Source organism: Moraxella nonliquefaciens, from assembly GCF_001679005.1.
Taxonomy (GTDB): domain Bacteria; phylum Pseudomonadota; class Gammaproteobacteria; order Pseudomonadales; family Moraxellaceae; genus Moraxella; species Moraxella nonliquefaciens.
Genome location: NZ_LXTW01000002.1, coordinates 1 through 43894, shown reverse-complemented (window position 1 = coordinate 43894; position 43894 = coordinate 1). Strand labels below are relative to the sequence as shown.

43 protein-coding genes and 3 pseudogenes are annotated in these 43894 nt (G+C 41.4%); 26 read left to right on the top strand and 20 right to left on the bottom strand.

The features are described from left to right. From A7456_RS11280 to A7456_RS01170, 5 genes are all read left to right on the top strand, one after another. Window positions 1-432 (top strand): hypothetical protein (locus A7456_RS11280; protein WP_211266061.1); only part of this gene is annotated, 432 nt, incomplete at its 5' end. A 609-nt stretch (window positions 433-1041) separates the two neighbouring features. Further along, window positions 1042-1980 (top strand): OmpH family outer membrane protein, encoded by a 939-nt coding sequence (locus A7456_RS01185; protein WP_067006754.1) that lies wholly within the window; start codon window positions 1042-1044, stop codon window positions 1978-1980. A gap of 285 nt (window positions 1981-2265) precedes the next feature. Continuing rightward, complete coding sequence (locus tag A7456_RS01180; protein WP_067006751.1) at window positions 2266-2865, top strand: hypothetical protein; 600 nt, start codon at window positions 2266-2268, stop codon at window positions 2863-2865. A 57-nt stretch (window positions 2866-2922) separates the two neighbouring features. Next, window positions 2923-6036: a calcium-binding protein gene (locus tag A7456_RS01175; protein ID WP_158512453.1), complete on the top strand. Its 3114-nt coding sequence runs from the start codon at window positions 2923-2925 to the stop codon at window positions 6034-6036. A 17-nt stretch (window positions 6037-6053) separates the two neighbouring features. Then, entirely contained in the window at window positions 6054-7709 is a 1656-nt protein-coding gene (locus tag A7456_RS01170; protein ID WP_067006745.1) for a calcium-binding protein, read from the top strand. A 287-nt stretch (window positions 7710-7996) separates the two neighbouring features. Here A7456_RS01170 and A7456_RS11105 read toward each other — a convergent pair whose 3' ends face one another. Next, window positions 7997-8197 carry a hypothetical protein gene (locus A7456_RS11105; RefSeq protein WP_145916027.1) on the bottom strand — a complete coding sequence of 67 codons (201 nt, stop codon included), beginning with the start codon at window positions 8195-8197 and terminating at the stop codon, window positions 7997-7999. Window positions 8198-8263: 66 nt separating this feature from the next. Continuing rightward, window positions 8264-9766, bottom strand: a complete 1503-nt coding sequence (gene xseA, locus A7456_RS01165; RefSeq protein WP_067006742.1) for an exodeoxyribonuclease VII large subunit — start codon at window positions 9764-9766, stop codon at window positions 8264-8266. Window positions 9767-10004: 238 nt separating this feature from the next. Between xseA and A7456_RS01160 the strand changes: the two genes are divergently transcribed. Further along, window positions 10005-10778 carry a Nif3-like dinuclear metal center hexameric protein gene (locus tag A7456_RS01160; RefSeq protein WP_067006739.1) on the top strand — a complete coding sequence of 258 codons (774 nt, stop codon included), beginning with the start codon at window positions 10005-10007 and terminating at the stop codon, window positions 10776-10778. Window positions 10779-10793: 15 nt separating this feature from the next. On the opposite strand, the gene glmM is transcribed toward A7456_RS01160, so the two are convergent. Then, on the bottom strand, window positions 10794-12149 hold the full coding sequence (gene glmM / locus A7456_RS01155) for a phosphoglucosamine mutase (RefSeq protein ID WP_067006735.1): 1356 nt from the start codon (window positions 12147-12149) through the stop codon (window positions 10794-10796). A 190-nt stretch (window positions 12150-12339) separates the two neighbouring features. Between glmM and A7456_RS01150 the strand changes: the two genes are divergently transcribed. After that, complete coding sequence (locus A7456_RS01150) at window positions 12340-15312, top strand: insulinase family protein (RefSeq protein ID WP_067006732.1); 2973 nt, start codon at window positions 12340-12342, stop codon at window positions 15310-15312. Window positions 15313-15352: 40 nt separating this feature from the next. Here A7456_RS01150 and trpC read toward each other — a convergent pair whose 3' ends face one another. The 3 genes from trpC to A7456_RS01135 form a co-directional block, all read right to left on the bottom strand. After that, window positions 15353-16171, bottom strand: a complete 819-nt coding sequence (gene trpC / locus A7456_RS01145) for an indole-3-glycerol phosphate synthase TrpC (RefSeq protein ID WP_067006729.1) — start codon at window positions 16169-16171, stop codon at window positions 15353-15355. 19 nt (window positions 16172-16190) lie between these two features. After that, window positions 16191-17255, bottom strand: a complete 1065-nt coding sequence (gene trpD, locus A7456_RS01140; protein ID WP_067006726.1) for an anthranilate phosphoribosyltransferase — start codon at window positions 17253-17255, stop codon at window positions 16191-16193. Between the two features lie 168 nt (window positions 17256-17423). After that, window positions 17424-18047: an anthranilate synthase component II gene (locus A7456_RS01135; protein ID WP_066892912.1), complete on the bottom strand. Its 624-nt coding sequence runs from the start codon at window positions 18045-18047 to the stop codon at window positions 17424-17426. 237 nt (window positions 18048-18284) lie between these two features. Between A7456_RS01135 and A7456_RS01130 the strand changes: the two genes are divergently transcribed. The 7 genes from A7456_RS01130 (at window position 18285) to A7456_RS01100 (ending at window position 23790) form a co-directional block, all read left to right on the top strand. Further along, complete coding sequence (locus A7456_RS01130) at window positions 18285-19655, top strand: DUF4055 domain-containing protein (protein WP_067006722.1); 1371 nt, start codon at window positions 18285-18287, stop codon at window positions 19653-19655. Next, window positions 19606-21147, top strand: coding sequence for a hypothetical protein (locus tag A7456_RS11100; RefSeq protein ID WP_067006718.1), 1542 nt, complete (start codon window positions 19606-19608; stop codon window positions 21145-21147). The genes A7456_RS01130 and A7456_RS11100 overlap by 50 nt, the downstream gene beginning before the upstream one ends. Beyond that, complete coding sequence (locus A7456_RS01120) at window positions 21131-21409, top strand: hypothetical protein (RefSeq protein WP_064654921.1); 279 nt, start codon at window positions 21131-21133, stop codon at window positions 21407-21409. The genes A7456_RS11100 and A7456_RS01120 overlap by 17 nt, the downstream gene beginning before the upstream one ends. A 92-nt stretch (window positions 21410-21501) precedes the next feature. Next, window positions 21502-22137, top strand: a complete 636-nt coding sequence (locus A7456_RS01115) for a coiled-coil domain-containing protein (protein WP_067006715.1) — start codon at window positions 21502-21504, stop codon at window positions 22135-22137. A gap of 2 nt (window positions 22138-22139) precedes the next feature. Continuing rightward, a complete protein-coding gene (locus tag A7456_RS01110) occupies window positions 22140-23156 on the top strand; it encodes a hypothetical protein (RefSeq protein ID WP_064639507.1) in 1017 nt (338 codons plus the stop codon). Between the two features lie 10 nt (window positions 23157-23166). After that, on the top strand, window positions 23167-23370 hold the full coding sequence (locus A7456_RS01105; RefSeq protein ID WP_064622225.1) for a hypothetical protein: 204 nt from the start codon (window positions 23167-23169) through the stop codon (window positions 23368-23370). 60 nt (window positions 23371-23430) lie between these two features. Beyond that, window positions 23431-23790: a hypothetical protein gene (locus A7456_RS01100; RefSeq protein WP_064639509.1), complete on the top strand. Its 360-nt coding sequence runs from the start codon at window positions 23431-23433 to the stop codon at window positions 23788-23790. Here the strand turns inward: A7456_RS01100 and A7456_RS01095 are convergent. Both A7456_RS01095 and A7456_RS01090 read right to left on the bottom strand, forming a co-directional pair. Continuing rightward, window positions 23787-23996, bottom strand: a complete 210-nt coding sequence (locus A7456_RS01095; RefSeq protein WP_067006713.1) for a helix-turn-helix domain-containing protein — start codon at window positions 23994-23996, stop codon at window positions 23787-23789. The genes A7456_RS01100 and A7456_RS01095 overlap by 4 nt on opposite strands. 48 nt (window positions 23997-24044) lie before the next feature. Further along, a complete protein-coding gene (locus tag A7456_RS01090; RefSeq protein ID WP_067006710.1) occupies window positions 24045-24437 on the bottom strand; it encodes a hypothetical protein in 393 nt (130 codons plus the stop codon). A gap of 119 nt (window positions 24438-24556) precedes the next feature. Between A7456_RS01090 and A7456_RS01085 the strand changes: the two genes are divergently transcribed. From A7456_RS01085 to A7456_RS12075, 9 genes and pseudogenes are all read left to right on the top strand, one after another. Beyond that, a complete protein-coding gene (locus tag A7456_RS01085; RefSeq protein WP_067006707.1) occupies window positions 24557-24922 on the top strand; it encodes a glutamate 5-kinase in 366 nt (121 codons plus the stop codon). Next, window positions 24903-25244 (top strand): HK97 gp10 family phage protein, encoded by a 342-nt coding sequence (locus A7456_RS01080; protein WP_067006705.1) that lies wholly within the window; start codon window positions 24903-24905, stop codon window positions 25242-25244. Before A7456_RS01085 ends, A7456_RS01080 begins: the two co-directional genes overlap by 20 nt. Beyond that, window positions 25241-25630 carry a phage tail terminator-like protein gene (locus A7456_RS01075; protein ID WP_067006702.1) on the top strand — a complete coding sequence of 130 codons (390 nt, stop codon included), beginning with the start codon at window positions 25241-25243 and terminating at the stop codon, window positions 25628-25630. The genes A7456_RS01080 and A7456_RS01075 overlap by 4 nt, the downstream gene beginning before the upstream one ends. 86 nt (window positions 25631-25716) lie before the next feature. Next, window positions 25717-26220 carry a Rha family transcriptional regulator gene (locus tag A7456_RS01070; protein ID WP_227713296.1) on the top strand — a complete coding sequence of 168 codons (504 nt, stop codon included), beginning with the start codon at window positions 25717-25719 and terminating at the stop codon, window positions 26218-26220. 18 nt (window positions 26221-26238) lie between these two features. Further along, window positions 26239-27147 (top strand): phage tail tube protein, encoded by a 909-nt coding sequence (locus A7456_RS01065; RefSeq protein ID WP_067006696.1) that lies wholly within the window; start codon window positions 26239-26241, stop codon window positions 27145-27147. Window positions 27148-27156: 9 nt separating this feature from the next. Further along, entirely contained in the window at window positions 27157-27639 is a 483-nt protein-coding gene (locus A7456_RS01060; RefSeq protein ID WP_067006693.1) for a hypothetical protein, read from the top strand. A 53-nt stretch (window positions 27640-27692) separates the two neighbouring features. Continuing rightward, complete coding sequence (locus A7456_RS01055; RefSeq protein ID WP_067006690.1) at window positions 27693-27923, top strand: hypothetical protein; 231 nt, start codon at window positions 27693-27695, stop codon at window positions 27921-27923. Window positions 27924-28000: 77 nt separating this feature from the next. Next, window positions 28001-29302 carry a DUF4041 domain-containing protein gene (locus A7456_RS01050; RefSeq protein WP_067006688.1) on the top strand — a complete coding sequence of 434 codons (1302 nt, stop codon included), beginning with the start codon at window positions 28001-28003 and terminating at the stop codon, window positions 29300-29302. 131 nt (window positions 29303-29433) lie between these two features. Further along, window positions 29434-30215, top strand: a pseudogene (locus A7456_RS12075) (IS30 family transposase); the annotation flags it as partial. 266 nt (window positions 30216-30481) lie between these two features. Here A7456_RS12075 and A7456_RS11565 read toward each other — a convergent pair. The 3 genes and pseudogenes from A7456_RS11565 to A7456_RS01030 all read right to left on the bottom strand — a co-directional run bounded on the left by A7456_RS11565 (window position 30482) and on the right by A7456_RS01030 (window position 32500). Continuing rightward, a complete protein-coding gene (locus A7456_RS11565; RefSeq protein WP_265091096.1) occupies window positions 30482-30583 on the bottom strand; it encodes a helix-turn-helix domain-containing protein in 102 nt (33 codons plus the stop codon). Between the two features lie 74 nt (window positions 30584-30657). Further along, window positions 30658-30768 (bottom strand): annotated as a pseudogene (locus tag A7456_RS10815) (IS607 family transposase); the annotation flags it as partial. A 244-nt stretch (window positions 30769-31012) separates the two neighbouring features. Next, entirely contained in the window at window positions 31013-32500 is a 1488-nt protein-coding gene (locus A7456_RS01030; protein ID WP_067006676.1) for a M16 family metallopeptidase, read from the bottom strand. A 439-nt stretch (window positions 32501-32939) separates the two neighbouring features. Here A7456_RS01030 and rpiA point away from each other — a divergent pair, with 439 nt between their 5' ends. From rpiA to A7456_RS12070, 3 genes and pseudogenes are all read left to right on the top strand, one after another. Next, window positions 32940-33635, top strand: coding sequence for a ribose-5-phosphate isomerase RpiA (gene rpiA, locus A7456_RS01025; protein ID WP_067006673.1), 696 nt, complete (start codon window positions 32940-32942; stop codon window positions 33633-33635). 28 nt (window positions 33636-33663) lie between these two features. Continuing rightward, window positions 33664-33834, top strand: a complete 171-nt coding sequence (locus tag A7456_RS11275) for a hypothetical protein (RefSeq protein ID WP_158512452.1) — start codon at window positions 33664-33666, stop codon at window positions 33832-33834. 930 nt (window positions 33835-34764) lie between these two features. Further along, window positions 34765-35781, top strand: a pseudogene (locus A7456_RS12070) (IS256 family transposase, variant Zn-binding type); the annotation flags it as partial. A gap of 239 nt (window positions 35782-36020) precedes the next feature. Here A7456_RS12070 and A7456_RS01005 read toward each other — a convergent pair. The 9 genes from A7456_RS01005 to A7456_RS00970 form a co-directional block, all read right to left on the bottom strand. After that, the gene (locus tag A7456_RS01005) at window positions 36021-36875 is read right to left on the bottom strand and encodes a DNA adenine methylase (RefSeq protein ID WP_082995374.1); all 855 of its coding nucleotides are present in this window, start codon (window positions 36873-36875) and stop codon (window positions 36021-36023) included. After that, entirely contained in the window at window positions 36850-37050 is a 201-nt protein-coding gene (locus A7456_RS11995; RefSeq protein WP_082995373.1) for a Com family DNA-binding transcriptional regulator, read from the bottom strand. The genes A7456_RS01005 and A7456_RS11995 overlap by 26 nt, the downstream gene beginning before the upstream one ends. A 197-nt stretch (window positions 37051-37247) precedes the next feature. Next, window positions 37248-38210, bottom strand: a complete 963-nt coding sequence (locus tag A7456_RS01000; RefSeq protein WP_067006655.1) for a hypothetical protein — start codon at window positions 38208-38210, stop codon at window positions 37248-37250. Window positions 38211-38249: 39 nt separating this feature from the next. Continuing rightward, the gene (locus tag A7456_RS00995; RefSeq protein WP_145916024.1) at window positions 38250-39398 is read right to left on the bottom strand and encodes a hypothetical protein; all 1149 of its coding nucleotides are present in this window, start codon (window positions 39396-39398) and stop codon (window positions 38250-38252) included. Window positions 39399-39443: 45 nt separating this feature from the next. Continuing rightward, window positions 39444-39662, bottom strand: coding sequence for a hypothetical protein (locus A7456_RS00990; RefSeq protein WP_067006647.1), 219 nt, complete (start codon window positions 39660-39662; stop codon window positions 39444-39446). 12 nt (window positions 39663-39674) lie between these two features. After that, the gene (locus tag A7456_RS00985) at window positions 39675-40124 is read right to left on the bottom strand and encodes a phage BR0599 family protein (RefSeq protein WP_145916023.1); all 450 of its coding nucleotides are present in this window, start codon (window positions 40122-40124) and stop codon (window positions 39675-39677) included. Between the two features lie 171 nt (window positions 40125-40295). After that, window positions 40296-40931, bottom strand: coding sequence for a hypothetical protein (locus A7456_RS00980; protein WP_067006640.1), 636 nt, complete (start codon window positions 40929-40931; stop codon window positions 40296-40298). Between the two features lie 3 nt (window positions 40932-40934). Beyond that, window positions 40935-43088 carry an RHS repeat-associated core domain-containing protein gene (locus tag A7456_RS00975; protein WP_158512451.1) on the bottom strand — a complete coding sequence of 718 codons (2154 nt, stop codon included), beginning with the start codon at window positions 43086-43088 and terminating at the stop codon, window positions 40935-40937. 66 nt (window positions 43089-43154) lie between these two features. Continuing rightward, window positions 43155-43894, bottom strand: a 740-nt coding sequence (locus A7456_RS00970; protein ID WP_145916022.1) for an RHS repeat domain-containing protein, incomplete at its 5' end; no start/stop codon positions are given.

The window sequence follows — 43894 nt, the reverse complement described above, 5'->3', positions numbered from 1 at the left end:
CTTAAAGATGGTGTAAAAAATGCTGAGCAAATCGCTATCGAAGCTCTAGAAAAAGCCGAGCAAATCGCCAAAGAGTTAGCCAAAGAGGTTTCCGACACTTTCAAAGAAGTCTCTGATGAACTCAGTAATGCCTTTGACAAGTTTAAAGAAGCAGTACAAGACACCTTTGACAAATGGCGTGAACAGGTTGGTGATTTCTTTGCTAAATTTGATTTTCCCAACATTCCCACAGATTGGCTCCCCGACATCGTTAAAGATTGGCTAGACATCCCCCGCTCAGGCGAATACCACATCTATGACCCACTTACCTTGGACTTAAATGGTAATGGTCTGATTGACATCTTAGGGATAGATGGTTATAAAAGGGCGTTATTTATTCATGATAATCTCAACATACCTGCAATCAATGAAGAAGAAAGATGGGTAGCTTGATTGTTATAAAGGAACAATCAGAAAATAGGGAATAAATATTGTGTTTTTGTGTTTGTGAGTGAATGGGTGTATAATCGTTCGGCTGTGATGGTTGGTGGGGAAGTTTAGGGCTTTGGTGGGTTAGGTTTTAATAATAAACCTAGTATGTTGAGGCTTAAAATGTTGGGTGTTGCTATTGCTTAACTCCCATTCATATACTATTTTGTGTAGTTAGGGTATAATCTTTATATGTCAAAAATATTCTATCATGAAGAATGGGCGAACACTGCCTCTCTTTTGGGGCTGATTCTTTATCCAATAGTCATTATTGCCATGCTTATGTCGAACCACTATGGCTATTCTGAATTTAAACTAAAAAGTTATAATAAATTTTTCCTCTTCTTCTCGTGTGGTTATATGGTGGTTTTTGTTAAAATTGATGAATTTTTTAAGAAAAAATATGTCAATCAAGATTTGATAAAAACAGATGATAAGTACGAATATAAAGATCAATATACAATATTCATGGCAATATTATATTGGCTGTTTTGTTTCTTTCAATCAGCTTTCGTACCTGCTATGTTTTTAACATTTGTATTACTATACTCCAAATAAATATGAGGGACAAAAGTGCAACACTATGACAACTTAATATCCATCTTGGATACCTTAAATATTACCAAAGATGGTCAGGATATTGTAATGGATGTTCCTGATGATGCAGATGATGACTTTGATGATGCTATTGCATATTTGTCATTTGTTTCATCAATCTGGGGATTGGCAGATGGTGCTCACGGTAAAAACCATAATGACTTAAATGGACGCGAGGCTTTTCGCAAGTTCAGCAAGCTGTCTATTGATAAAGCTATTGTAGCAGCCGCCAGCATTAATGCGGTTAAACATGTCAAAAATGGAAATTTTGACAAAGCCATTTCTAGTGGTTTCGCAGCTCTCTCTGGAACCTTTGGTATTGCTTCTGGTTTTTTACCGAAATCGGAAGAGCTTAAACCAGTATCAAGGATATTAGATGGCGGTGCTACTATTTTTTCAAGTGCTAGCATTATATCGGGCAATGGGTCTGATATTGCAGACTGGGGCTATGAAAAGTACCAAGAATTTCAAAAAATTGCTGACGATATTCAGAAAAAAGTAGAGCAAATAGGTAAAGATATTGCTGAATATGGCAAGGATTTACTAGATAAAATCAAAGAATTGCCAAAAGACATCATAGACAAAACACAAGAATTGGTTAAAGATATTGTTGATAAGGGGAAAGAGTTATTTGATAAAGTGTTTAAAGAGCCTAACCTTTTTGATAAGTTGAAAGAACAATTTGATAAATTTGATTTTCCCAACATCCCTACAGATTGGCTCCCCGACATCGTCAAAGACTGGCTAGACATCCCCCGCACAGGTGAATACCACATCTATGACCCATTAACCTTGGACTTAAATGGTAATGGCATCATTGACGTTATTGGCACGGATGGTTATAAAGGGGCGTTATTTGTTCATGACAATCTCAACATACCTGCAATCAATGAAGAAGAAAGATGGGTAGCTTGATTGTTATAAAGGAACAATTAGAAACATAGAGAATAAATGTTATGTTTGTGAATGAATGGGTTTATAATCAGTCGGTTGTGGGCTTTGGTGGGCTAGGTTTTGATAATAAAGCTTAGTGTATTAAGGCTTAAAATATTGGTATTGATATCGCCATTGTCATTGCTCGACCTAATCTACAGCTTTGGTTCGCAACGGACTCTATTCATCAATCTGGCATTATATTAGTGTCAATCTGATACAGTTCTTTAATTTTATTGCAAATACAAACAAAAGGTATTAGGTAAAATGATTAAAAGTCTAAAAAAAATCAACGCATGGACATATCATTTTGGCAAAAGACATATTTTTTTGGTTATTTGTTTATTTCCTTTTTTGATAACAAATTTTTATATTGTGATTATTATTGACCTTGCAAATATTGTTGAGTATTTTAATCATGAGTTGCTACTTAGTTATACACCAGATCGTTTTACAATGCCAGCCAATGAAGTGATGTTTGAGAGAACAGCAATCATCAGTTTTTTGAATTTTTATTTTACGATATTTTTAATTATTTATGCTAATTTTTTATACATTAATATGATATGTTACAGGTTTTTTCAACATGAAAATAGACAAATGATTACCAAGAATTTTTTATTAAAAATAGATAATTTAATTGCTTTTGCAAAACCAGTTAGATTATTTGTCTTTGCTACCATGTTTATGGCTCTTGGGTATTGGGCATATCCAATTGCTGTTCGTACCAATGAAGTTGAACTTTTTAAAATGAGCATCGGAGCATTGGGCACGTGGACAATGTATTTTGTCAACATCACAACATCAATATGGTTCTATTCTGCAAAAATATACAAACGCAATATTTCAACAACTCAAGAGGATTAATTTATGAACATAAATCACAGCTATAATGCATCCAAATTGCAAAATGATATTAGCAATATGGCTTTAGTTAGCACTACATTTGTTAATACATGGAATAATCTGACAGGTGAAAGATTTAGCCAAGATTCAAGAGATTTAGCTAAAGCAGGCAGAGACTTATATCAACATGCAAAAGAATATTTTGAGGCTGCCAACAAGATTATTAAAAATTCCAATACACTCCAATCTCAAAGGGTTGCAAAGGACATAGCCAGTGTTAATAAGAGATTGGGGGATACTCTTGAAAAATCAGGAACGGAAGTATTTAAACAAGCATCAGAAAATGCCCACAAAGCTGCAAAAGCAATGACGAATGCTAAAGTTGCAGCAGGTGTAGGAGCTGCTGTTAGTGTGGCAGAGTTGGCTGTGGCGGTAGATAATGCGGTTAAAACAGGTGACTGGGAAGGTGTGGGTGAGGCAGCCAGTGCTTTGGGTGGTTCAATTGCAGGCTCTGCAGCATTTGCAAAGATTGCGACACTTATTTTTGCTGGCATGGCAACAGCTGGAATAGCGGTCTCGGCACCTGTTGTGATTGGTGCTGTGGCGACAGCGGCTGCTGTTGGAGCATTTTTGGGTAGTGAGGTTGGTAAAAAGTTGTGGGATTGGACAAAAGACATCAGAGACGACTTATCAGACACTTTGACGGATTTGCTTGAGGGCTGGCTAGACATCCCCCGCTCAGGCGAATACCACATCTATGACCCACTTACCTTGGACTTAAATGGTAATGGCATCATTGACGTTATTGGCACGGATGGTTATAAAGGGGCGTTATTTGACCATAATGGCGATGGTATTGCCACCGCAACAAGTTGGGTATTGGGTGCTGATGGTCTTTTGGTGTTGGATAGAAATGGCGATGGCGTGATTAATAGTGGTCGTGAGCTCTTCGGGGACAGTACATTACTATCTAATGGATCGACCGCCCATCACGGCTATGAGGCACTTGCTGAATTTGATGGCAATGGCGATGGTGTCATTAATGCTGACGATGAGATTTTTAGCCGTCTAAAAGTATGGCAGGATAAAAATGGCGATGGCATCAGCACCCAAGATGAAATGATGGGGCTTGACAAGCTGGGTATTGACAATCTGTCTTTAACATATCGCGATGTTAATAAAGCACTAGGCAAAGGCGTAACAGTCGCCCAGCAAGGTACTTATACCAAAGATGGTGTCAAGCACATGATGGCAGATTTACAATTTGAGCATAACAGTATTTACAGCCGTTATACTGACAGCTTGGAGCTGTCTGATGCTCAAAAAGAACTCCCAAATCTAAAAGGCATGGGCAGATTAAGAGACCTACGACAAGCCAGTGCACTATCCGAAAACCTAACTAATCTCTTAACCCAATATCAATCAGCAACCACCAAGACTGCACAGCTTGCTCTACTACCTGCTCTCATCAATGCATGGGCAGAGACTGACCCGAACGCCAAAGATGAAATCAGTGACATCATGTTTTCATCATCATTAACACGCACCCAAAATTCAGGTATTGGTCTAACACCATCACAAGCCGGTGCTATTACCAATTTCGTGATTGACCCAGTGTCACAGAAAAAACTTAATGAAATAAGGTACAAAATTGATATTTTAGATAGTTTTACAGGAACAAAAACTGAAAAAATTTATATCACCAACAATAAACGTGCCGAAGAAATCTTACAATCCATTAATACCAGTCACCATAATCTAGAAAAGAGTATTTATCACGCTCTTTTGACACAAACAAGACTATCGCCTTACCTTGGAAAAGTTGCTCTTGCCTTTGGTAACAACGGTCTTTCTTTTGATTACAATGAATTAGAAGCATTCATCAACGCCAAATACCAAGATGACCCAAAAAACGCCTTTGTGGACTTGGCAGAACTTTTGGTCTATGGTGGCGTCACTGGATGGGGCGAAGGTCGTGTCCTATTGGCTAAGTTTGCCCAAGATGCTAAAGACAAGGGCGTTATTGAGGACTACCTTGCCTTATTGGATAATGCAACAACTGCTAAGCTTACCGCTCAATACGGAAGCGATAGCAATGACCTGTTAACTGCTGTTGGCATGCTGGATAAAGATATACTAGAGGGTCATGAAGGTAATGACACATTAATAGCGGGAAGTGCAGATAGTCTTCTAATCGGTGGAACAGGTTCTGACACCTATATTTACAAACAAGGTTTTGGTGATTCAGTGATTGACAATCACGATACCAGTCATGGCAGACTGGATGTTATTAACATCATATTTGCAAATCTTGCCGATATCAATTATGAACGTCAAGGCGAGAGTCTTGTTATCCGAGTCGCAGGTGAAACAGGCACAATCACCGTTCGTGATATGTTTGCTGGGGATGGATTAACTAAGCACATCGACCAAATCATACTCAAAGACGGAGTCATTACCCTAAGCGATATTAAAAAAGAGCTGTTAAAAGGCACAGATAATAACGATACCATCATCGGTTTTGGTAGTGACGATGTCATTCATGCAGGAGCAGGAGATGATATCATTGAGGGTCGTGGTGGCAATGACATTATTCATGCAGGAGATGGCAATAACCGCATCAATGCAGGGGCAGGAGATGACATTATTCATCTACTAAGTGGCAACAATCATGCTTATGGTGGCGATGGAGATGATATTCTATATTCGGGCATTGGTAACGACAAGCTAGAGGGTGGCATTGGCTCAGATGTTTATGTGCTGGGTAAAAATTTCGGTAAAGACGAAATCATTAATTTCAACCCAAACGGTCAGGATAAAGATGTGATTAAATTCACTGATGGTATCTTGCTTAGCCATTTGGATATCAAACGTACAGACAACCATTTGATTGTCAATCAAAAAGGAACCACCAATAGCATTAAAGTAACAAACTTCTTTGAAAGAGATGCACTCGGTGATTTTAGCGTACAACAAATCATTGGAGCAGATGGCAATTATCTGACAGTTGACCAAATAAAAGCTATTGTCATGCAAGGAACAGCAGATGATGACAACCTATATGCTTATAGTGAAGGCTCTAGGTTGGATGGCAAGGAAGGGTCTGACAGACTGATTGGTAATGCTGGCAACGATACTTTGATTGGCGGTGCTGGTAATGACACTCTGCCCTTGACAACATCATCACCTTAAACGAACAAAACAACTTTGTGAACGCTCTGTCAGGCAACGACACCATCATCTATCAAAAAGGCGGTGGGCGTGACACCATTCTAAGCACTGACAGCTTAGAGAGCAAAGACACTTTGGTGATTCATGGCTATGATTTGTCAGAGGCGATGTTTGTGCGTGTGACCAACACAGCAAGCAATCATGACATGCTCCAAATTCGCTTTAAAGGCACAAGCGACCAAATCACGCTCATAGACTACTTTGCAGAGCAGGTAGACGGCTTTGACAATCGCATGGATGAAATTACCTTTACAAAAGGCGGTAATACTACCACGCTATCTCAAAGCGAATTTGAGGCAAAAATATTTGCCCAGACTAATAACCGAACCCCTTGGGTGAACAAACATCCAAGACCCATCAAAGGTGAAATTGGCAAAGCCCTATCCATTACCTTTGATAAAGACACCATCAAAGACGTGGATGTTTATGACAGCGAGCTGTCTTATCGTCTCACACTTGCCAGCATGGGGGCTGATGGACAGTACGAGCCACTACCTGATTGGCTAAACTTTGACCCCAGCACACTCACCTTAACAGGCACGCCACGTAAAGGGATGGCAGGCAATCTTCAATTCATCTTATGGGGTGAAGACAGCTTTAATCACAGTGCAGGGACGTATATCAACCTTAGCATTGCTGGTGCCACAGTGGATAAGCCAGCAAAGACACCTCCATTGGCCCCTGTTGCCGTCGGTGATACCATAAAAGACACCCAAGGCAATGACACCCTAAGAGGCACGACCGCCGATAATACTTTTGTCTACACAAAAGGCGCTGACACCATCATTGATAAAGGCGGTAATGATACGTTGGTGTTTGGCAATGGCATTACCTTTAATCAGGTAGGTTCTGGTCTTTTGATGTCAGGCAATGATTTGATACTGCGAGTAAACGGTAGCACCACCAATCAAGTAACGCTAAAAGACTTCTTTGGCAGTGCCGACAGCGTTATCGAGACCATCAAGTTTGAGACAGGCGGTCAGATTGATTACAAGAGAATCTATGAGCTTTTTGGCAAAGAAGTACCAACAAAGTCCCATGAATCAGCTCCGCCACCTGCCGTAAGTCCAGATGTTCATGATGATGCACCACTAACCATCTCAAAAGACAATCACATCATCGCAGATGCTCGTGACAACAAGCTTTATGGTGCAGACGGTCACGACCAATTACAGGGCTTAGCAGGGGCAGACACCTTAGATGGTAAAGCAGGGCATGATATTCTCATCGGTGGCAGTGGCAATGACCTATACTACTTCACCAAAGACTTTGGCAAAGATACCATCGTTAATACAGGCGGTGGCTATGACAACATCTACTTTGATGGCATAAGCTTTAACCAAGTTGGCAGGGCTCTTACCAAGATGAATGATGACCTTATTCTAAAAGTATCTGGAAGTACCGATGAGCTGACCATCAAAGACTTCTTTACAGGAGGCGATAATGCTGATATTAATATCAGCTTTGCTGATGGCGGTAGCATTAGTGCCACAGAGCTGCTCGGTCTGTTCAAGTCAAGTAAAACCGCCACTCATACAGACATTGACGGCTTTCACAAAGCACTTGATGTGTCTTTGACATTCATGGAGGAGTTTAAGACTCTTACCACAGAGAGTGGCACGACAATGATTTAAGTTTGGCTTACTTTGTGTCATGTTACGCCCCCAAACCTAGGTTTGGGGTTTTTATGTGGGATGGAACAAGGAGGGGGAAATCTTGTTTGTAGTCTAAAATATATGTTCAGCCAATTGCAAACTGTTACGAATTTCTCAATAAGTAATTTTATAACCCTCTGTTTTATTGGGGTGTATTTACTTTTGGTATTTGCAAAAAAGACAGAGAAAATGACAGGCACGTCCTAAAATGATTAAGCATGCCTACCTTTTAATGACAAATACGTGGTTTGGCTTATTTGGGTGGTTTAATAACAATTTTTTTGGTACGCCCACATAACGTTATGGTTGCACTGTGCCAAGCCCCATCTGATAAGTTCTGGCGTCATAACACAGTTTAGGGGTTTGCCTAAGAGTGGCACACCAAGCAAGGATGAGATAAACGCTGAGATAAACGGAGCAAGGCTGGCAAGCTCACCAGTAAAATGCCCCAACTGGCGTTCAAGCAAGCTAAAAACACCTCACATGAGCATGGCTGGCACGATACAAAGTAACCTTGAAAATACAAGAACTGCTTATTTTATCACAGCCTTGATGCGTCCGTCATGAAATTCAATGTCAATCTCACCTTGTTTTATGGCATGTGATGAGCTGATGATGCCCCCATTTTGATGGATGAGTGCGTAGCCATTGGTTAGGGTATGGGCAGGATGTTGCACCAAAATCATCCTTTGTAAGTGGCAAATTTCATCACGCAAGGCAGACAGATGGGGTAGTAATGTTTTGTGTTGAGATAGAATATGAATGACGTCTTGACGGGCGTGCTTGATGTGTTTATGCGCGGTTTTGTGCTGACGGCTCAGTAAATCACTGATGTTAGATGAGAGTGTGTGGGTGCGGTATTTGGCATGACTGCTAAGACTGCTTAATAAAAAGTCACTGTCTTTTTTGGCAAGTTTTTGGGTCTGGCTTGCTTTGTGATGGATGCTTTTCATGGCAAGATGACTTTGCTCTTTGGTGTGGTGAATATGGGTGCCACTGACATCGTTGATGGTGGCCATGGCGTTCTTAGTGAGTGCAACCATGGCAATCAGATGATTTTCAATGGCTAAGATGACCTTAGATGGCGTATCAAAACACGTGTGTGCCACCTCATCGAGTAGCACCTTATCACGTTCATGCCCGATACCGACCCATACAGGCATGGGTGATTTGGCAACCAATGTCGCCAGTTCTTCATCATTAAGATAGCCCAAATCACCCACAGCACCACCCCCACGAATGATGACAAGTAAATCAGCATGATGGGCATGGTTGGCATAAAACTCATCAATGGCGTGTGTGATGGTTGTTCTTATCTGGCTTGGAGCATGGTTGCCTTGAAAAGTGGCGTGATGATAATAAAACTCACACGCCCCTGTCTGTGCCAATCTGTCCGCTTCAACCCGAAAATCGCCCAGTCCTGCCGCCCGTTCAGGAGCGATGACGATGACATGACGGATATCAAATGGGGTGGGTAGGGCTTTATTTAGAGTGGTTAGCCCTTTATCGTGCAGGCGTTTTAACATGGCATTATAAGCCAGAGCCAATGCCCCGAGCGTGTAGGTGGGGTCAATATCACTTACGTTAATGCTAAATCCATACTGCGGATGAAAATTTGCCAAACCTTTTATCAGCACCGCCAACCCTGCCAAGAGTGGTTTGCCTGTCTTGTGGGTGAATTTATTGATGACTTTGCTGGCTTGATATCTCCATAAAGTCGCCCGAGTGCTGGCGATGATATTGCCATCATTGTCCTTTTCGGCAAGTTCAAAATAATAATGTCCACCTTTGCTATTGACCGCTCGCAGTTCTGCCTGTATCCACACTTCATGGTCAAAGACGTCATTTATGGCAAATTTGACCGCTTCTAAATAACCGCTAAGCGACAACTGCACCCCTGCTAATGTTGGTTCATCATCCACATCACTTAGCTCATCGATGATGTGATGTGAGGCATTGATATTGGCACTGTTTTGGGTGCGTGCCAGTCTGTCTGAGTTTTGGTCTGGGGTGGTCAAATTGGTTTTTTGGTTCATAACGGTTGTTTTTAAAGTAAAAAGATAAAAGGTAGAGATGATAATATAACAAATAATAAATAACGAATAATAAAGGTATTTAAAGGGCAAAATCACACCAAAATTGTAACAGATTTTGATTTAGGAATGTTGGTTGTGGGATGGGTTTTTTAATTTAAAGTTGCCAAAATACCATAAATGACGTAATATAGCAAACACTCTTAATACATCCAAAATCAGTAACATGCCAAGGTATGCCATGAGTAAAACTGCTCCGATTGCTCCTACCGAACTTGCCACCATTTGTGATGAATATTTGCAAGTAGGTGAATTTAACGACTATTGCCCCAATGGTCTGCAAGTTGATGCCAATACGCCCATCAGTAAAATCATCACAGGCGTTACCGCTTGTCAGGCTCTAATAGACAAGGCGATAGAGCTTAAAGCCCAAGCGATATTAGTGCATCATGGTTATTTTTGGAAAGGCGAGCCTGACCCACTGGTTGGCATGAAAGGCACACGCATTCGCACTCTGCTACAACATAACATATCACTCATCGCCTATCATTTGCCCCTTGATGCTCATCCTGTTATTGGTAATAATGCAATGCTTGCCAATGCACTGGGTTTGACAATTACAGGGGCGTTATATCCCCATGAAAAGCACCCTGTGGGCAATGTCGCCACATGTTCACCCATGGTCTCTGCTGATTTTGCCAAAAAAATTGAGCAAGTATTGGGGCGTACACCGCTACACCTAAGTGGCAACCCAAAGCGTATCCTAACCAAAATCGCCCTATGCACAGGTGGTGCCCAAGACATGATAAACCAAGCTTATGCCATGGGTTGTCAAGCATTCATCTCAGGGGAGGCCTCTGAGCGTACCACGCATTTGGCACGAGAGCTGGATGTGGATTATTTTGGGGCAGGGCATCACGCAACCGAGCGAGGCGGTATCAAGGCATTGGGTGAACATTTGTCGGACACACTTGGACTTGATGTGGTTTTTGTGGATATTGATAATCCTGTTTGAGTTGGCATTTAACAATCACCCCAACACCGTTTTTACCTTTTCTGCCAATGACGTTGCCAATTTTTGTGCTGTATCGCCATCTTGATGCTCTACCATGATCCGAATCACAGGCTCGGTGCCTGATTGGCGAATCAGCAGTCGCCCTGTGTCGCCAAGCTCGCTCTCGGCTTGGGCGAAGGCGGATTTTAGCTCGTCATTGTCATAAGGGTCGCTCATGTGGGTTAGGCGGACGTTGATGAGTGTTTGGGGGTATGGGTTATAGGCTTTTGTCAAATCGGACAATTTACCGCCTTTTTTGACCAAAATCGCCAGCACCTGCAAGCCTGCCACGATGGCATCGCCTGTGCGTGATTTATCAAGGCACAGAATATGCCCCGATGACTCACCACCGATGGTATAGCCGTGTTTTTCCAGCTCTTGCATGACGTAGCGGTCGCCTACTTTGGCACGGATAAAATCAATCCCTTGATTTTTAAGCAGATTTTCAAGTGCCATGTTACTCATGAGTGTACCAACCACGCCTTTTGGAGGTTCATCTGCTTCATTGGCAAGAATGTATAAAATGCCATCGCCATCTAATATCGCCCCTTTTTCATCAACCATAATGATGCGATCACCGTCGCCATCCAAGGCAATGCCCAAATCTGCTTTGTGTTCTAGGACTAGGCTTTGTAAGGTCTTAGGGTGGGTTGAACCACAGTTGTCATTGATGTTGCGACCGTTTGGCGTGTTGGCATAGGCGATGACTGTTGCCCCAAGCTCATGCAGTACCCGAGGGGCAACACTGTATCCTGCACCGTTGGCACAGTCCATGACGATGGTCAGTCCACGCAGGTCATATTGGTAGGGGAATGAACCTTTACAGTACTCAATATAACGCCCCTTAGCATCATCAATGCGGTAGCTTTTGCCAAGTTCGGTAGGATAATTGCCAAGGTGAGTTAAACTGTCGCCTGTCATCATCTGATTTAACTTCATGTTAATGAAAGATTGGGTGTTTTCTGAGATTTTTTTGCCTTCACTTGAAAAAAATTTGACACCATTATCTTCATAAGGATTGTGGCTGGCTGAAATGACCACACCCATATCTGCATGAAAACTTCTTGCCAGATGGGCGATGGCAGGCGTGGGCAAAGGCCCTAATAAGTGCACATCCACGCCTGCCGAGTTAAACCCTGCTTGCAAGGCGGATTCGATGACATAACCTGACAGGCGGGTGTCCTTGCCAATCACCACGCTCGGTCTCTTGCCTGTGGTATTTTTTTCTTTTAAAACCTCTCCTGTGGCATAACCTAATCTTAATAAAAAATCAGGAGTGATGGGAAATTGACCGAATGTCCCACGAATGCCATCTGTGCCAAAATAACTCATGTTACCGCCTTTTTAAATGATGAATATAAATGGCACTAAGTATAACGCCAAACCATCCTATAATTCAATGATTTTTCGCTTGTATAAAAATTAATCGTATAAACAAGAATTTTTATCAAAAATTAATAAAAAGCCTTGTTTAAATGACAAATTTTTGCCACAATATGACATTTTTATCACGGAAACATTCATGACAAATTTTAAGCCACATCCTACCTTTGCCCTAAAATCAAAACATCATATAGAAGCCCTTGACATCACGGTGCTGCTTTGTGAACACATCGCCACAGGGGCGATTCATTATCATTTGGCGTGTGATCATGACGAAAACGCCTTTATGATTGGTTTTGCCACCCAGCCCATGACATCCCGTGGAGAAGCTCATGTCTTAGAGCATGTTGTTTTATGTGGTTCACAAAAATATCCTGTGCGAGACCCATTTTTTAGCATGATTAAGCGTTCCTTGCAAACCTTTATGAATGCCATGACAGCAAGTGATTGGACGGTATATCCCTTTGCCAGTCAAAACAAAAACGATTATTTTAATCTTCTGTCCGTCTATCTTGATGCTGTATTTTTTCCCAACATTAACAAGCTAGACTTTGCCCAAGAGGGCATTCGCTTAGAGCTTGATGAGCAGGGGCGACCTAAATATCATGGCATCGTGTTTAATGAGATGAAAGGAGCGATGAGTGGCGAGATTGACCAGCTGTATTATGCACTGGCACCGCATTTATATCCAACGACGACCTATCATTATAATTCAGGGGGCGACCCAAAAGAGATTGTCAAGCTCACCTATGAGGATTTGGTTGATTTTCATAAGGCTCATTATCACCCATCCAACGCCATCATCATGAGTTTTGGTGATATTGACGTGGCAGAGATTCAAGCCAAATTGCACGATGATGCTTTGGCGTGTTTTGATGATAAACAAAAGCCATCTCGTGGCAAAAAATTTGTCTCCATGACCGAAACTCGCCTAAATGCACCTGTTCGGGTGTATGATGGTTATACCGCCGACGTGAGTGGCGAAAAAATGACCCATAACGTGTTGGCGTGGCTGCTGCCAAATATTACCGACCCCAAACAGCGTTTGGCACTTCGCTTGATGGAGGGGGTGCTCATAGAACATGCAGGTTCGCCCCTAAGAGCCTATCTTGATAGTTCGCCACTTGGCACCTGTGCAAGTCCGTTACTGGGTTTGGATGACAGTCATTATGAGATGGTGTTTTATGCAGGGGTACGAGGTTCAGAGCGTAATCTTGCTGATGATGTAGAAAATGCCATTTTGGAGGTGCTGCGTTCTGTGGCGGATAATCCCATCGCCGATGAGAGCATACAGACCATTTTGCATCAAATAGAGCTGGATCAACGCCATATCGGAGGCGATGGCATGCCCTATGGTTTAACGCTCATGTTAGAGGGATTTAGTACAGCACTACATGGCGGTAATCCTATGGATGTGTGGGAGATTGATGAGCATTTATCGTGGTTGAGTGAGCAGGTAAAAGAACCAAATTGGGTGCAAAATCTTATCAAAACACACCTGCTTGACAATCCACACCGTGTTCGTCTGACGCTATCACCTGACAAAGATAAAGCCCAAAAACTCATTGATGATGAGAACAGAAGTTTGGATGAATTAAACGCCACATTAAATGATGATGATAAAGCAATCATCCGCCAAAAATCAGAGGAGCTTGCTGTACGCCAAGCCTTGGTGGATGATGTGGATATTTTGCCAAAAGTGGGGCTTGATGATGTTCCTAAGGGCATAAAATTTATACAAGCCAACAAACAACCGATAATCATTGGGCAAGATGAACGCACTTTGTATGAATATCATGCAGGGACAAATGGACTGTATTATTACCAGATGGTGCTTGACCTAGATGATGATGTAGAAATTTTAAATAATCCGCTACTGCCCTTATATTTGGGGCTATTGTCCGAACTTGGCACAGACAAGTATGATGCACGGACGTTTCAAGCGGTACAAGCATCTGTTTCATCAGGTGTTACCGCTCGCATATCACAGCGTACCGACCGCCACGATAAAAACAAGATGACAAGTTATCTTGTGCTGGCAACTCGTGCTTTGGCTCGTAAGCCTGAGGCGTTGGGGCTTGTAAATGAGGTGTTGTATCATACAATATTTGATGAAACCTATCGCATCAGTGAGCTTTTGCAACAAAAACAAGCATCTTGGCAATCTCGCCTATCGGCCAATGGGCACAGTTATGCCATACAGACCGCTAGTTGTGGCATGAGTAAATTGTCATCGCTGGAATATCATCATTCAGGCTTGCCTGCATTGTCGGCATTAAAGTCGTTTTTAAAAGAGGGTGAAAATGATAAGACAATTTGGCAAACTCTATCGGTACGCCTAGCCCAAATCCACAAGCGGATACAACATCTGCCCAAAGATGTGATTTTGGTGTGTGAAGCGGATAAGGCAGATGCGTTAAAGATGGCGATTAAGGACAGATTAAATGCCCCTGCTGCTCCAAAAGCATCCGATGATACCCAAGCTGGGCATGATTTGCCTTTTGATTTACTAACATTAAAAGATGATGATTTACAAAAAGACACAGCATGGCTTATTGCTACCAATGTCTATTATAATGCCATCGCCTATCCTGCAACCACATCAGGACATGATGACACACCTGCCTTGACGGTGCTTGCCCCATTTTTAAGAAATGGTTACCTACATTCGGCAATCCGTGAAAAGGGTGGAGCGTATGGCGGTGGTGCAAATTTTGATGCCAATTCGGCAAGTTTTCGCTTTTATAGCTACCGAGACCCACATTGCGTGGCGACATTTGAGCATTTTGAAAAGAGTATTGATTGGCTGTTGGATAATGACCATGATGCCAGCAAGCTAGAAGAGGCGATTTTGGGGGTCATTGGCAGTATGGACAAACCTGCATCCCCAGCAGGCGAGGCCATCAAGGCGTGCTTTGGTGAGTTACATGGTCGCACCAAAGAGATGCAAGAGGCCATGCGAGCCAAACTGTTGGCGGTAACGATAGACGATCTAAAACGTGTGGCATACACCTATCTTAAAGACAAACCCCACGTTAAGGCAAGTCTTGCTCCACTTGAACAAGAGACTCAGATGATGGCATTGGGATTTGACTGCCATAAGATTGGTTAGGAGCTGATAAAACCCCATGCCATATGGTATGGGGTTTGGTTTATATACTTTTTAATAATTTTGCCAACGCAAGAGATGCATTATCCGTTTTCATAAATTGTTCGCCGATTAGGAAATGGTGAATGCCATGCGACTGCATCAGTTGTATGTCATCTGGTCCATGAATGCCACTTTCACTGACAATCAAAGCATCATCACCCACGTTTTCACGCAAGCTCTTAGCAAGGCGAATGGATGTGTTCAAATCCACATTAAAAGTGTTTAGATTGCGGTTATTGATGCCATAAATATTGTGGGCAGATTTGGGCAGTTTTAATGCACGAGCCAGTTCATGCTCATCATGTATCTCAATGAGTACGTCCATGTCAAGCTCTGTTGCTACGTTGTGTAGCTGTGCTACGGTCTTATCGTCAAGGCATGCCATAATCAGCAAAACACAGTCCGCCCCCAACGCCCGACTTTCATAAATGTGATACTCATCCACCATAAAATCTTTACGCAAAATGGGCAGATGACAAGCATTTTTGGCTTGGATGAGATGGTCATCGTGTCCTAAAAAATACTGCCTGTCCGTCAAAACAGACAGACAAGTCGCCCCAGCCAACTCATAGCCTTTGGCAGCAACAATGGGGTCAAAATCTTGACAGATGATGCCTTTGGATGGGCTTGCTCTTTTTATCTCGCTAATTATGCCAACGTTATCTTGCGTTATCTTTTGTAAGGCATTGGCAAAACCACGCACGATGGGGGCAGAGCTGACTTTTTGTTTTAGTTCATCAAGGCTGATTTGGGTACGTGCTTGGGCAATTTCTTGGTGTTTGGTGGCGACTATTTTTTGTAAAATGGTGGGGGCAGACATAAGGTCTCCTATTTAAAAATCAATGATGAAATTGTTGGGTAAATGCCACAAATTCCTGCATTTTTTGCCATGCCTTAGCACCTACCAGCGTGTCTTTGGCAAGGGTTACGCCATCTTGAAAGCTCTTTGTTTGCCCTGATAGATACAGAGCTGCCCCTGCATTTAGGGCGATGATGTTGCGTGCTTTTTGGGTGCGTGGGTCATTGTTACCGTGTAGGGCGGATTTGATGAGGTGAAAACTTTCATCAGATGAGCTCACTGATAAGCCATCAAGCGACCCCATGGTAATGCCAGCATCAGTGGGGGTGATTTTAAAGGTGTTAACCTTGCCGTTTTTATATTCAGATACGGTTGTAGGCACAGCAAGGCTTATCTCATCCAGACCATCATCAGAATGCACAACCCACACATGACGACTGCCAAGGTTGCCCATGACATGAGCGATTTTCTCACACAATGCCACATCATACACCCCAAGCAGGGCATTTGGGGCAAAAGCGGGGTTGGTCAAAGGCCCTAAAACATTAAAAAGTGTCCGTATTTTTAACGTGCTACGTACTGCTTTGGCATGACGCATGGCAGGGTGATGGTTGGGGGCAAACATAAAGCAGATGCCCGTCTTGTTGGCACAATGAGCAACTTGTTCTGAATCAAGGGCAAGATTCACACCTGCACAAGCAAGCAAATCAGATGCCCCAGAGAGACTTGATACGCCTGTACTGCCGTGTTTGGCAACCACACCACCACAGGCTGCCACCACAAAAGCACAGGCCGTAGATACGTTAAATAAGTTCGCACCATCTCCGCCTGTTCCCACAATGTCCACCGCATTATCCACATCAAGGCTTACAGTTTTGGCAAATGAACGCATGACAAGAGCACAGGCGGTAATCTCATCCACGCTCTCACCTTTGATACGCCATGCTGTCATAATGGCAGAGAGCAGTACATCGGGGCATTTGCCTGTCATGATGTATTCCATCAGCTTTGTGGCAGTATCATCGCTTAGCTCTTTGCTACTGATTAGGGTGTTTAGGGTGTGTACCAAAAAGGCATGAATGTCGTGGTCATTGTTTGGCTTCATGAGTTTCCTTTTTAAATGAATTATAGATGTTTGGATGATGCCATCATTCATGACGTTTATAAAAACATAATGACTTGCGGTTTGACCATGTTTTTAAAACAACCTTTTATTTTTAAATGTAAAATGTAAAATGACATGGCATCATAAAGGGCGGGTACACCCCAATATTTACGCCACCGTTGGCAATTGATTGTCATCTAACACAGCAAGTCCACAGCGTTTTAGGAAATTATTAAACAGCCGATAACCATGCTCGCTTAGAATGGATTCTGGATGAAACTGCACCCCCTCAATGTTCATCTCTTTATGGCGAACGCCCATAATTTCTCCCATAGAGCCATCTGTGTGCTGTGTCCAAGCGGTGATGTGTAGGCAGTCGGGTATTGTGGTTTTATCAATAACCAGCGAATGATAACGCACCGCTGATATGGGATTTGGCAAGCCGTGAAATACGCCTACATCATCATGATACACCTTTGATAGTCGTCCGTGCATGATGTTAGCTGCTTGAATAACATCGCCACCAAAGGCTTGTCCGATGGCTTGATGACCCAAGCATACACCCAAAATGGGAATTTGTCCGCCAAATTGTGTCAAAATTGGCAAGCTAATCCCCGCCTCGGTTGGTGTACAAGGACCAGGCCCTAAGATGATGGCTTTTGGGGCAAGGGCATCAATCTCATCTGGTGTCATTTCATTGTTGCGTTTGACCACAATTTTTTGCTTTAACTCACCAAAATACTGCACAATGTTGTAGGTAAAACTACAATAGTTATCAATCATCAAAATCATTTTTAAAATATCCTATTGATTTTATTAAATACTTTAATCTATGTTAGAAAACCACACTCAATATTACACTCAAAAATAAAAATCACACCCTATTTGAGTGTGCTTTTTGCTATTTGTGTTCAACGAATGTCTTGACATTATTTTCCAACCAATAAGGGTAAGGGTCATGCCCATCTTCTTTTGGTATTTTACCACTCTTTTGCCATCTGTCAAATGTTGAACGTGTTTTGCCCAATAATGTGCAAAATTCACGGTCAAGATGCCATTGTCAAAAAAGGCGAGACTTACCTGCCAAATCCCAGTCCCATTGATGAGAATGAAGCGGTTAAAAAACAGCGATACATGGATTATCAAAAACGAGCCGTTTTTTATAATGTTACCAAACGAACCGCCAACGCCATGGCAGGGATGGTCTTTGCTAAATACCCCACGCTTGACATACCGCCAGAACTAGAACGCATTAAAACCAATGTGGACGGTGGTAGTCTATCGCTAGTCGGTCAAGCACGCCAAGCCTTTTTGATGATGCTATTAAAGGGGCGTGGTGGATTGCTTGCCGATTACCCTTATGTGCCTAGTGATGAATATAAGCCAACCAAAGCACAGGTTAAAAAATATAACTATGTGCCAAAAATTAGGCTTTTTGAACCAAAGCATATCATTAACTGGCGTGTTGAGCCTATCAATAACGCTAACAAACTGACCTTGCTTGTTCTAAAAGAAAGCTACATCAAATCCGATGACGGCTTTAAAGCAGAGTATGGCGAGCAGTTAATCGTGTATCGCTGGATTGACGGTGTGGTACATCATAGCCTATACCAAAAGGATGGGGTATGGCGTGAAGTGCAGACAGGCGTGTTAAGCGTTACCGATATTCCATTTACCTTTTTTGGGTCAAATGATAATGACGAAACCATGGATGATGCACCGCTTTATGATTTGGCGGTGTTAAACCTTGCCCATTATCGCAACAGTGCTGATTATGAAGAGGGTAATTTCATCTCAGGGCAACCGAGCCTATTTATCACAGGGCTTACCAAAGAATGGGTAACCGACATTGTCAATCAAGGCAATCCCATCCGTCTAGGAGCGAGAACGGCTAACATCTTAGGCAGTGGGGCAAATGCGTTTTTATTGCAGGCTGATGCCAACAGTGGGTTATATCAAGCCATGCAAAATAAAAAAGAGCAAATGGTGGCATTAGGGGCAAGATTGATTGAGCCTAACGGTAGCACCAAGACTGCCACCGAAGCCCAAAGTGAGAAAGTAGACGAGACATCGGTACTTGCCATGCTTGCCAATAATCTATCGGACGCTTATAGCCGCGTGCTTAATTATTGTGCCGACTTTTTGGGTGTTAATCATAAATGCACGATGGCACTTAATACCAAGTTTGACAGCACCAAGATGACCCCACAAGAACGCCAACAGCTCATCGCAGAATGGCAAGCAGGGGCAATCACATTCTCTGAGATGCGTGCAAGACTGGTTGATGATGAGATTGCCTTTATTGAAGATGATGAGCTTGCCAAAGCAGAGATTGAGAGCGATTTAGGTTATGAAGAAACTAATCAATTTAGAACGTCTCAAAGCCAAATTGGCGAATGATTTTAATATCACAATCAAAGACATTTTGGCGTTTTTGCAAAGGGTGGTTTTTAATAAAGAGATTGGCGATTTATCACAAAAAGAAGTAAATATTGTGATAAAGAAAACCGACAGCCAATTAAAAACCCTGTTTGGGGCGTTTATCACAAACTTAAAAACCGATTGGCGGGGGCTATTTAATCATCGCTATGAGGTGGACAGTCCAAAGAACATCAAGGCATTACAAAAGTATGCCGATGAAGTGTTTGCTAAGCCGTTGCGACTAGATGGTAAAATGGGCATAACGCTTGATGAACTGCTTGATGTATTTAACGATGAAGAACGCAAGAAAATCACTAACGCCATCCGCCTAGCTCATCATGACGGTCTGCCCAATGCCAAACTTGTTCAAATGATAAGGGGGACAAGGGCTAGAAACTACCAAGATGGGATTTTGGCAATCACAACACGCCACGCCAAAACCATTGCCCACACAGGCACAGCCATTGTTGCAAATCAAGCCAAGCAGGCGGTCATTGCTGATAATGTCGATATCATCAAAGGCATTAAAATACTTGCTACCTTAGATTTACGCACCAGTGGCATTTGTAGGGGTTTGGATGGGGTGTTTATGCCTTTGGACAAAGCACGATATCCGCCCTATCATTTTAACTGCCGTACAAGTTTTGAGATTGTCTATGATGGCTATCAAACGCCCAAACAGCGAGCGAGCATGGATGGTGTGGTTAAAAATCAAACTTATTATGAATGGCTAAAAAATCAGCCTGCCCAATATCAAGATGAAGTGCTTGGCAAAACCCGAGCGAAGTTATTTCGTGATGGTGGCATGACGGTAGAGCGGTTTAGGGCGTTACAGCTTGATAAGAACTTTACGCCCTTAACGCTTGAACAAATGAGAGCATTAGAACCCAAAGCATTTGAAAAAGCGTTTGGTGTTATTGATGAGACAAAAGGAGAAAATAAGCCCACACCTTTTTATCAAACAATAAATTTAGGCGATTTAAAGCCACGTCGTAGCGAAGTTATTAGGTTGCAAAATGAGCCGATAAAACATGGCGAAAAACCAAAAACACCCAGACCTGCCGAAGCCGAGCTTGCTGATTTATTGCAGCAATATTTTGGCATCTATTTGGTGCGATATGATGACCGCTATCACAAAATAAGTCCAACTGCCAATCCGCCTGACTTTGCCAAAAAACACAGTGATTTGCCAAGCAAACAATGGCAAACGCTTGATGTCATGTATGCCATTGGCAATGATGTGGATATCAAGGCTTATCTACATAGCATGACCAAATCAGATAAGGCATGGGATAGGCAAAAAGAAAATATCATCAATCATATTGAGAAGTCGGATATTGTACCATTGGATTTACGCAAATTTGACAAACAAAGACTAGAAAAAATCATTGATTTTTTGTTATCATTAGATGAAAAACAACAAAACAAAATCCTTATCATTCAAGGAGACAATGATGATTATGATAAGTAAAGGCAATGGTTTTGGCACAAAAAGTTTTGCCAATCAAGTGTTAGCCAGCATCCGCCCAAGTCTGATTGAACGATTTGGCAAAGACAGTGAAATCATGCAAGATTTTGATAATGAAGAGAGATTTTTTGGCTTCATCGCCTTACAAGATTTGTCCAAAGATGATTTTAATTTTGTTGCACAGCAAATCATCAATGCCAATCTTGATGAAAAACCTAAAATTGGGCTGATTGAAAAAATAAAAGCTGACCCACGGTTTGCTTAGCCTTTCATCCATACCCATTCACAAGCAAGCATCCATTAGGATGCTTTTTTATCATCCGCTGTTTGTAACAGCAAAATCAAAGGTAGTAACCAATGAGCGAAAAACCAACCACAGTTTTAAGTGATGACACACAAAACCAAATCACCCAAGAGCAGTACAACGAGCTACAAGCAGAAGTTGAACGATTGCGTAAACACAGCGAGACCCTTTTGGCTGAAAAAAAGCAACAAAGCGAACAGCGAAAGGCTGAGCAGGCTGAAAAAGAGCGACTTGCCGAAGAGACTGCACGCAAAAAGGGGGATTTTGAAACGCTAGAAAAGCAGTACCAAGCCAAAATCCAAGAGTTAAATGAGCAAATCGCTAAGCGTGATAAAGAGCGTGATGAGCATTTGGTCAAATCACACGCCCAAAAGCTATCAAGTCAGTTAAGCGACAACCCTGCCAACCAAGAGATTTTACAAATACTCATTGAAAAGCGGTTATCCGCCAAAGATGGTCAAATCAGTGTGCTAGATACCAGCGGTGCTGTATCTATCATGACCCTTGACGATTTGGCAAAACAAATCCAAAACTGTGGTAAATACGACAGCTTAATCATTGGCACAAAATCCTGTGGTACAGGTTCAAACGGTCAATCAGCTAAGCGAGCAGGTGATTACAGTGAACAAGAGCGATTAGCACTTGCCAACTCAAACCCTGCTTTATTTAATCAATTATTTTTGGAGTAATCATGGCTAAATTACGAGAGATTTTTAATAAAAATGTCACCTTGTCTTATCAGGTTAAAGACAACTTACAGCGGTCAAAGTTTTGGCAATCAGGGGCATTTGTCTCAGATGCACGCTTACGCCCCCTGCTAACGAGCGGTTCATTAACCTTTGATGTGCCTTTTATTCATCCCATTGATGGCAATTTAGAAGCCAACTATTCCAACACCATCATGACAGATATTGCGATGCCACGCTCAATCGAAGGCAGTAAATCAAAAGGGCGTTTGGCACTGTTAAATGAGGGTTTTATTGAAAGCCGTCTTGAAAGCTATTTGATGGGTCAATCACCGCTAAAACTCATGGCACAGATGATTGATGACTATTGGCTTGCACAAGCTGAAAACCGTGCCATCGCTACCTTGTTTGGTCTTTTAAATTATGACCAATCTAATGGTAAGAAGTTATCTACTGACATATCAAAGGCAACCGCTGATGATACATCAGGCTTTGATGTTCATGCGTTTATTGATGCTGAGGGTAGCCTAGATGAGATGCACCAAGGGTCAGGCTTGATGATTGTTCATCCTTTGATTGCAACCAAGATGAGAAAACAGCGACTACTTGAGAGAGTAACCACCGCCGATGATTTAAAGCCCATTGATATGTATAACGGTCGCAGGCTTATCCAGTCAAAGCGTGCCACGGTCATAGGTACAGGTAAAAACGCCAAATATGTCTCTTATTTGTTAGGGGCTGGGGCATTTGCCGCCGACATGGTTGCAGGGCATGATGATTTGGAGCTTGAACGCACGGCGAACACAGGCAACGGCTCAGGTCATACCACGCTATGGACACGCCGTAACATGCTCATCCACCCCCAAGGGTTTAGCTTCATCGCTGAGCCTAGTACGCTTACAGGTGGCACAAAAAATGAAGCCTTATCACCGAGTTGGACGGATTTGACCACCGCCGCCAATTGGAGATTGGACGCCAATGCTGATGCTACCCCCATCCGCTTTTTAATCACCAACCTATAAGGAGAGATTCATGTCATTACCAAAAGATAAGGTTAAGCCTGCTTTTAATTTTACCTATCCATCAGAGCGAGCGTATTTTGATGAAAGCAAAAGCACGCTGACTAACGCACAGGTAACAGACCCTGCCAAAAGTGGGGCAGATTATGGCATTAAAGACCCACAGGTTACCGAAGCCCTAACAGGCACAAAGAGCGAGACCGCCAAGGTTGAATAACAGCCAAACAACACGAACAAAAGCCCCATCTGTTTTAGGTGGGGTTTTTAGGATGAAACAATGATAACACTTGATGATTTAACAGACATTGATAAGGCTGATGAACAAACCGTGGTTATTGTCAATGCGTGGCTAAATAAGCATAAAATTAGGGCATTTGATACAATCCCTGACCCCATCAAACAAGCAGGCAGATACATTGCCAAAGCGTGGCTGGATGGGGATTTGTTTGCCACACGCACCGAAGGTCAGGTCATCTCAAAGTCATCAAAGGCAGGTGATGCGTCTGTTTCAAAAACCTATGCAGATGGCGAACAAGGGCAGGCTATGAGCCAAAATGAGCAAATCGCTTTGGCACTCATTGAGCCGTATTTACAACAGCCTTTGGGAATATTTGGCTTATCTGTGGTAAGGGGTTAAGTTTTGGCTAAGCATTCAAGGCAAAATTGCACAGCATAAGGCATGGGGCGGTAATTTGGGTCATCTGTATGCACCAAATAATAACGCATCATGCGTTCAGACACGCCAAGCACGTGGGCGGCTTTTCGCTGAGACAGCTCTGCTTTTTTAAGCAAGGCCCTAAGATAGGTTGGGTCGGGTCTGTGGTTGTCAATGTGTGGTTTCATTTTTTTAAATCCTGAAAAAGCCTACTAATTGCAGCAGGCTTTTTTTGTTTAAATAGTTGCCCAAAATTCACTTGAAAGTCTGTGCGTACCATTGATGATTTTTTGAATGTGTAGTTTTGCAATTTCTGCTAACTCTTCATCAGTTTGATGATTGTTGCGATATTTTTTGCAGAAAAATTTTACTGCTAAATCATTCAATATCTCGGCATATTCATTGGTTTGAGTGTTGTTATGCGTAACATAAATATCATCAATCTCTGATGTCATTTCAGAAGTTACTTTTTTAAGTGCTTCAACTTCGTAAAGTTTAGCGTTGGTTGTTGTTATTAAAACATAAACCTTAAATCTATGTTGAGTAACTTTGATTTTGGCTCTAATGTTTAATGCTTTTACAGCTTTTTTAACTTTGGTTTCAGCTTCATTTTTGGAAACAACATTCATCTCATCGCTCCTTAGGCGGTTTTTGTTGCCTAAGCGTGGTTGCTTGGCTATAAGTGCATTTTAGGCAGTTATTGCCTAAGTGTCAAGCGTTTTTAAGTAAATGACTTTTTTGGTGCAACATGAAACAAGAAATTACCCAAGAAATTACCCAAGCCTTTGATACTGATTTGGCGGATGCTGTCAAAGACTTCACCGCCTACCGTGCCATGCCATCTGATGATGATTGGGCGGTTAATGATACAGGCACAAAAACCCATGCCTATAAAGGGCGTGGGGTATTTGGGTCATACAGTGCTTATGAAACAGATGGGCAAGCGGTCAGTATGAAAGATGTCAAACTCACCTGCTTACAAAGTGAGCTGACAGACACGCCCATGATTGATGATGTCATCAATGGTATGCGTGTGCTTAGCATCAAAAAAGACCCTGCCAATGTTAGCCACACCATTCAATTAAGGGGGCTACATGTGGACAACACCGCCTAGTCTATTTGCCGATGAAGTGGGCGATGAGTTAGATAGGACGTATCGCAAATTTGCCATTGACTGCTATAACAATGTCATCGCCCTAAGTCCTGTGCGTAAAGGGCGTTACAAAAATGCCCATCATATCAGTATTGGCACAAAAAGCCTAAATGAAAATGGGGGCGGTGTTGAGCTTGTCTTAGGTCTGCCAAAGCACACCTACCCACTCATCTACATTCAAAACAACCTGCCCTATTCGTTGCGACTTGAACACGGCTGGTCACAGCAAGCCCCAACAGGGGTGTACGGCAATGCCTTCAATAGTGCGGTGGCAAGCCTATGAATAGCTTAGAAATTGAACAAATCATTTTAACCCATATCGCAACATGGCAACATTTTGACCCAAAACGCCTAGCACGGGATAACCGTAACATCGCACCACCCAAAGACGGTGTATGGGGGCGTGTGTCAATTTTGGGCGGTATTAACGCCATTGCAAGCCTATCTGATGAGCCGTGTGTCTTGCAGGTAGGTACGCTTGTCGTACAGCTATTTTGTGCGGAAAATCAAGGCACGGTTAAGATTAAGACGTGGGCGGACAGCCTTGCCCATCATTTAAAGGCAAAACAGTTAGGACGGCTTGAACTTCTTGCCCCCAGCATTATCAACGTGCCGTCTATTGACGGCATTTACCAAATCAATGTGAGTGTGCCGTATCGGTACTACTAAATTTTTTTAAAGGCATTCCCCGTAGATTATCTTGCCAATCTGTGGGGATTTTTTATGTGGCAAGAATTTTTATGTTCGGAGTGAATATGAGTGAATTGGTCATGGTTGATGATGGTCAGCCAAAAACAACAACCCTGCAAATCGCACAGGGCTTAGGCGTTAAGCATGAAAATGTAATTAAATTGGTGCGGTCTTATATGCCTGATTTTGCAGAATTTGGCAAGGTCGGATTTAAAATCCAACCAAGATTGAAAGGTCAGCACGGTGGTGGTGATGTGCCGTATTTTGAGCTTAACGAACAGCAAGCCACGTTTTTAATGACCCTTATGCGAAACAGCCCCAAAGTGATTGCCTTTAAAAAAGCATTGGTTCAAGCATTTTTCTACGCTCGCTCATTGTTGCAAAGTGAGACGATGGAGCTAATGCAACAATACACCTTGCTTAGCGACTTAAAAGAGCGTGAACAGGCATTTGCCAGTTTGTGCGGTAAAGGTCTATCCGATTGGAAAAAGAGACGAGACGACCTAAACACCGCCATTTTGTCCGTCCAAGAACAAATGCAACCCCAATTACCTTTTAACAGCCCATAGGGCTTAGGAGTAGAAATTATGTCTCGTGGTTCAACCATTGTGGTGGCATACGCCCCCCAAACAACTAATGAAGTGCCAAAAACAGGATGGAAAATCCTGCCCTACGTCTCAAACGGTTTGAGTGCAAGTTTTGAGAACACAGAAAGCCAAACCATTACCGATAGCCGTATTGCACAAGCAGGACTGGTAACAGGCGGTCAGGTGCAAGGTGATATTGAGGTAGAATTTGCCAAAGACGCTTATGATGACTGGCTTGCAGCGGCGGCGTTTAGTGAGTGGAAAAGTAACGTTTTGACATTTGCAGGCAATAGTGCCAAAACCTTTACCGTGGAAGTGGGCTATAAAGATGTGGGCATTTATCACTATTATGGCGGTGTGCGTGTCAATACCCTAAAACTTACCCTATCTGATACAGGCTATGCAACTTGTACTTTTGGGGTCATGGGAACAGACTACAAAAACCAAAATAACACCCCTTATAGCAAATCACCCACCAAATCTGCCAACCTACAAAGGGTAACGTCTTTGTCGGTAGAAGACATCAAGATTGATGGGGTTACCACAAAAGGCGTGGCGTGTGTTACTGAATTTAGCTTTGAGACAGACAACAACATTCAAGCCCAAAAGTGTTTGGGGGATGGCATTTTTGCAGGCACTTTACTTGAAATGATGGCAAAAATGTCAGGGTCATTAACCCTAGCCTATGGCAAAAAAGCCCAAGAGCTTGTTAATAAGCAAATGACAGGGGCAACGGTTGCCATTGAGCTTAGCTTAAAATTGGCTGATGGGTCAAAATACGTACTTAACATTCCCAAAGCACAGGTGGCAGGTGAGACCCCAAATGGTGGCATGAATGATTTGATTAAACAGAACGTAAATTATACCGTGGTGGAACAAGCCCCAACCTTAACTAAAATACCAGCATAGGAGTGATGAATGGCTTATATCATTAAAAAACAAGATTTGGCGGATGATAAAGATTTTACAAGCACCTTTACCCATGATAAAACAGGCATTCGTGTTACATTTTATTCCGCCCTAAAACCTGCCTTTTTGCGAACGCATGCCCTTATCATGGCAAAAAAAGAGCAAGAGCAGGACACCCCATTGACCGCTGATGTCATCGCCAAGATGAACGATGATGAGTTAAACATTAACGAAGCCATGGGCTATGCCATTGGGGAGCATTTGATTGCTGATTGGGATGTGGTGCTAGATGATGATGGCAGTCAGGATAAATTGCCCATCACAGGGGAGAATTTCATTAAACTTATCGCCTGTCTGCCTGATGGCTTTGAATTCTCCATTTGGTGCTTAGAGTGTAGCGAGAAAACCGCCCAAAGTGCCAAACAAAAGGCAACTGATTTGGCAAAAAAGCCGTCCAAAGGTTCAAATGGGAGCAAAACTACCAAGACCTAAGCGACTTTGATAGGCAGGTTTATGCCCATTTAAACCTGCCCATCCCTGATGAGGTGCCTACTGATTATTGGGTCAATGCTGTCATTGAGACCTTTTGGCTTGCCAGTCGTGGGCGGTCTTATTTATCTGCCATGGCAATCATTCCCCTGCCCTTAACGGTAGCACAGATAAGCGACGTGCTGGCGGTTTATCCATTGCCCTTTCATCGTGAGTGGATAGATAAGGCGGTATTTGCCATTGATGATGAGTATTTGAGTATGGTGCAAGATAGCAATAGGCAGTAAATTGTAACTGCCTATTGCTATCTTGTTACTGTTTGGTGTAAGATATGTGATTATTTCATTCGTCCTATGGTTTGGTTATGGATATTCTACTCGGTTTATTTTTCCTTATATTTTTTGTTCTTTGGTTTAGATTGAGAGAAACCGTTAATCATTACAAGACTACTTATGCTGATATTGTTAATGTGGATAACGAAATCCTAAAAAGGCAAAAAGAACTGGATGATATTTCAAAGCAAATTGACGATGTCAAGATTCAATATAATTCTCACTATCAAACCTATGTTTCGCTAAAAGAAAGGTTGGCTATTTATGAAGAAGGTATTGAGATGTCAGAAGTTGGTGTATACACACCACATTTTGATTTTGATACATCTGAGATTTATAAAGAAAACATCACTGTTATCAAGCAAAAACAAAAGTATATGATAAAAAGTGGCGAAGCGGTAAAAATACAGACCGAGTGGGAAATAAATGGCAGTAAAGCAAAGGGGAAAGCTATGGCAAAACAAGCTATCTCTTTGGCTTTACGCTCATTTAACAATGAGTGCGATGTTACTATTGCAAATACCACATGGAAAAATATTGATAGAATGGAGCAGAGAATTAAAAAGTCTTTTGATGACATTAACAAGTTTAATAAAAGCAACACTGTATCAATATCCCCAAAATATCTTTCATTGAAATTAGATGAGCTAATGCTTGTTTATGAATATAAAGCAAAAATACAAGAAGAAAAGGAAATTCAAGCTGAATTAAGAAGGCAAGAGCGAGAAGAAGAACAGCTCAAAAAAGAAGCTGAAAGAGTTTTAAAAGAAGAGCAGAAACTTCAAGAGCTTTTAAATAAGGTTCAGCAAAAAGCATTACACGCCACAGGCGATGAACTGGAAAAATTGCAAACAGAAATTCTGCAATTAGGCAATGAACTTCGTGAAATTCAAAGAGAGCATGATAGGGTTAAGGCAATGGCACAACAAACTAAGCTTGGTTATGTCTATGTCATCTCAAACATTGGTTCATTTGGAAAAGATGTTTATAAAATAGGTATGACCAGACGGCTTGACCCAATGGATAGGGTGCGAGAATTGGGTGATGCTAGTGTGCCATTTTACTTTGATGTTCATGCGATGATTTTTAGCGAAGATGCACCAGCATTAGAAGCTCAAATACAACGAGTTTTTGCTGACAGACGATTAAATTTAGTAAACTATCGCAAAGAATTTTTTAACGTTACATTGGATGAAATTAAAGAGGTTGTGTCAGAATTTAACAATAAAGTTGAATTTATTGACGAAGTTGAAGCCAAAGAGTACACAGAGACGTTGAGAATAAGAAATCAAACATTGCAAGATGGCAAAGATGATTTGCCAAAGATGTTGTGATTTTAAGAGCCCACTAAAAAGTGGGTTTTTTACAAACAAAACCTCAAACTTTGCAGAGTTTGGGGTTTTTATTATCCAATTAACCATAACTTAGTAGGACAACATGTGAGTCATGATAAACGATTTTTTATGAAATTGCTAGACGACTAGGCTGTCATAAATCCATCATCAGCCGTGAAATTAAACGCAATACAGGACTATGTGGCTATCGACCGAAACAAGCCCAAAGCAAAGCTAGCACATAAAGCAAACAACGCCTATCGTATTTCTGACTTTGCATGGGCTTACATCAAGCACTTACTAAGTCAATATTATTCCCCCGAACAAATCAATGGCAGACTCAAAGTACTCGGTTGGACTGATGTACCAAGCATAGAAACCATTTATCAACACATCTATGCTAACAAAGCCCAAGATGGTACATCTCACCATAACCTGAGGAGTCAAAAAATCTACCGTAAACGAGGTTATAGGGTCATGATAGGCGTGGGAAAATTGCCAATTGTAAAGACATTAGTGATAAAACCACACGAGAGGTGAAAATCAAAGCACACCAAACCGCAAAGCACCACTGGTTGCTCAAACTTGTATTGAGTCACTCAAAGATGAACAAGTACAAAATATTGCCTTTGATAATGGTAAAGAGTTTGCATTGCATGAACAGACAGAACAAGGGTTAAACACTGATATTTATTTTGCAAAAACTTATCATTCATGAGAGCGTGGCACTAATAAGAATACCAATAAACTCATACGGAAATTTTTACCTAAGTCTGCCAGATTAGATGTGATTGACGATGAACAAATACAGCAGGTTGAAGATTATTTGAACAATAGACCAAGAAAAGTGCTGGGTTTTAGAACACCTCTTGAGGTAAAATCTGATTTTTGGTGCGTTGCAGTTGGTGGTTGAATCTGCCATTTGTTTTTAAGTGGTTTTGGGGCTTGTATCTTTTCGCCTGTACAAAGCGTGGCTAAATCTATCATTGATGCCTTTTTTCTAAATTGGGGGTGTTTGCTTTTATCTTTAAAAAAGCGTTTAAAGGTGTTCCCTAATTGCATATGGCAAGTTGTGGACTGCATTTGGTAACTTCAAGCATAAAGGGGAATTGTTCACGCTTGATAGAATTAAGCTGTTTTCTTAGTTTGCTTTGAGATGGTTTGTGAGGTTTGGTTTCGTTAAGGGTTAAGCCTAATTTGGTAAGTCTTACGGTAATTTTTATTGGCTTCATATTGTTTTTGCCACTCACTCAACGCCCAATTGTAGGCAAGAGATGCCACACCACTTGCCTTTGCAAAATAGGTGGCTTGTTTGTTATTGGGTTTAAGTTAGATGATGTATCCACGAATACAGGTCATTCTAAGTCTGCCTGAACTGCTTTGGGTAGTTTTTTATTCTTTTTACTTCTTAAATCATGAAGCCTTGCTGAAAATACGGTGATGATTTCTAGCACATCTTGGGCTAATTATTCTCCAAGAGATAGGTTTTCGCTTTGATTGATGATGTAATTTGTTCGCATCATATCTGCGATGACCTTTGGGCGTGAACTCTGTAATAAGCACGCCCATCTCATCTCACCCATCTTAAAGCTAAGATAGAGAACCCAGCTGTTTTATTAAGACTTCGTTCATACCAATCAATCGGCTCATAATCGTGTATTATAGAGATTTAGATGGATTTCAAGCAGCTGTTTTTAGTCCCAATTTTGCCTATTTGTCATCTTTTTCATCTTTTTCATCTTTTGGCAAGATATAGGCACTATACATGCGTTCATCTCTTAGATATTTTTTGCCTGCATGCTTAATCTCATCGGTGTCAATGTTCGGCAAAATATCCAGCTCTTTTTGGATTTTGTGATAAGGAATGTTCTCATTTTTTAATGTCCCCAATAAGCTCGCTTGCTCTGACACGCTCTCAGAGGCGAACACTAGGGCGGTTTTTTTGGCAATCACAGAACGGTCAAGCTCTTTTTGGTCAATGGGGTCGGTCATGGTGCGTTTGATTTCGTCCAAAACAAGGCGTTTGGTTTCATCAAGGCTTGCTCCTGCCTTTGGGGTTGCTATGACCACAAAAAAGCCATCACCATAGCCCAAACTGTCATAACTGCTGTATGCTGAGCTTACGAGTTGCTTTTTGACCAAATTTGTGGCAAACCGCCCAGATGCTCCGCCACTTAGTACATCATTAAACAATCCCAATGCCAACAGCTCTCGCTCGTTGGCATCAGTTTGGCGGTTTGTCAGTTTTAGACCAGATAGGGTTGGGGCTTGCCATGCTAGGATAAGCGTGGGAACCTGAACGGCTTCTTTGATGGTAATATGGCGTTCACTCACATCGCCTTTGCCTGCATGTAGGTCATCGGCGTGGATGAAGTGGGAGGGGTCTCGGACTGGCACAGACCGACCCTTGGCAATGCTGCCAAAATATTTTTTGACATGAGCAAGCGCTTCATCTTTATCCACATCCCCGACGATGACGAGTGTGGCGTTATTAGGAACATACCATGTGGCGTACCAATGCTTTAAATCTGCCATGGTCAAGCCATGAATGTCCTTCATGCTCCCAATGATGGGGCGACCTCGTGGCGTATCGCCATAGACAAATGATGAAAAACGCTCCCACGCCTTTGCCATGGGGTTATCATCTGTACGTACACGGCGTTCTTCTATGACAACCTGACGTTCGCTTTGTATTTGTTCGGGTTTAAACTGTATGTTTTTCATGCGATTGGCTTCTAATTCTAACGCCAAAGCATAGCGATTGGCAGGCAAAATCTCATGATAAACAGTAACATCTGAGCTTGTGTAGGCATTGTTATGACCACCATAATGACTGATCAGACGACTAAATTCATCACCAGATACTTTTGGTGTGTCCTTAAACATCAAATGCTCCAAAAAGTGCGACAATCCACCTTTGCCCACAGGTTCATCATTTGCCCCCACGCCATACCACATTTGGGTCATGACCACAGGGGCTCGCTTATCTTCTTTGATGACAACCTGCAAACCATTATCTAAGGTGTATTCAAAAATATTGCTAAGCAGTTTTAGCTCATCTTGGGGAGTGCCAGCAGGGACAGCTTGGGGCATAACGGTTGAGGTATGGAGTGTGGGCGTCATATGCTGGCAGGCGGTCAAGGATAATATCCCCAAAGATACACACAAAGGCAGGGCAAGACGATTAAAGATTTTCATGGTGGTATTCCGATGGTTTGGCGGTTTTGATGGCATCAATTTTGACAATAAATGATTATTTGCCGATTAAAATACTGGCGGTAGGACGTACACCCTGACCGTGATTGGCACTACATGCCACAAGCATTAGGGGTAAACATAGGGCGATGATGAATGTCAGTTTTGTCATGATAACTCCTGATTGTCAATTATAAAAGGTTATAAATATAAAAGGTTATAAATTAGCATCATCCATCTAGTTTAGCATAAGTTGAATTCAGTGGCAATTTTGAGACTGACGATAAATTAAGATTAATGGATAAATGGCGGATTGCGGTATTTACTTTTTTAGGCACACCCCAAACACTCACAGCTGTATTTTTGCAACAGGACATATTTTTGTGATTTATTTTTTTGCAAATTTAGCGTACAATAATCCCAAATTTTTATGAGAATCATCATGTCCAACCCCAACGCTCACACCGACCCCAAACTCACCCAAAAGCAAGCTGTTGCCAAAACCGCCCTTACCCATATTGAAGATGGCATGATTTTGGGGGTGGGAACGGGCAGTACGGTGAACTGCTTGATTGAACTTTTGACACAAGTTCACCTAAAAGGGGCGGTGGCAAGCTCACAGGCAACCGAGAACAGACTTAGAGCCTTAGGCATTGAGATTTTTGATTTAAACAGTGTTGGTAAGCTTGATTTGTATATTGATGGGGCCGACGAGATAGACGCTCAGGGCAATATGATAAAAGGTGGTGGTGGTGCATTAACTCGTGAGAAAATCGTGGCGGCGGCATCTAGACGCTTTGTATGCATGGTAGATGACTCTAAAATGGTCGCCAAACTGGGTAAATTTCCTGTGGCGGTGGAGGTTTTGCCCCAAGCTCGCTCTTATGTGGCACGTGAATTGGTCAAGCTAGGAGGAGAGCCTGTGTATCGTGAAGGGTTTGTTACCGATTATGGTAATGTCATTTTGGACACTTTTGATTTGCAAATAAACAATCCCATCAAGTTAGAAACCACATTAAACAATATCGTGGGCGTGGTCTGTAACGGTATTTTTGCCAACCAATCGGCTCATATCATGCTAAAAGCCAGCGATGATGGGGTGGAGACAGTCAGTTTTGACAAGGCGATAAATCAATAGGATGTTTTAAAAATCATTTTGATGGCAAATGATAAAACTGTTAAAAGGCATGCACGCCATGACAGGGCGTGGTGAGTTTGTGTTTGCATCATCCAAAGATTTTACAAAGCCCATTGGAGCGAGGACGGTGAATCATGGTGCCTTAAACTGTATGGGGCTTGAAAACATATCAGGACATGATTTACGTGCCACAGGCTGAACCTATCTACATGGGCTAGGTTATGATAGCACGCACATTAATCTACAAATGGCTCATGTGGATAATACGGTTAGTGGAATATATAATCACGCCCTATATTTGCCCGAACGCACCAAAATGTTACAAGATTGGGCGGATTATTTGGATGAGCTTTGATAAGCAATCATGATAATTTCTTATAAATGAAGATATCCCATTGGGAAATTCCCCCCAAAAATCTTAATAACTTTATCCTAAAAATATACTTGACCAACCTAAAATCAATGTATTGCTCATAATGAGTATAGCGTAAATTATTTTTTTAAAAAAAATTTATAGTATATTCAATGTTATTATGAAAGTAATACATACATTCTGATGAAAGTTCCATGTCCAATATGTATTGTCGGATTTTATAATATTCATATTATCTATTAAAACCTTTTGATGCAAATTCTAGGTATGAACTATTTGCCTTTATTTCTCTATCTTGTGATTCTAAAAATATTTTTTGTATTCGCCAAACTTAGAATATTAGCTTCTCCACCATAATTCCAATCCAATAATTTATACTTTATGTAGGACGAAAAAATAGTTATGATATTACCATACCCATCTTCAAACTGATATATTTTATAAAATAAGATACTTGGTGGAAAATGATTTTGAAAAAAACTGGTAATAATTAATTATCTTTCACAATAGATGGTTTTGAAATTTCAATAATTTTATAATAATCTATATTTAATGGGTGAGTTATGGATTTAAAATCTTCTGTAAAAATATCCAACTAAAACAAAGCCATCTCGGCATTATGCTGATTTAAAAAAGTCTGTGGCATTGTTTCAATAAACCATTTAAAAGTAATAGGTCTAACAGACAAAAATCTGCTCCCACCCCATTTGAAGTCTGATACCATATAGCTTTGAATGGGTTTTTTATGAAAGTTAAAAAGTATGTCTCCACTGTGGTTCTGCAAGCACCAAGAAAAATAGTAAAAAGCAGGGTAAACAAGAAAGATGGTGCAAGGATTGTTTTAGGTATTTTCTTGATAAAACTTACATCAGCAATGATGAGATTTGGCAAGAATACACGTAAGGCAAACAAACCCACAAATAACTTGCCATTAAGTACAACTTATCAGTGAGAACCATACAAAGGCGGCTTGATAAAGTAAATGTTGTTAAACCTGCCATTACAAACAGTCAAAACAATCCTGTTAGTCTTATCATGGACACCACTTACTTTGGCAGAGACTTTGGTGTCATGGTGTTTATGGACAATGTATCAGGTAGGGTCTTACATTATGCCTTTGTTAAGTATGAAACCAATGATTTCTACCGAATCGGTAAAAGATAAGTTTGCCTTACATAGCATTACCTGTGATGGCAGACGGGGTTTATTAGGTGGCTTTGGGGACATACCCACACAAATGTGCCACTTTCATCAAATTGCCATTGTTCGGCGTTATTTAACCAAAAACCCTAAACACAAGTCAAGAACTCTTGCTCTTAGTTAAGAGTCCAACCACCAGTAATGAGCAGTGCCTTGGTAAAGCCCTAGATGAGTGGTATGACAAGCACAAAGATTATCTTAATGAACGCACCACCAATGATGAGAGTAAAAGCTGGTATATACATAAAAGATTAGGGCGTGCCTGCCTTTTAAAACAAGATTTAGCCATTTTTCATGCGAAAACGATTAGTTTATTTCTAAAATATTCTAATTGTAAATAGTGTTATAAAGGGCAGGCACGCCCTAAGAAGTGCTTATCACAGCCTAAAAAGAAATTTGCCTTACTTGTTTGTTTGTCAGCAAAATCAAATAACTCATAACACTACCCCAAACACAACCAACAAGCTAGAAGGATTATTTGGTAATCTTAAACAATCTTTACGTTGTCATCAGGAGCTAGCCAAGAAAAGAAAACAGAAGTTTATTGAGAGTTTCTTGCAAGATTATGCTTAACTTGATTTCAAGAAAAATCCCCACATTGCTCTGTATTATTTCTCTTATCTGTTAACAGGAAAAATGTCTATTAGAGAGTGATGTGGGGGTTTTAGCAGGGGGTTTTGTCTGTTATGCCAAAAATCACGAATGATAGCAACATCATTTGTGATGCCGAGCGAAATAAAACCGCCTAATTTTTGAGATAAATTAAGCGGTTTTTTATTGCAAATTACGCAATACGGTTTCTACCTGCGGTCTTAAATTTTAAACACCATATTATCTTCATATTTTGAGCTGTTATTGACATGAGCAGTAAAAGATAATTTTTCAAAATCCCCCACACGCTCCCATGTCTCAGGTTCATGTGCCTTGACATAATCCAAATACGACACAAATTCGCTTTTTGTACTGCTAAAAAACAAATATGGCGGTCTTATCCACTTCATCAGCTTTAAAAACTGTATCATGCCAAAATACTCACCCAAACCATAGGCTTCTTGTTTGGTGTGTAGGGAAGGTGGGTCTAAGATAAACAGCGTTTTACCTTGATGATAAAATTTAGGCATCAAGACCTCAAAACTCTCCGACATGATTTCTAAGCCGTCCAAATAACCACCCACCATTGGATAATCGCTCCTACGAATGGTGTTATAAAACTCGTGCTTGGGCAACTCGTCAATGTGGCTGATTTGCTTACCACTAAACAGTAGCCAAGTGGAAACGCTATGGTAGTCCACAAAGCCGTCGAAGGCTTGGATAATCTCCAATAATTGTGTCTTGACATTATTATCAATGCGTTTGGCTCGTGGCAACGGCTCTAAAATGGCATAAAGCTGTTGGCGTAGGCGATTGGTGTCGTGGATATGATAAAGTCTTTGGCTAAAATTGTCAAAGTCATTATAGATGACCCTTGCCTTCTGTTTTAGGTGTTTGGCGTTGTGGGCAAGTAAGCCACTGCCACCAAACACATCCACCACCGTCCACCCTTGACCGTCATTTGGAATAATGCGGTCAAGGGTATTGCGAAAGGCTTGGATAATTTGCCGTTTTTGTCCGATGAAGGGCAAAGGCGATTGGCTGTGGGGTTTATTGGGCTTTCGGGGTTGCTCCATGAGACTCTCCATTATTGTTTGGAGTCTCGTGGACTTCGGATAGGACGCTTACAGCATTCAGATTAGCTTGATAGTTGTTGATTGCCTTGCAACGTGGGCATTTGACCTGCAAACGGTCAAAGTTTGCGATTTTAAGTAATTTTTTATGGCAAGATTGACAAGCGATGAAGTTCATAAATAACCTATTTAAATTTTGCAATGGTATTGCATTTTTGTTAAAATAGCCGTGTTGTGTACACAACGGCTGGGCTTGGCTTTTGACACTTGTCTGTCAGAAGGTCGGCAACTTGCTCCAACAAGTTGTCGTCCCCAGTTTTAAGTCGTGCATTTTATCGCCCATCTGATTGGTGGTCTTTTAACCTATTTTAAAAACTACACCACCGCCATTTCTATACTGTGCCGTTGCCAGCTTTCCAAACCATCTTTAACCGCCCACAATTCCACTTTTATCATTACCGCATCATGAATTTTGGCAACAAGCTTTGTCTCGTCATTGGTGGGATTTTCTTTAACAATATTAAGTGATGTTGCCACCATGCCGTGCCTTACTGCAACTTGACGATAATTGCCATTTGGCGTGGTTTTCTTAAAAATTGCCACACTAAACGTTGTACCAGTCTCCACATCATAATGTGGGGCGGTTTGGTCTAAAATGGCGACATCTTGGCTGATTTTGTTACGACCTACCCACGAGATTTTGTTTATGGTTTGGATTTGGTTGGGGTAAGGCAAATCGTTAATTTTGATATCAGCAGGGGCAAAGGGGAGAACGTGGCGGTTGCCAATTAAAAGCTGTTGTCTTGTTGCTTTCGTCATGTCCAAAATATTTTGTGATGTCTGGCTCAGTAGTTTGGCGTGGACGGTCTGACCTTGTATAAATGCTCGCTCCACGACCGTTGCCATGTCGCCATAAAACCAAATTTGAGATAAATTGGCGTGAGCGGTAGGCACGGTATCTACACAACCACGCTTGATTGTTAGCTGATTGGTCTGTGTGTCAATGCTGACAATTTGCACAATTTCATCATTGAGCAACGCACATTGCCCAACATAAGCCAACCCATCATCAATTTCATCAAGGGTTAATGTGGTGATTTGGCTGGTTTGCTCAACGGCATTTTGTACCGTTGCATGAGCAATAAACTGCCCAATACCAGCATATTGCTCGGTTGTCTCATTGGCAAGTTTCGCCCAAATTTCAAAAGACTGTTGCAGACTGTTTGGACGTTTTGCCAACACAAGGACATAATCATCAGTATTTTTGAGTTGTTCATGGCTAAAATCGTCCAACAAATGCGTATAAGGCAACTGCCACAGTCTAGCATTTTCAATCACTTGTGGCTCAATATTTGGTTGTAGCCATAGGCTTGACTGTTAGGGTGTGTAGCTTTTTTTTGGTAAGCCAAACACGTCTTGCACCGCCGTTACCGTAATTTCGCCATTTGTCAGCTCATTATGCTCCACACGCACCGCTCGCATGATGATGCTTTCTATGCCCCTTTGGGGGATTTTTAGCACAAAATCAGATGCAGGTTGCAAAGAATACGCCCGTCTGTCTAGCACGATTTTAAACTTTTTTAGATGAGATTGGATAATTTTCATATCACGGCTAGCGACACGTCCTGCCAAATCGACTGTTGGTAGTCCGACATAAGTCTTGTTTTGTAAGATAATGCCGTCTCGTTGAATGCTGGCGAGATTTTCAGTACGGACAGTGCGAGTTTCATTGCTCACAGGGTCTGTATAGCTGGCAACAAGCTGATTGGTTACTAAATCATTGGACGAGTTGTTGTCTTCTTCAATACGTAAAATGCCCGTGCCGTAGTCAAAACTTGGCAAGCTGTCAGGACTATCGCTTTCACGAATAAGCACAAGTTTCCAAAGCCCTGTGGTGCGGTCAATCATCAACGCACCACCAATGTGGTCAAGGATTTGCTGAATAAACTGCTTTAAAGCATCTTGGCGTTTCCAAGCGATGCACATACCAAACTGCTCATCATGCAAAATATCAGCACATTGTTTAAAGCTGTCAAGGTCAAGCTGTCCTAAGTCTGTACCACGCCCCCAGTCTTCATTCGTCTGAGCTTTAAAAATGATATGGGCAGGGTTCATGGCTTTGATTGGGTTGCCATTACCGTCATCAAGCCAAATCGTTGCTTTTTCATTATACCAATCGCAAGCAGTTCTCCGCACACGAAACGACCACGCCTTTGGATAAGGCGAGCCCGAACACACCATGCCGTCAAAAAAGAACGTTACCACTCCACGATAGGCAGGGACTGGACTGTTATACATACGTTGCAATTGTGGTAATGGCTGTTGGTCGCTTGCCCCTTTCATAATGATGAGCGTGCCGTCAATGCCACCCTCCTTGTCATCGCCACCGAACAGATAAGGCTCGTGAATGCGGACATGGCTTTCATTAGCACTATCGCTAACCCCTTGCCATGCCACACGGTCGCCAACTTTGATTTGCAAAAGCTCATCCATTGCCATGCACAGCCCCATGTGAAGCGATATCAAATAGCGATGCCCCACCGTTTGGCGTTTTGAGCCGAACAGCCCTTTTTATTTTTTAACGATTGAACTGGTGCGATAATTACCCGCCCCAATCACACACCAATCAGTTATCCACACATCACCAAACACGACAATGCGTGGCGTGCCGTCATCAATCGTTGGAAATTTAAAATCATCAAAAGCGGACGGTTTGGCTTGGGGTGGTTTGGGTTGCAAAAGATGGCTGATGACCAATGATGCAACAAATAAGGCGACTTGTACCCACATTATTTTATACTCCTAAAAAATTGGTGTGCCGTCAAAAGGCGATTTATGGGGCATATGTGGACTACCGCCATAATTATCGGTATTATTAAATTTGCTCTGGCAAGCGGTAAAAGTGCGGTTACACCCTGCAAAAACCTTGATATTTTGCCCAACCGCCAAGCCCTGCACCCCACCAAACAGTTGCAATCTGCCCCCAAGTTGTCGTTCTATGCCACGCTGTTCAATGCCGTACTCGGACGACCATTGTACATAACCGCCTGTAAAATAATCGTCCGATGATTTATCGCTTGGCAAAACCACATCTACAAATGAGCCGTCCACTGACACAACGGTCATCTCGCTCATAAATGCCTGTCTGTCTAGGTTGCACCCCTTGCCATAGAGTTGATGACAACACAGCTTGCTCCAAGTTTTACGAAGTCCTGTGCGTTCAAGCGATATGGATAAATTTTGGCATTGCACTTGGGCGGTGTGGTGGTGTAGCTTAGCTGTCTTGTGTTCACAGTCTTATCCTGTTTGTTGGTTGTGGTAATAGTGATGGGATTACCTAGGTTATCTTATTGATAAGTGATGAGGGTGTTATCATTTTCAATACGGCTTGGTCTATCAGTACTAGACTAGCGAGCAATAGCTCTACAGCCTTTTATAATAGTCATTTGATAGTCGTTCAACTTGTTTATTATTAAAATATAGTGTAGATGGGTTGGATATATATATTTTATTGCCTATCATATATTTATATCTTATTGCAAAAATATTAACTTTATTATTCTTAATAATGTCTCCAATAATATTTATATAATCCATTTCATATAAATTTATATCTTTATTATCGATGGATCTTTTTGGAATATAAGGAATCTCTATACTGAAATAATAAACTCTCATATTTTTGTTATTTTTGATAAAATCTTGATGTTTTTTTATATATCCATCATAGTAATATTTATCAATATTTATATAAGAGCTAGGGTATATCAAAATTTTTTTACTATATTTCTTGCCACTGCATTTACTGCAATCGAAAACAATTTTTGTAGGAATACCTTCGTTTTCAAAACCTCTAGGATCTGCCATAAAAAGACCCTCCATATATATTTCTGAATAGTATTTGTCTTCAAAAGAATTAATATTTATCACTTCTGGATAATTTATATTCAGATAATCCAAATGCTCTTCTTCATATTTTATATAATAAATATAAAAAAACAATGAATTTATAATTAAAAATAATAAAATAAAAGTGGATGCAAAAACCTTTTTTTTCACTTATCAATCCCCCGTGTCTTTCCTGCCAACATCGGTTGCTCTTTCGTATTCTTTTATGTTTTTCCGATTATTTGAATAAGATATATTTACTAATCCAAGAAGGCTAATGTTTCTATTTGGAATTTTTGTTGTAAACATAGTACGAGCATAGACATGATCCACTTCAAGTGTATAATTATAAGTTGGATTAAGAGACGATGGATTCCATTGCCCACCTAGATTGGCTATAACATCATTGATGCTGGTATCTTTAGCCTCTGCTCTAATATTTACCCATGTCTTATATTTGGGGTTTGGTGTTTTAAAATTAATACTTCCTGCTAAATTATAGCTATATCTGATCCCAACAGGATCCAAAGTAGTCACAACGCCAACAGAGCCACAACGCCATTCTTCTAGTTGTTGTGCTAAATGAGCTGCTTGCCAACCTCCTAGACTATGACCAACAATATTGATTTTAGCATTTTCATTGCCTTGTGTAGATAAATACATCTTAGCATCAGCAAGCATTAAATGTAGTTCATGAAAGCCGTAGTATCTTGCATTTCTGCTAGCTAACTGCCTAGCTCTATCTTGTGAATAACCAGCTTTCTCAAAATAAGGTTGTAAGTACTTATCTCTAAAATCTCTCCTTACATCCTGCATAATACCAGTTGGACCTTGACCTAAGAATGGTTCGGCATCTGCCGCACCGCCAATAAAAACTGTATAAAGCCCCCAAGGATCCACTGCTCTCCACACCTCATTATCCACATAAGCATAAGTATTAAAGCTGCCACCGTTTAACCCAATCGGATCAGATGTCAAATACCGTCCAATACTCGGGTCATAATACCGATGATAATTATAATGATACTCACTCTCTTGGTCAAAGTATTGCCCTGCAAATCTTAGATTGAAGGTAAAGTTGTCTTTACTATCAATGGACTTTGTTTCTCCAAAGGCATCCATCTCAATAATCCAAACCACTTCTTGGTTTTGGTTGGTAATTTGTTTGGGTGTGCCTAGGTGGTCGGTGTGGATTGAATAGACTTCGGTTTTGTCTAGTTTGCCTTTTTGGTTGTAGGTGTAGTCAAGGATAGCCACAGGCATAATGTCTAAATAAATATACCGTCTAACCACTTTATCATCTTTAATCTCTGCTGACAATAAGCCCTTGTCCCAAAGATACTGCGTTGTCTCTTCTTTGATTTGACCTGTTTTGTCATCTTTATGATAAGTACTCTTGGCAATACGTTGTCTTAGATGGTTATACTGATAAGTAGCAATCAGTTTTTCTGTCTTATTACCTTGCTTGTCTTGTGTGCTGTCCCTGATGGACTTGATTTGTCCATCAGGGGTGTAGGTTAAGGCTCTTTGGCTGATGATGTTGCCTTTGTGGTCTTTGGTGGTTATCATTACAGGGTTTCCTAGGTTGTCGTAGGTGTAATGGGTGGTTTTGATGATGTTGTCTTTATCATCTTTGGTGGTGATGATACTTAGTCTATCAGAATTTGGTTTATAAGTGTAGTGGGTGTGATGATGTTTGGTGCGATTGCCATTGTCATCATATTCATAAGCATTGTTTACTTCTGCAACAGTTTTTACATTACCATTATCATCAATGCTTGTGATTTGTCCAGTTTGTTTGTCATAACTTAGCTTGGTGCTTGTGGTATGGTCGTGTTTGTCTATTAGCCTTGCTTTATCATCATAGACTTGATGGACTGTACTGCCATTGGCGTGGGTTAGGGCAAGTAAGCCTCTTGTGCTGTCTGCTTGGATATTTGACAGCAGGGCATCGCCATTATCTTTATTAAAAACCTTGTACCATTTATTTGTGAGTGTCTGCCAAAGCGTGCTTGTGGGTGTTTGGTAATCTATTTGGGTAACTTGACTGTGGGTATTATAATGGTAGTGTAGAGTGATGCCCTCTGGTAGGGTCACGCTTTTGATGCGGTCTTTATCATCGTAATGATAGGCGGTGGTGTAGCCTTGATGAGATATGAGCGTAGTGGTCTCACTAGCAAGCAGTCCAGTATTTGTATACTGATATTGTATGCTGGGTGTTTTGCCATCTTGTGTCTGACTATGCTGTACTTTGGTTAATTTGCCATAGGTGTCGTAATGGTAGTGGGTGTATTGACAGTCTTGGGTATTGCTTGATATATTGCACACCTTAAATGTGTTTGGCAAACCAAAAGAATTATAGCTTAACTCCTGATTTATGCCATCAAGCATTATTTACGTGGGTCTATCAAAGTTGTCATACCGAATATAGCGTTTGCCTGTATTGGCATCGGTCGCCAAATACACTCTGCCAAAGTCATCATAATGGCGTGTGTAGGTCGCCCCTGTGTTAAGGGTGAGTTTGGCTAGGGCGTTATTGATGATAAGGGTGTTGATGGGGTTGGTGGAGTTTTGGGTTGATAAGCCATTATTCATCATCTCACTACCAAGACTGGTAAATATAACCTTACCTTGACTGTCCTTGATACTTCTTTTGATAAGGTCATATTCGCTACTGTAAACATCACTGACCACCTGTCCATTGGCTAGGGTGTAGTTAATGGTGTGTGCAACATCATCATAATCAATGTCAAGTGTTTGTCCTAAGTGATTGTTATAATGAATAGGGCGTTGTCTGTCATCATAATCCATCATTACAAACTGATTGCCCATTTTGATGTGTGTGGGCTTATTGTGAGTATTATAAGTATAATGAACAGTCTGTCCATCAGGGTAAGTGATTAGGTTTAGATTGCCCTGATTGTCATAGCCGTATTTGGTATGAAGTCCTTGCTCTCTGACTTCAATTGGCTGCCCTTTTTTATTGTAGGTAAAGCGAATAAGTTCGGTTTTTGCATAATTGGAGTTATTTTTGATGTCATCAGTACTTAACTCAATCTTATCTAGCAACCCTTGTGCGTTGTAACTATAATACACTGTGCGTTCAAACACATTACCACCCCCATCAAACCCAA

Coding starts and splice junctions, on each gene's coding strand:
- A7456_RS01180 (WP_067006751.1), top strand. CDS start 2,266: ATGATTAAAAGTCTAAAAAAAATCAACGCATGGACATATCATTTTGGC.
- A7456_RS01175 (WP_158512453.1), top strand. CDS start 2,923: ATGGCTTTAGTTAGCACTACATTTGTTAATACATGGAATAATCTGACA.
- xseA (WP_067006742.1), bottom strand. CDS start 9,766: ATGAACCAAAAAACCAATTTGACCACCCCAGACCAAAACTCAGACAGA.
- A7456_RS01160 (WP_067006739.1), top strand. CDS start 10,005: ATGAGTAAAACTGCTCCGATTGCTCCTACCGAACTTGCCACCATTTGT.
- glmM (WP_067006735.1), bottom strand. CDS start 12,149: ATGAGTTATTTTGGCACAGATGGCATTCGTGGGACATTCGGTCAATTT.
- A7456_RS01150 (WP_067006732.1), top strand. CDS start 12,340: ATGACAAATTTTAAGCCACATCCTACCTTTGCCCTAAAATCAAAACAT.
- trpC (WP_067006729.1), bottom strand. CDS start 16,171: ATGTCTGCCCCCACCATTTTACAAAAAATAGTCGCCACCAAACACCAA.
- trpD (WP_067006726.1), bottom strand. CDS start 17,255: ATGAAGCCAAACAATGACCACGACATTCATGCCTTTTTGGTACACACC.
- A7456_RS01135 (WP_066892912.1), bottom strand. CDS start 18,047: ATGATTTTGATGATTGATAACTATTGTAGTTTTACCTACAACATTGTG.
- A7456_RS01130 (WP_067006722.1), top strand. CDS start 18,285: ATGTGCAAAATTCACGGTCAAGATGCCATTGTCAAAAAAGGCGAGACT.
- A7456_RS11100 (WP_067006718.1), top strand. CDS start 19,606: ATGAAGAAACTAATCAATTTAGAACGTCTCAAAGCCAAATTGGCGAAT.
- A7456_RS01120 (WP_064654921.1), top strand. CDS start 21,131: ATGATTATGATAAGTAAAGGCAATGGTTTTGGCACAAAAAGTTTTGCC.
- A7456_RS01115 (WP_067006715.1), top strand. CDS start 21,502: ATGAGCGAAAAACCAACCACAGTTTTAAGTGATGACACACAAAACCAA.
- A7456_RS01110 (WP_064639507.1), top strand. CDS start 22,140: ATGGCTAAATTACGAGAGATTTTTAATAAAAATGTCACCTTGTCTTAT.
- A7456_RS01105 (WP_064622225.1), top strand. CDS start 23,167: ATGTCATTACCAAAAGATAAGGTTAAGCCTGCTTTTAATTTTACCTAT.
- A7456_RS01100 (WP_064639509.1), top strand. CDS start 23,431: ATGATAACACTTGATGATTTAACAGACATTGATAAGGCTGATGAACAA.
- A7456_RS01095 (WP_067006713.1), bottom strand. CDS start 23,996: ATGAAACCACACATTGACAACCACAGACCCGACCCAACCTATCTTAGG.
- A7456_RS01090 (WP_067006710.1), bottom strand. CDS start 24,437: ATGAATGTTGTTTCCAAAAATGAAGCTGAAACCAAAGTTAAAAAAGCT.
- A7456_RS01085 (WP_067006707.1), top strand. CDS start 24,557: ATGAAACAAGAAATTACCCAAGAAATTACCCAAGCCTTTGATACTGAT.
- A7456_RS01080 (WP_067006705.1), top strand. CDS start 24,903: ATGTGGACAACACCGCCTAGTCTATTTGCCGATGAAGTGGGCGATGAG.
- A7456_RS01075 (WP_067006702.1), top strand. CDS start 25,241: ATGAATAGCTTAGAAATTGAACAAATCATTTTAACCCATATCGCAACA.
- A7456_RS01070 (WP_227713296.1), top strand. CDS start 25,717: ATGAGTGAATTGGTCATGGTTGATGATGGTCAGCCAAAAACAACAACC.
- A7456_RS01065 (WP_067006696.1), top strand. CDS start 26,239: ATGTCTCGTGGTTCAACCATTGTGGTGGCATACGCCCCCCAAACAACT.
- A7456_RS01060 (WP_067006693.1), top strand. CDS start 27,157: ATGGCTTATATCATTAAAAAACAAGATTTGGCGGATGATAAAGATTTT.
- A7456_RS01050 (WP_067006688.1), top strand. CDS start 28,001: ATGGATATTCTACTCGGTTTATTTTTCCTTATATTTTTTGTTCTTTGG.
- A7456_RS01030 (WP_067006676.1), bottom strand. CDS start 32,500: ATGAAAATCTTTAATCGTCTTGCCCTGCCTTTGTGTGTATCTTTGGGG.
- rpiA (WP_067006673.1), top strand. CDS start 32,940: ATGTCCAACCCCAACGCTCACACCGACCCCAAACTCACCCAAAAGCAA.
- A7456_RS11275 (WP_158512452.1), top strand. CDS start 33,664: ATGATAAAACTGTTAAAAGGCATGCACGCCATGACAGGGCGTGGTGAG.
- A7456_RS01005 (WP_082995374.1), bottom strand. CDS start 36,875: ATGGAGCAACCCCGAAAGCCCAATAAACCCCACAGCCAATCGCCTTTG.
- A7456_RS11995 (WP_082995373.1), bottom strand. CDS start 37,050: ATGAACTTCATCGCTTGTCAATCTTGCCATAAAAAATTACTTAAAATC.
- A7456_RS00990 (WP_067006647.1), bottom strand. CDS start 39,662: ATGTGGGTACAAGTCGCCTTATTTGTTGCATCATTGGTCATCAGCCAT.